The 56,446-nt window shown below is 61.8% G+C and carries 63 protein-coding genes (1 of these 63 cut by a window edge); 56 read left to right on the top strand and 7 right to left on the bottom strand.

The features are described 5' to 3' along the window. The 5 genes from KEC16_RS16670 to nifA form a co-directional block, all read left to right on the top strand. Positions 1–456: the final stretch of an electron transfer flavoprotein subunit alpha/FixB family protein gene (locus KEC16_RS16670; protein WP_211551008.1), read on the top strand. 645 nt of this gene lie to the left of the window's left edge; the window shows 456 of its 1,101 coding nt (coding positions 646–1,101); its start codon lies off the left edge, out of view; its stop codon occupies positions 454–456. Positions 457–470: 14 nt separating this feature from the next. Further along, positions 471–1,772, top strand: coding sequence for an FAD-dependent monooxygenase (locus KEC16_RS16665; protein ID WP_211551006.1), 1,302 nt, complete (start codon positions 471–473; stop codon positions 1,770–1,772). A gap of 59 nt (positions 1,773–1,831) precedes the next feature. Further along, positions 1,832–2,125 carry a ferredoxin family protein gene (locus KEC16_RS16660; protein WP_211551004.1) on the top strand — a complete coding sequence of 98 codons (294 nt, stop codon included), beginning with the start codon at positions 1,832–1,834 and terminating at the stop codon, positions 2,123–2,125. 9 nt (positions 2,126–2,134) lie between these two features. After that, the gene (locus KEC16_RS16655) at positions 2,135–2,590 is read left to right on the top strand and encodes a ferritin-like domain-containing protein (RefSeq protein ID WP_211551002.1); all 456 of its coding nucleotides are present in this window, start codon (positions 2,135–2,137) and stop codon (positions 2,588–2,590) included. Between the two features lie 193 nt (positions 2,591–2,783). Next, the gene (gene nifA, locus KEC16_RS16650; protein ID WP_211551001.1) at positions 2,784–4,478 is read left to right on the top strand and encodes a nif-specific transcriptional activator NifA; all 1,695 of its coding nucleotides are present in this window, start codon (positions 2,784–2,786) and stop codon (positions 4,476–4,478) included. A 93-nt stretch (positions 4,479–4,571) separates the two neighbouring features. Here nifA and KEC16_RS16645 read toward each other — a convergent pair whose 3' ends face one another. Beyond that, complete coding sequence (locus KEC16_RS16645; RefSeq protein ID WP_249209265.1) at positions 4,572–6,293, bottom strand: cation:proton antiporter domain-containing protein; 1,722 nt, start codon at positions 6,291–6,293, stop codon at positions 4,572–4,574. Between the two features lie 257 nt (positions 6,294–6,550). On the opposite strand from KEC16_RS16645, the gene nifB reads away from it, so the two are divergent. The 8 genes from nifB (at position 6,551) to KEC16_RS16605 (ending at position 11,613) form a co-directional block, all read left to right on the top strand. Then, a complete protein-coding gene (gene nifB, locus KEC16_RS16640; protein ID WP_346344119.1) occupies positions 6,551–8,020 on the top strand; it encodes a nitrogenase cofactor biosynthesis protein NifB in 1,470 nt (489 codons plus the stop codon). A gap of 24 nt (positions 8,021–8,044) precedes the next feature. Next, the gene (locus KEC16_RS16635) at positions 8,045–8,233 is read left to right on the top strand and encodes a 4Fe-4S dicluster domain-containing protein (protein ID WP_024078612.1); all 189 of its coding nucleotides are present in this window, start codon (positions 8,045–8,047) and stop codon (positions 8,231–8,233) included. Between the two features lie 15 nt (positions 8,234–8,248). Next, a complete protein-coding gene (locus tag KEC16_RS16630; protein WP_211550997.1) occupies positions 8,249–8,515 on the top strand; it encodes a nitrogen fixation protein NifZ in 267 nt (88 codons plus the stop codon). Further along, positions 8,512–8,727: a putative nitrogen fixation protein NifT gene (gene nifT, locus KEC16_RS16625; RefSeq protein ID WP_211550995.1), complete on the top strand. Its 216-nt coding sequence runs from the start codon at positions 8,512–8,514 to the stop codon at positions 8,725–8,727. Before KEC16_RS16630 ends, nifT begins: the two co-directional genes overlap by 4 nt. A 4-nt stretch (positions 8,728–8,731) precedes the next feature. After that, entirely contained in the window at positions 8,732–9,598 is an 867-nt protein-coding gene (locus KEC16_RS16620) for an SIR2 family protein (RefSeq protein ID WP_211550993.1), read from the top strand. Positions 9,599–9,632: 34 nt separating this feature from the next. Beyond that, positions 9,633–10,016 carry a 2Fe-2S iron-sulfur cluster-binding protein gene (locus KEC16_RS16615; protein ID WP_211550991.1) on the top strand — a complete coding sequence of 128 codons (384 nt, stop codon included), beginning with the start codon at positions 9,633–9,635 and terminating at the stop codon, positions 10,014–10,016. A 290-nt stretch (positions 10,017–10,306) separates the two neighbouring features. Then, on the top strand, positions 10,307–10,726 hold the full coding sequence (locus KEC16_RS16610) for an ArsC/Spx/MgsR family protein (RefSeq protein WP_211550989.1): 420 nt from the start codon (positions 10,307–10,309) through the stop codon (positions 10,724–10,726). A gap of 326 nt (positions 10,727–11,052) precedes the next feature. Next, on the top strand, positions 11,053–11,613 hold the full coding sequence (locus tag KEC16_RS16605; RefSeq protein WP_211550987.1) for a hypothetical protein: 561 nt from the start codon (positions 11,053–11,055) through the stop codon (positions 11,611–11,613). 38 nt (positions 11,614–11,651) lie between these two features. Here KEC16_RS16605 and draG read toward each other — a convergent pair whose 3' ends face one another. Next, positions 11,652–12,536 carry an ADP-ribosyl-[dinitrogen reductase] hydrolase gene (draG, locus tag KEC16_RS16600; RefSeq protein WP_211550985.1) on the bottom strand — a complete coding sequence of 295 codons (885 nt, stop codon included), beginning with the start codon at positions 12,534–12,536 and terminating at the stop codon, positions 11,652–11,654. 14 nt (positions 12,537–12,550) lie between these two features. Further along, entirely contained in the window at positions 12,551–13,369 is an 819-nt protein-coding gene (locus KEC16_RS16595; protein WP_211550983.1) for an NAD(+)--dinitrogen-reductase ADP-D-ribosyltransferase, read from the bottom strand. 287 nt (positions 13,370–13,656) lie between these two features. Here KEC16_RS16595 and nifH point away from each other — a divergent pair, with 287 nt between their 5' ends. From nifH to KEC16_RS16565, 6 genes are all read left to right on the top strand, one after another. Next, positions 13,657–14,544 (top strand): nitrogenase iron protein, encoded by an 888-nt coding sequence (gene nifH / locus KEC16_RS16590; protein ID WP_211551024.1) that lies wholly within the window; start codon positions 13,657–13,659, stop codon positions 14,542–14,544. An 89-nt stretch (positions 14,545–14,633) separates the two neighbouring features. Beyond that, positions 14,634–16,088, top strand: a complete 1,455-nt coding sequence (gene nifD, locus KEC16_RS16585; protein ID WP_211550981.1) for a nitrogenase molybdenum-iron protein alpha chain — start codon at positions 14,634–14,636, stop codon at positions 16,086–16,088. A gap of 100 nt (positions 16,089–16,188) precedes the next feature. Continuing rightward, a complete protein-coding gene (nifK, locus tag KEC16_RS16580; RefSeq protein WP_211550979.1) occupies positions 16,189–17,715 on the top strand; it encodes a nitrogenase molybdenum-iron protein subunit beta in 1,527 nt (508 codons plus the stop codon). 132 nt (positions 17,716–17,847) lie between these two features. After that, positions 17,848–19,212 (top strand): hypothetical protein, encoded by a 1,365-nt coding sequence (locus tag KEC16_RS16575; RefSeq protein WP_211550977.1) that lies wholly within the window; start codon positions 17,848–17,850, stop codon positions 19,210–19,212. A 251-nt stretch (positions 19,213–19,463) separates the two neighbouring features. Continuing rightward, on the top strand, positions 19,464–20,570 hold the full coding sequence (locus KEC16_RS16570; protein WP_211550975.1) for a hypothetical protein: 1,107 nt from the start codon (positions 19,464–19,466) through the stop codon (positions 20,568–20,570). A gap of 174 nt (positions 20,571–20,744) precedes the next feature. After that, positions 20,745–22,130 carry a hypothetical protein gene (locus tag KEC16_RS16565; RefSeq protein WP_211550973.1) on the top strand — a complete coding sequence of 462 codons (1,386 nt, stop codon included), beginning with the start codon at positions 20,745–20,747 and terminating at the stop codon, positions 22,128–22,130. Between the two features lie 158 nt (positions 22,131–22,288). On the opposite strand, the gene KEC16_RS16560 is transcribed toward KEC16_RS16565, so the two are convergent. Continuing rightward, positions 22,289–22,612, bottom strand: a complete 324-nt coding sequence (locus KEC16_RS16560) for a helix-turn-helix domain-containing protein (protein WP_211550971.1) — start codon at positions 22,610–22,612, stop codon at positions 22,289–22,291. After that, complete coding sequence (locus KEC16_RS16555) at positions 22,599–22,979, bottom strand: type II toxin-antitoxin system RelE/ParE family toxin (protein WP_211550969.1); 381 nt, start codon at positions 22,977–22,979, stop codon at positions 22,599–22,601. The genes KEC16_RS16560 and KEC16_RS16555 overlap by 14 nt, the downstream gene beginning before the upstream one ends. A gap of 250 nt (positions 22,980–23,229) precedes the next feature. Between KEC16_RS16555 and KEC16_RS16550 the strand changes: the two genes are divergently transcribed. The 36 genes from KEC16_RS16550 (at position 23,230) to KEC16_RS16380 (ending at position 54,480) form a co-directional block, all read left to right on the top strand. Further along, positions 23,230–23,511 (top strand): CopG family ribbon-helix-helix protein, encoded by a 282-nt coding sequence (locus KEC16_RS16550; RefSeq protein ID WP_211550968.1) that lies wholly within the window; start codon positions 23,230–23,232, stop codon positions 23,509–23,511. Next, entirely contained in the window at positions 23,499–23,789 is a 291-nt protein-coding gene (locus KEC16_RS16545; protein WP_211550966.1) for a type II toxin-antitoxin system RelE/ParE family toxin, read from the top strand. The genes KEC16_RS16550 and KEC16_RS16545 overlap by 13 nt, the downstream gene beginning before the upstream one ends. Before the next feature lie 282 nt (positions 23,790–24,071). Beyond that, positions 24,072–25,460: a nitrogenase iron-molybdenum cofactor biosynthesis protein NifE gene (gene nifE, locus KEC16_RS16540; protein WP_211550964.1), complete on the top strand. Its 1,389-nt coding sequence runs from the start codon at positions 24,072–24,074 to the stop codon at positions 25,458–25,460. Positions 25,461–25,465: 5 nt separating this feature from the next. Next, on the top strand, positions 25,466–26,866 hold the full coding sequence (gene nifN / locus KEC16_RS16535) for a nitrogenase iron-molybdenum cofactor biosynthesis protein NifN (RefSeq protein ID WP_211550962.1): 1,401 nt from the start codon (positions 25,466–25,468) through the stop codon (positions 26,864–26,866). 34 nt (positions 26,867–26,900) lie between these two features. Beyond that, complete coding sequence (gene nifX / locus KEC16_RS16530; protein WP_211550960.1) at positions 26,901–27,317, top strand: nitrogen fixation protein NifX; 417 nt, start codon at positions 26,901–26,903, stop codon at positions 27,315–27,317. 4 nt (positions 27,318–27,321) lie between these two features. After that, positions 27,322–27,768, top strand: coding sequence for a NifX-associated nitrogen fixation protein (locus tag KEC16_RS16525; protein WP_211550958.1), 447 nt, complete (start codon positions 27,322–27,324; stop codon positions 27,766–27,768). 98 nt (positions 27,769–27,866) lie between these two features. Next, positions 27,867–28,154: a ferredoxin III, nif-specific gene (gene fdxB / locus KEC16_RS16520; protein ID WP_211550956.1), complete on the top strand. Its 288-nt coding sequence runs from the start codon at positions 27,867–27,869 to the stop codon at positions 28,152–28,154. 1 nt (position 28,155) lies between these two features. Beyond that, on the top strand, positions 28,156–28,761 hold the full coding sequence (locus KEC16_RS16515; protein ID WP_211550954.1) for a nitrogen fixation protein NifQ: 606 nt from the start codon (positions 28,156–28,158) through the stop codon (positions 28,759–28,761). A 79-nt stretch (positions 28,762–28,840) separates the two neighbouring features. Further along, on the top strand, positions 28,841–28,969 hold the full coding sequence (locus KEC16_RS20025; RefSeq protein ID WP_283091935.1) for a hypothetical protein: 129 nt from the start codon (positions 28,841–28,843) through the stop codon (positions 28,967–28,969). 164 nt (positions 28,970–29,133) lie between these two features. Further along, on the top strand, positions 29,134–29,445 hold the full coding sequence (locus KEC16_RS16510) for a HesB/IscA family protein (RefSeq protein WP_211550952.1): 312 nt from the start codon (positions 29,134–29,136) through the stop codon (positions 29,443–29,445). Positions 29,446–29,450: 5 nt separating this feature from the next. Then, a complete protein-coding gene (nifV, locus tag KEC16_RS16505; RefSeq protein ID WP_211550950.1) occupies positions 29,451–30,608 on the top strand; it encodes a homocitrate synthase in 1,158 nt (385 codons plus the stop codon). Between the two features lie 131 nt (positions 30,609–30,739). Continuing rightward, positions 30,740–30,976, top strand: coding sequence for a FeoA family protein (locus KEC16_RS16500; protein ID WP_211550948.1), 237 nt, complete (start codon positions 30,740–30,742; stop codon positions 30,974–30,976). A gap of 2 nt (positions 30,977–30,978) precedes the next feature. After that, positions 30,979–33,336 carry a Fe(2+) transporter permease subunit FeoB gene (gene feoB, locus KEC16_RS16495; protein ID WP_211550946.1) on the top strand — a complete coding sequence of 786 codons (2,358 nt, stop codon included), beginning with the start codon at positions 30,979–30,981 and terminating at the stop codon, positions 33,334–33,336. Between the two features lie 12 nt (positions 33,337–33,348). Further along, positions 33,349–33,576, top strand: a complete 228-nt coding sequence (locus KEC16_RS16490) for a FeoC-like transcriptional regulator (protein WP_211550944.1) — start codon at positions 33,349–33,351, stop codon at positions 33,574–33,576. Further along, the gene (locus KEC16_RS16485) at positions 33,564–34,013 is read left to right on the top strand and encodes a hypothetical protein (RefSeq protein ID WP_211550943.1); all 450 of its coding nucleotides are present in this window, start codon (positions 33,564–33,566) and stop codon (positions 34,011–34,013) included. Before KEC16_RS16490 ends, KEC16_RS16485 begins: the two co-directional genes overlap by 13 nt. 13 nt (positions 34,014–34,026) lie before the next feature. Continuing rightward, positions 34,027–34,356: a cation transporter gene (locus KEC16_RS16480; RefSeq protein ID WP_211550941.1), complete on the top strand. Its 330-nt coding sequence runs from the start codon at positions 34,027–34,029 to the stop codon at positions 34,354–34,356. Positions 34,357–34,374: 18 nt separating this feature from the next. Then, a complete protein-coding gene (locus KEC16_RS16475; RefSeq protein ID WP_211550939.1) occupies positions 34,375–34,743 on the top strand; it encodes a hypothetical protein in 369 nt (122 codons plus the stop codon). Beyond that, positions 34,740–35,066 carry a hypothetical protein gene (locus KEC16_RS16470; protein ID WP_211550937.1) on the top strand — a complete coding sequence of 109 codons (327 nt, stop codon included), beginning with the start codon at positions 34,740–34,742 and terminating at the stop codon, positions 35,064–35,066. The genes KEC16_RS16475 and KEC16_RS16470 overlap by 4 nt, the downstream gene beginning before the upstream one ends. Further along, positions 35,059–35,391 carry a YtxH domain-containing protein gene (locus tag KEC16_RS16465; protein ID WP_211550935.1) on the top strand — a complete coding sequence of 111 codons (333 nt, stop codon included), beginning with the start codon at positions 35,059–35,061 and terminating at the stop codon, positions 35,389–35,391. The genes KEC16_RS16470 and KEC16_RS16465 overlap by 8 nt, the downstream gene beginning before the upstream one ends. After that, entirely contained in the window at positions 35,388–37,487 is a 2,100-nt protein-coding gene (locus KEC16_RS16460; protein WP_211550934.1) for a heavy metal translocating P-type ATPase, read from the top strand. Before KEC16_RS16465 ends, KEC16_RS16460 begins: the two co-directional genes overlap by 4 nt. A 49-nt stretch (positions 37,488–37,536) precedes the next feature. Next, complete coding sequence (locus tag KEC16_RS16455) at positions 37,537–37,962, top strand: cupin domain-containing protein (protein WP_211550932.1); 426 nt, start codon at positions 37,537–37,539, stop codon at positions 37,960–37,962. Between the two features lie 27 nt (positions 37,963–37,989). Next, positions 37,990–38,727, top strand: coding sequence for an HAD-IA family hydrolase (locus tag KEC16_RS16450; protein ID WP_346344116.1), 738 nt, complete (start codon positions 37,990–37,992; stop codon positions 38,725–38,727). Between the two features lie 78 nt (positions 38,728–38,805). After that, positions 38,806–39,669, top strand: a complete 864-nt coding sequence (locus tag KEC16_RS16445; RefSeq protein ID WP_211550931.1) for an ABC transporter substrate-binding protein — start codon at positions 38,806–38,808, stop codon at positions 39,667–39,669. Further along, on the top strand, positions 39,666–40,922 hold the full coding sequence (locus KEC16_RS16440; RefSeq protein ID WP_211550929.1) for a dicarboxylate/amino acid:cation symporter: 1,257 nt from the start codon (positions 39,666–39,668) through the stop codon (positions 40,920–40,922). The genes KEC16_RS16445 and KEC16_RS16440 overlap by 4 nt, the downstream gene beginning before the upstream one ends. Positions 40,923–40,950: 28 nt before the next feature. Then, complete coding sequence (locus tag KEC16_RS16435) at positions 40,951–42,630, top strand: sensor histidine kinase (RefSeq protein ID WP_211550923.1); 1,680 nt, start codon at positions 40,951–40,953, stop codon at positions 42,628–42,630. After that, on the top strand, positions 42,627–43,964 hold the full coding sequence (locus KEC16_RS16430; RefSeq protein ID WP_211550922.1) for a sigma-54-dependent transcriptional regulator: 1,338 nt from the start codon (positions 42,627–42,629) through the stop codon (positions 43,962–43,964). The genes KEC16_RS16435 and KEC16_RS16430 overlap by 4 nt, the downstream gene beginning before the upstream one ends. A gap of 189 nt (positions 43,965–44,153) precedes the next feature. Then, positions 44,154–45,467 carry an ABC transporter substrate-binding protein gene (locus tag KEC16_RS16425; RefSeq protein ID WP_249209263.1) on the top strand — a complete coding sequence of 438 codons (1,314 nt, stop codon included), beginning with the start codon at positions 44,154–44,156 and terminating at the stop codon, positions 45,465–45,467. A 25-nt stretch (positions 45,468–45,492) separates the two neighbouring features. After that, a complete protein-coding gene (locus tag KEC16_RS16420) occupies positions 45,493–46,815 on the top strand; it encodes an ABC transporter substrate-binding protein (protein ID WP_346344115.1) in 1,323 nt (440 codons plus the stop codon). A gap of 67 nt (positions 46,816–46,882) precedes the next feature. Beyond that, entirely contained in the window at positions 46,883–47,833 is a 951-nt protein-coding gene (locus KEC16_RS16415; RefSeq protein WP_249209262.1) for a branched-chain amino acid ABC transporter permease, read from the top strand. After that, positions 47,833–48,777, top strand: coding sequence for a branched-chain amino acid ABC transporter permease (locus KEC16_RS16410; protein WP_211550919.1), 945 nt, complete (start codon positions 47,833–47,835; stop codon positions 48,775–48,777). Before KEC16_RS16415 ends, KEC16_RS16410 begins: the two co-directional genes overlap by 1 nt. Beyond that, on the top strand, positions 48,774–49,562 hold the full coding sequence (locus KEC16_RS16405) for an ABC transporter ATP-binding protein (RefSeq protein WP_211550917.1): 789 nt from the start codon (positions 48,774–48,776) through the stop codon (positions 49,560–49,562). Before KEC16_RS16410 ends, KEC16_RS16405 begins: the two co-directional genes overlap by 4 nt. Then, positions 49,559–50,227: an ABC transporter ATP-binding protein gene (locus KEC16_RS16400; protein WP_211550915.1), complete on the top strand. Its 669-nt coding sequence runs from the start codon at positions 49,559–49,561 to the stop codon at positions 50,225–50,227. The genes KEC16_RS16405 and KEC16_RS16400 overlap by 4 nt, the downstream gene beginning before the upstream one ends. Continuing rightward, the gene (locus KEC16_RS16395) at positions 50,224–51,378 is read left to right on the top strand and encodes an iron-containing alcohol dehydrogenase (RefSeq protein WP_211550911.1); all 1,155 of its coding nucleotides are present in this window, start codon (positions 50,224–50,226) and stop codon (positions 51,376–51,378) included. Before KEC16_RS16400 ends, KEC16_RS16395 begins: the two co-directional genes overlap by 4 nt. Positions 51,379–51,390: 12 nt before the next feature. After that, positions 51,391–51,834, top strand: coding sequence for an acyl-CoA thioesterase (locus tag KEC16_RS16390; protein WP_211550909.1), 444 nt, complete (start codon positions 51,391–51,393; stop codon positions 51,832–51,834). A 19-nt stretch (positions 51,835–51,853) separates the two neighbouring features. Then, positions 51,854–53,311 (top strand): succinate-semialdehyde dehydrogenase, encoded by a 1,458-nt coding sequence (locus tag KEC16_RS16385; RefSeq protein WP_249209261.1) that lies wholly within the window; start codon positions 51,854–51,856, stop codon positions 53,309–53,311. Between the two features lie 11 nt (positions 53,312–53,322). Further along, positions 53,323–54,480 (top strand): iron-containing alcohol dehydrogenase, encoded by a 1,158-nt coding sequence (locus tag KEC16_RS16380; protein WP_211550907.1) that lies wholly within the window; start codon positions 53,323–53,325, stop codon positions 54,478–54,480. A 124-nt stretch (positions 54,481–54,604) separates the two neighbouring features. Here the strand turns inward: KEC16_RS16380 and KEC16_RS16375 are convergent, their stop codons facing one another. Continuing rightward, positions 54,605–55,261, bottom strand: coding sequence for a 3'-5' exonuclease (locus KEC16_RS16375; RefSeq protein ID WP_211550905.1), 657 nt, complete (start codon positions 55,259–55,261; stop codon positions 54,605–54,607). 216 nt (positions 55,262–55,477) lie between these two features. Between KEC16_RS16375 and KEC16_RS16370 the strand changes: the two genes are divergently transcribed. Further along, on the top strand, positions 55,478–56,080 hold the full coding sequence (locus tag KEC16_RS16370; protein WP_211550903.1) for a DUF4337 domain-containing protein: 603 nt from the start codon (positions 55,478–55,480) through the stop codon (positions 56,078–56,080). Between the two features lie 72 nt (positions 56,081–56,152). Here KEC16_RS16370 and KEC16_RS16365 read toward each other — a convergent pair. Then, on the bottom strand, positions 56,153–56,446 hold a 294-nt coding region (locus KEC16_RS16365; RefSeq protein ID WP_211550901.1), incomplete at its 5' end, for a hypothetical protein.

Raw genomic sequence — 56,446 nt, 5'->3', positions numbered from 1 at the left:
GAAAGCGACATCATCACCAAGATTTTGGACTTCATCCCCGACGCCAACATGGACAAGGCCCAACTGGCCTATGCCGATATCGTCGTCGCCGGCGGCATGGGTCTGGGCCGGCCCGAGAACTTCAAGCTGGTCACCGATCTGGCTCAGGTTCTTGGCGCTGAATACGGCTGTTCGCGCCCGGTGGTGCAAAAGGGGTGGATGCCGGCGGAACGCCAGATCGGCCAGACCGGCAAGACCATCCGGCCGCGTCTTTATATCGCCGCCGGGATTTCGGGCGCCATTCAGCACCGCGTCGGCGTCGAGGGGTCGGATATCGTCTTGGCCATCAACACCGACCCCAACGCCACCATCTTCGAATTCGCCCATATGGGCATCGTCGGCGACGCCTTGCAGATCCTGCCGGCATTGACCGAAGCATTTCGCCGCCGTCTGGCGGTCAACCGGCTGGCCGGCTGAAGGAGGCTTGAATCATGAGTGAGACTTTCGACGCCATCGTGATCGGGGCCGGCCCTTCGGGCAACGCCTGCGCCTATGTCATGGCCAAGGCCGGCTTGAACGTGCTGCAAATCGAACGCGGCGAATATTCCGGCTCGAAGAACGTCCAGGGCGCCATCTTGTACGCCGACGCGCTGGAACGCATCATCCCCGATTTCCGCGAGGATGCGCCGCTGGAACGCCACATCGTCGAACAACGCATGTGGATCTTGGACGACAAGGCCCATGTCGGCGGCCATTATCGTTCCGACGCCTTCAATGAAGAAAAGCCCAACCGCTACACCATCATCCGCGCCCAGTTCGACAAGTGGTTCAATCGCCAGGTCCGCGAAGCCGGCGCCTTGGTCGTGTGCGAAACCACCGTCACCGAACTGATCAAGGATGCCAAGGGCAAGGTCATCGGCGTCCGCACCGACCGTGACGAAGGCGAAGTCTATGCCGACGTGGTGGTGATGGCCGATGGCGTCAATGCCCTGGTCGCCAACCGCTCGGGCCTGAAAAAAGAAGTCACCCCCGAATCCGTCGCCCTGGCGGTCAAGGAAATGCACTTCCTGCCGCAAGACGTCATCGAAAGCCGCTTCAACATCGGCGAGGAAGAAGGCGTGGTCATCGAGGTGGCCGGCTCGGTCACTGTCGGCATGGTCGGCACCGCGTTCTTGTACACCAACAAGGAAAGCATCGCCGTCGGCATCGGCTGCCTGGTCTCGGATTTCACCGAAGCCCAGGTCCGCCCGGCCTTCCTGTTGGAAAAATTCAAGAACCATCCGTCGATCAAGCCGTTGCTGGCCGGGTCCGAAGTCAAGGAATACGCCGCCCATCTGATCCCCGAAGGCGGTCTGAACGCGGTGCCGCAATTGTTCGGCGATGGCTGGATGATCGTCGGCGACGCCGCCCAGTTCGTCAACGCCGTCCATCGTGAGGGCTCGAACATGGCGATGACTTCGGGGCGTCTGGCGGCCGAGACGGTGATCGAGGCCAAGAAGGCCGGCAAGCCGATGATCGCCTCGGTGCTGTCCGCCTATAAGAAGGCGTTGGAAGACAGCTTCGTCATCAAGGATCTGCACAAATATCGCCGCTTGCCCAAGGTCTTGCACAACAACAAGCACTTCTTCACCGATTATCCGCGCCTGTTGTCGCAAGCCGCCGAAACCATGTTGCGCGTCGATGGCGAAGATAAGCGCAGCAAGGAAAAGAAGATCACCAAGTCGTTCCGCTCGACGCGGCGTATCGGCGGTCTGATCGGCGATATGTTCAATCTGGCTCGCGCCTTCCGTTAATCAGACGAGCCCAAGGCTGGCGCCCCCGCCGCCGCCTTGGGCTCATCAGGAGAACCTCCATGCAAGAGATCAGCATCAAGGTAGAGGAAAAGCTCTATCAGAACCGCTACATGGTGGACGAAGGCCGCCCCCATATCAGCGTCAAGCCGCACACCAAGCCCTCGGATGCCTTGGCCGCCCTGGTCAAGGTCTGCCCGGCCGGTTGCTATACCCGCAACGAAACCGGTCAGGTCGAAATCGCTCCCGATGGTTGCCTGGAATGCGGCACCTGCCGCATCGTCTGCGCCGCCACCGGTGACATCGAGTGGAATTATCCGCGCGGTGGCTACGGCATCTTGTTCAAGTTCGGTTGAGGAACTGTCATGAAATCGGTTGACGAATTCCTCGCCTATGCGGCGCGGTTGGAACAAGAGGCGGTGTTGCGCTTCAAGGAACTGGCCGAAGCCGCCAAAACCCACGGCAACAAGGAAGTCTGCGACTTCTTCGCCCAAATGGCCCATTACTCGCAGCTGCATTACCAGCAGGCCAAGGAACGCTGCGGCTATCATGACCTGCCGGAAATGACCGCTGACGACTTCAAGTGGCCGGAAATGGAAAGCCCGGAAGCTGCCGCCATCTGGGGCGCCGACCCGATGATGGGAGTACAAGAAGCCATGCGTCTGGCGCTTGATGCCGAGATGCGCGGCTATGAATTCTATAAAAACGTGCTCGACACCACCACCGATCCGGAAATTCGCGTCATGGCGCAGGAATTCACCGACGAAGAGGCCGAGCACGTGGAAGCGATCCAGCGCTGGATCCAGCGTCTGGCCGCCTGATACGGTTTATCCTCTTGACCTACCCGATAGGGGTGCCCATGTGCAACAAGCGCATGGGCACCCCTTCGCATTTGCAGCAATTGCCGGCTTGGTGGCACTGGACGAACCAGTTCAGACAGCGCTAAAGTCTAACAATTAATCATGCCGTGGGGATGCTCATTCTTAGAGCAAGGCCAGCCATGGGGTGCACAGGATGGGTAGCTTGAGCAAAACGCGGAACGAAGACAGCGAAGCGCAGCTGATCGGCATCTATGAAATCGGCAAGGTGCTGGGTTCGACCTTCGATCTTGATCGTGCCTTGCATGACGTCCTCAACATCTTGTCCTCTTATCTGCAAATGCGCCACGGCGTCGTCACCTTGGATGACGGCAGCGACGAACAGATCTTGGCCGCCGTCACCGGCATGAGCCTGCGCGAAGCCCGCGATGGCGGGCTGAAATACCCCATGGCCGCCATCCGCCCGGTGCTGGAAGGCTCGATGCCCATGGTGGTGCCCAGCGCCGTCGGCGACCCTGGATTGGCCGATTACATCGCTGAATTCCTGGACCCAGACGATGACAGCCTGGCTTTTCTCTGTGTGCCGGTGAAGACCAATGACCGGCCTTTTGGCACCCTGTCGGTGTTGCGCAGCCGCGAAAGCGGCGCCCACCGGGGGTTTCAACACGATATCCGCTTCCTGACCATGGTCGGCACCCTGATCGGCCAGACCGTCGGCCTGTACCGCAAGGTGCTGGCTGACCGCGAACAATTGATGGAAGACAACGCCCGGCTGCAAAAGCAGGTCATCAAGATCAAGCCCGCCGCCGCCCAGGCCGCCGGATTGGAAGACATCGTCGGCAATTCCGAGGCCATGGGCCGGGTGTTCGCCCAGGTGCAACAGGCGGCGCCGACCAAGGCCACCGTGCTGCTGCGCGGCGAAAGCGGCACCGGCAAGGAAATGATCGCCCACGCCGTGCACATGCTGTCCAAGCGCGCAGCCAAGCCCTTCGTCAAGGTCAATTGCGCGGCGCTGTCGGAAAGCGTGCTGGAATCGGAATTGTTCGGTCACGAAAAGGGCGCCTTTACCGGCGCCATCGCCGATCGCAAGGGCCGCTTCGAATTGGCCAATGGCGGCACCTTGTTCTTGGACGAAATCGGCGAGATTTCCGCCAATTTCCAGTCCAAGCTGCTGCGCGTGCTGCAAGAGGGCGAATTTGAACGCGTCGGCGGCGCCAAGACCCTGAAAGTGGATGTGCGCCTGGTCGCCGCCACCAACCGCAATCTGGAAATGGCGGTAACCAAGGGCGAATTCCGCGCCGATCTGTACTTCCGCCTGAACGTGGTGCCCATCTTCCTGCCGCCCCTGCGCGAGCGTCACGGCGACATTCCGTTGCTGGCCGACCATTTCCTTGGCCAATTCAACCAGGAAAACGCCCGGAAGGTCGGCATCACCGCCAAGGCCTTGCAAACCCTGCAACGCTGCAACTTCCCCGGCAACGTGCGCGAGCTGGAAAACTGCATCTATCGCACCGCCACCATGGCCCATGGCGACGTCATCGACGAAATCGACCTGTCGTGTCGGCGCGACCTTTGTCTGTCATCGACCCTGTGGGACGGCAAACCCGGCCAAGGCCAAGGCGCCAGCCATCTGGTCCCCATCCCCACCGCGCCGGTGCGCGAACCGGTCGCCGTTTCCGCCGCGCCGCCGCCGGTCAGCAGCGCCCCCCAGGCGCCAAGCGAATCCGTCCCAGAGGTGGATTTGGACAGCCTGGATGAGCGCTCGCGGTTGGTTCAGGCGATGGAGCGTTGCGGCTGGGTCCAGGCCAAGGCCGCCCGCCTGTTGGGGCTGACGCCACGCCAGATCGGCTATGCCCTAAAAAAATACGACATCGAAATCAGACAGCTTTAGCCGCACGGGCAGCCCCTATGCCGCGCGGCCCCTTGGGCCTGACCAAATCCCCATGAGTTTCTGTCACGGGGATTTGGTCAGGCGTCAAGCCGGTCATGACGCCGCCTTGGGATGAACCGGCCCATTCATGTTTCGCAATCCGGCGACAAGCATGCCGGCCGCCTCGTCGTGAACGCCAACACTGCGTAACGCATACCCCATCATCGACAAGGCCAATTCACGCTCTCCCATCACCGCCAAGCCAACCCCCTGGCGCTCCAGGTAGTCGCGCTCGGTGTCACTATGGGTACGGGCGACCATGTCGATATGGGGATTGCCGACGCGGGCCGCATCCACCACACGCCGCACCTGGAAGCCGTCGGGAATAGCCACCACCAACAATTTGGCCGTCGCCACCCCAACGGATTCGAGCACGCCTGGGGTCGCCGCATCGCCACAGACCACCACCACCCCGCGCTTCCGCAAGGCTTGAACCACCTGCCGGTTCTGTTCGACCACCACATAAGGGATTTTTCCGGCCTCAAAGCCACGGGCCACCATCGCGCCAACCCGCCCGAAACCGATGATGACGGCATGGTTGGACAAGCCGCCGCATATTGTCTGGGGCAATTCCGACATCTCGTCGCGACTGGCCCGTTCCAGCAGCGCCCGCAATTTCGGGTGTTCGGACATCCAGCGCTCCAGCGGTCCCAAGGTCATGAACACCACCGGATTAAGGGCGATGGAGAGCAACGCCCCGGCCAGTATATAAGTCTGCGCCTCGGCCGGAAGCAGGCCTTCGACCACCCCTAACCCCGCAAGGATGAAGGAAAACTCACCGATCTGCGCCAAACTCGCCGATACCACCAACGCCGTGCCGACCGGATAGCGGAACAGCAGCACGATGGCGAAAGCGGCCAATGATTTGCCGATAATGATCACCAGCAATACCGCCATCACCGCCATCGGATCGCGGATCAGAATCGATGGATCGAAAAGCATGCCGACGGAAACGAAGAACAAGACGGCGAAGGCATCCTTCAAGGGCAGCGAATCCGCCGTCGCTTGATGGCTGAGATCGGATTCGCTCATCACCACCCCGGCGAAGAAAGCCCCCAGCGCCAACGACACCCCGAACAGGGTTGCCGAGGCATAGGCGATGCCCAAGGCCAAGGCCAGCACCGCCAGGGTGAACATCTCGCGTGAGCCTTTGCGCGCCACCTGCTCCAGCACCCACGGCACCACCTTGCGCCCGACGACCAGCACCAAGGCAATGAAAACCGCGACCTTGGCCAAGGTCAGTCCCAAGGCCGGCAAGAGGCTTTCCAGCGATCCGCCGCCCCCTTTCGCCGCTTGCGCCAAAGCCGGCAACAACACCAACGCCACCACCATGGCCAGATCCTCGACGATCAGCCAGCCAATGGCGATGCGGCCGTTCAAAGTCTGCACCCAGCCTCGTTCCTCCAAGGCCCGGAGCAACACCACCGTGCTGGCCACCGACAAAGCCAGGCCGAAGACCAATCCGGCCGGCAAGCTCCATCCCCAAAAATGCGCCAGCAGGGCGCCAATGGCGGTGGCGACGACGATCTGCGACACCGCGCCGGGCAACGCGATCCAGCGCACCGACCACAAATCCTTGACGGAGAAATGTAACCCGACTCCAAACATCAGCAAGATGACGCCAATTTCCGCCAATTCCTGGGCCAAGCCGGTATTGGCGACATAACCCGGCGTGAACGGGCCGACGGCGATACCGGCCAGCAAATAGCCGACGATGGGCGACAGACGCAGCAATGAGGCAACCCAGCCGCCGGCAAAGGCAAACAGCAGACTCATGGCGATGGTCGCGATCAAAGATGCCTCTGGATGCATGGAAGTCCTTGTTTCGTCGAGGAACGGGCCTTCAGTATGGGTAAGCCCAAGTCATGTTTCCACCCGGTGGCGACAAAAAAGCGTTCTGTCGCATCCGCGACGCCGCTGTCGGGGATGCGACAACGGACAAAAACGTTCAAAGCCCTTATTTTCCGCCATTCTAAAGTTGGCATCACAGTTGCAGTACCTAAGTTCAGAGACCCCTGAATTGGAGGCTGCCGGTGTCCAACATCGTTTCCCTGCAAAGCATCACCAAGCGTGGTGAAGCCAAGCCCCAGGCCAGCGGCTGTTCGACCAAATCGTCATGCGGATCGTCTTCCGGTCCCGACGACATGCCGGCCCATGTGTGGGACAAGATCAAGGATCATCCCTGCTATTCGGAAGAAGCCCACCATTATTTCGCCCGCATGCACGTGGCGGTGGCTCCAGCCTGCAACATCCAATGCAATTATTGCAATCGCAAATATGATTGCTCGAATGAATCCCGCCCCGGCGTCACCTCCGAGCGGATGACGCCGGAACAGGCGGCGCTGAAGGTTGTCGCCGTCGCCAACAAGGTGCCGCAGCTTTCGGTGTTGGGCATCGCCGGCCCCGGCGATTCCATGTTCGACTGGCGCAAGACCTTCGAGACCTTCCGTCAGGTGGAAAAGCGTCTGCCCGATCTGAAGTTCTGCGTCTCGACCAACGGCTTGGCCTTGCCCGACCATATCGACGCCCTGGCCGACCACAACATCGACCACGTCACCGTCACCATCAACATGGTCGATCCCGAGATCGGCACCCTGATCTACCCGTGGATCTATCATAACGGCAAACGCTACACCGGCCTGGATGCCTCGAAGATTTTGCACGAACGGCAGATGGAAAGCCTGGAAGCATTGGCCTCGAAGAATATCCTGGTCAAGGTCAACTCGGTGATGATCCCCGGAATCAATGACCAGCACCTGATGGACGTCAACGCCGCCATCAAGGCGCGCGGCGCCTTCTTGCACAATGTCATGCCGCTGATTTCTGATCCCGCCCACGGCACCCATTTCGGCCTGACCGGCCAGCGCGGCCCCAACCCGGCCGAGTTGAAGGACTTGCAGGACAAACTGGCCGGCGGCGCCAATCTGATGCGCCATTGCCGCCAGTGCCGCGCCGATGCGGTGGGCATGCTGGGGGAAGACCTGTCGCAGGACTTCACCATGGACAAGATCGACGCCGAGGTCGAATACGATCCCGAGGCCCGGCGGCTGTATCGCGAAGTGGTCGAGCGCGAACGCGCCGACCGCCAAGCCGCCGTGACCAAGGCCGAGGATACCCTGGCCGCCGCCGAAACCGCGCCAGCCCGTCTGGTCGCCGTCGCCACCAAGGGCGGCGGTCGCGTCAACCAACATTTCGGCCACGCCAGCGAATTCCAGGTCTACGAAGTCGATCACGACGGCGTGCGTTTCGTCGGTCACCGCAAGGTGGACAATTACTGCCAAGGCGGTTGGGGCGACGACGACGTGCTGGAAGACAACCTGATCCCGACATTGGCCGGCATCGAGGCCGTGTTCGTGTCCAAGATCGGGTCGTGCCCGAAGAAGGATTTGGCTGCCGCCGGCATCACCGCCATCGATTCCTATCCCTTCGAATATATCGAAACCGCCATAGCCCGCTGGTACGCCGAAGCCAATGCCAGCCTCAGCTACGGCTCCATTGCCTGATTTTTTAACCCAAGGAGAACCGCCATGGCTCTGAAGATCACCACCTCCACCTGCTCCGCCTGCGGCGCTTGCGAATTCGAGTGCCCCAACGCCGCCATCGCCATGAAGGGCGAGACCTATGTCATCAAGGCCAGCGCCTGTAGCGAATGCGACGGCGACGACCCGAAATGCATCGCCGTCTGCCCGGTCGAAAACTGCATCGTCAAGGCGTAATCAGGGGAGGCTCCCATGGAAGCCCAAGCCAGCGAACTATACGGACCACCGGCCTATGAGCCGGGGGAGAAAGTTCAGGCCATTCGGGAAATCCGCAACGACGGAACCTATCCCGGGCAAGACATGGGGGCCTTTCTGATTCACCGCGGTGACGTGGGCTATGTGAAATCGGTGGGAACATTCCTCAACCGTTTCTACGTCTACGCCATCGACTTCGTCGACCGCGGCATGCTGGTCGGCATGCGCACGCACGAAATCGAAAGTATGGAGAAACTGGGATGAAGGTCACCCTGCGCAAGGTCGACGATTACTACGAAATCTACGTCCCGAAAAAGGATCTGGAAGAAAAAGTGGTCGAATCGGAAAAGCCTGGAATTTGGGGCGGCGTGATCAAGATCAGCAATGGCTGGTCGTTCCAGATGCCCGATATGCCTGACGATACCCCGCTTCCCATCACCGTCGATGCGCGCAAGCTCGCCGACGACGAGGATTAAAGCCATGAACATTCCCGCCGCTCCCCATGAAATCGTTGCCGATCTGGGCCGTCAAATCGCGGCGGGACACCTTATTCCGTTTCTCGGCCCCGAAGTGCTGACGCTGACCCCCGAACCGTGGCCGGTGCCGACGGGGGCGCGGGAATTGTCGCAGCGCCTGTGCAAGCGCGTCGCCGTTCCGGGGCGCATCCGCAACAACATGTGGCACACCGCCCAATATATCGAGACCTTTCGTCATCGGATGACGCTGGACAAGCTGATGCTTGAAATCTTCAAGCCGGTGCCCGAACCCAGCCTGCTGCACCGCTGGTTGGCCGGACGCACCCAATTGCCGCTGATCATCGACACCTGGTACGACGGCACCATGGCCCAGGCCCTGGCCGAAGCCCGTTCCGATTGGGCGCTGTTCCAAGGCACCTCGAAAGCCCGCCGCACCGGCGACGCGCCGTGGTTCCGCTCCTATGCCGCCGATGGCAGCGAAGTGGCCTCAGCCGAGGCGGCCAAGGCCACGACCATTTTGTACAAGCCGCACGGAGCGGCGCTGCCGGCCGGCGACGTCTTGGCTTCCGACGCCGATTACGTCGAGGTCCTGACCGACATCGATATTCAGACCCCGATCCCCGACACCATCAAGGAGCGGCGGACCGAGATGGGAGTCATTTTTCTGGGATGCCGTTTCTACGACCAGATCCTGCGCACCTTCGCCCGCTGCCTGACCAAGCATTCCAAGGGGCCGCGCTATGCGGTGGTGCCTTGGGACGATCTGACCCCGAACGAAAAGAAATTCATGGAGATCGAAAAGATAACCCCGATTTCCATGCCCTTGGCCCAAGCGGCCGAGATTCTGGCGGCGACAGCCCCGGTTTTGTGACTCTTCCGACGAAATCCCCAAGGAGCACCCAAAGATGGCCAACGTAACCTTCAGCGGTCCGACCCTGAGCAAGAACATCACCGTTTACGCCGTCGCCGGCGATAACGGCACCCTGCTGGCCGTGGCCAAGGCCAACAACATCGTCATTCCGTTCCAGTGCCAGGACGGCGAATGCGGCTCCTGCCTGATCAAGGTGACCCATCTGGGCGACAACGCCCCCAAGGCCATCCACCTGACCGACAAGGAAAAGCTGACCCTGTCGGTGAACGGCAAGCTGTCCAAGGAATTGCTGGCCAAGACCGAGGTGGAGGATATGCCCCCGCCGTTCCGTCTGGCCTGTCAGTACATCGTTCGCGATGAAGACATTCTGGTTGAGTTCTCCGGCGAAGCCGGAGTCGAGATCGATCTGCGGCGTTGATGGCGGAAGCACGCAGATCGATATCGGGGGGCGTCCTTAGGGGCGCCCCCTTTTTCTTGTCGCCCGATGATGAGCGATTGACGACAACACAACCTTTGGCGCTATAATTTTGACACTCTTCCTCTTTTCGGCAACCTTGCCTTGGCCCACATCCCGCCGCGTCCCCCCGCCGCTCCGGTCGCAAAATTTTGATGAGGGCGGAACTGGAACGCTGCCATGGCGACAGGGCTGACGGTCTGATTCTTGCTGGGTCACACGGAACCACCACCGGCAAGGAAATGAGAACACCCATGGCCCACGTGATTTTCTACGAAAAGCCCGGCTGCGGCGGCAATTCCCGCCAGAAGAAGACATTGTCGGATTCGGGACATGTGTTGGAGGTGCGCGATCTATTGTCGCATCCATGGTCGGGAGCCGAATTGCTGGCTTTCCTTGCCCCCCTGCCACCGGCCGAATGGTTCAACCGCTCCGCCCCGAAGGTGAAGTCGGGGGAAGTCGTCCCCGAGAGCTTAAGCGCCACCAAGGCGCTGGAATTGCTGTTGGAAGACCATCTCTTGATCCGCCGGCCGCTGATGCAGGCGGGGGATCGGCGCATGGTCGGCTGGGACGAAACCAAGGTGGCGGCATGGATCGGCCTGAACGCCGCCGGCGGCGTCGGCGAAGGCTGCCCCAAACACGATCACGCGCCGAAATGCGAACCGCCAGCCTGACCGATCAAAGAAGTCTTCCCGGTGAACCGGCTCGTTAAACCAGAACACAGGGAAGTCGATCCGTGTCCAATCAGCGACATCATCCGCCGCCGCCCATTGCATGGCCCCGCACGGTACAGGCCAAGCCGGCAATCGCGGCAAGCAACGCCAGGGTCCACCACGCCCCACCGCCAACCCGCTTCGGCGCCGCCGGGGTTCAGACCAAGATACCCACCGCGGCCGCCCGTCCAGCGTCTCCTCCCGTTCCCCGGCCCCATCCGGGTGGCGGATCAGTGCAACGGGCGGCGACTCTCGGTTCCATGGCCGCTTCAAGTTCATCTGCAAATTTGCCGACACGCGCGGAAATCGCCGCCATCGTCACCGCCATCATCGCCAAGATCAGGGAAACCGACCAAGAAGCGATGATCTGCGATCAGGTGGCGGCCAAGCTGCAAGAATGGTTGATTCAAAAGGGCATCCCGCACAAGCCGTGGCTTTATTCGACCTATGACCCAACATCGCCCAGTGCCATGCAGGTGGGCGAGATCTGGTTCAATGGCGTCCAAATCGGCCATGACAGCCACCTGTTCACCGAAGTCCAGACCACCGATGGCTGGCTGGCCTTCGACAACGTCTCGACCCAAGGCATTGCCTTGGCCGTGATGAACGCCGGACTAAGCTTTTATTGGGCGCACGGGCCGGATCGTCCCGAGATCAGCATTTCCATGAGCGCGGTCCATCAATTGATCGTGCCCGCCGCGACGGTTCGGAGCAATAGCCTGCGGACAACCGTCCACGACGCCCTCAAGCCAGCCAAGAAACCGGCGGCCAAGAAACCGGCGGCCAAGGGCGGTGATTCAAAATTCTCGGCCTGGCTTAAAAACAAACAGAAAGGCCCGAACGAATAAGGATAAGGGGGCTTATCCCGATCGACGCCGCCCCCCCCCTATGCCGCCCCGATCGCCAGCAATTTCGGCACTTGAGCGCGAATTTCCTCGGACACATTCTTGTCCAGCTTGCTCAACCACGCATTGGGGATGGCCGACAGACCATAACAGGCGCCGGCCAACATCCCGACCATGGCGCCGGTGGTATCGGCATCGCCGCCCTGGTTGACGGTCTGAATCAGACATTCCTGAAACGAATCGGTGACGAAATAAAAATGCAGCACCGTCTGCATGGTATCGACGATATAGGCGGTGGATTGGCCCTTGAACACTTCGAAGCGGAAACTCCGGTGCTTGTCGACCAGGGCGGTGGCGATGGCGCGGGCGCCGCGCATGCCTTCGCCGTTCAACAAGGCATGAACCATCCGCACCATGGCCAGTGAGGCGCTGTCCGACAGCGGGTGATGGTGGGTAATATGACATTGCGCCAAGGTCCACGGCTCGACCTTGTCAGGATGCCCGTGGGTGGCCAAGGCCAGCGGCAGCACGCGCATGGCGGCGCCATTGCCGGCATCGCCATCGCAATAAGGACCATCAACGCTGCCATGGATCATATAGCGACGGATGCCGCGGCGGCAGGTGTTGCCGATATCCACCGGACCCGTTTTCAGCCAGGCGGCGAATTCATCACACACATCGACAGCATCGAAACGTCCCATGCGGGCCAACGAACGCCCCATGGCCAGCGACATTTCGGTGTCGTCGGTGATCTGCCCCGGAGCCAAATGCAACCAGCCGCCGCCGATCATCTTGCGATGAACGCCGTACTGGCTTTGAATTTCGCCCTTGGTCAGGAACTCTACCGTCGCTCCCAACGCATCGCCGACAGCCAGTCCGAGATAGGCCCCCAGGGCACGGTCAAGCAGAGGGATGTTTTCTTCCATGGAAATGCTCTTTCCTAAAAATAGCTGGCATCGGTCAGATATTCGCCGCCGATGACCAGGTACTCCCCCTCGCCCTTCAGGGGATGAATGGGCAACAACGTATTAAAGAAGATGATCTTCACCACCGGGACATGAGCGGTGATGATGACGTCGCCAAAACAGCCGGCGACGTCGCGATCTTCGGAAAAAGACGCCAGATTGTTGATGCGCATGACCACCCGGCGACGATCGATCCGATCGACGATCTGATGCTCGTCGAAAGAATTGGTGCCCCGGTACAAGGTCAGATGGGTTTTTCCCGGCGCGGCAAAGCGCCCTAACGCCCATTGGCAGAATTCGTACAGCATATCCAATTGGGTGTGGATGGAATTGTTGTGAAACCGCGACGACATCTTTTCTTCCACATAGGCGGTCCACACCGGCCCGGAAATACGGTCGATGACATCCTTGTGAAAGGTTGGGAACAAACCAAACCGGCTTTGCACCCAGCCTTTCAGCACCGCACCTTCGGGGCCGTTGCTGTCATAGCCCCAGCCCTTCAGCAACCGCAGGAACGACGCGCGAAAGCGTCGCCCCTTGAGCGCCTGCTCGTATTCCTGTTGCTCGGGCTCCATCCCGAACATGGCGTTCATATAGGCATGGAAGGCCAAGCCGGCATCACCAAGGTCCGGTGCCTGGGACAACATCTCGAACAAGTTCTTGTTCATCTCGCGTGCACCGGAAATGTGCAATTCCTGCGGATAATCGTTGAACTCGCGGCATCCCAGAAGGTCGGTGGGCAGGCCCACCAGATTGGTGGACTGGCCGAAACTGTACTTTGGCCTTGGTGTCACGCCCCGATACTCCCATTCCGTCACCAATACCCATGCAATTTTTGTGCCTTGCAATATAAGGCGTTTGTCAGCGCCCACCAAGCTTGATGGCGGCTGAATGTGAGGCTTGCGACAGCGTGTAGGCTTCCCGACAGCCCTCACCACGCCCCCAAAAACCACATTAATGCATTGATATTATTGATTGTTTAGGCATTCCAAAAAGTTGGCACGCCCATTGCCTCTATGGGATCAGAGGCGGCGGCCGATGCCCCCGCCAGTCCATTGAAGGCTAGACCAGCGAAAGGAACATCAATATGCCTCGTCAGATCGCTTTCTACGGTAAGGGCGGTATCGGCAAGTCGACCACCTCCCAGAATACCCTCGCCGCCCTGGTCGAGATGGATCAAAAGATCCTGATCGTCGGCTGCGACCCCAAGGCCGATTCGACCCGTCTGATCCTCAACACCAAGCTGCAGGACACCGTGCTGCATCTGGCCGCCAAGGCCGGTTCGGTCGAGGACCTGGAACTCGAAGACGTCATGAAGATCGGCTACAAGGGCATCAAGTGCACCGAAGCCGGTGGCCCCGAGCCGGGCGTCGGCTGCGCCGGCCGTGGCGTCATCACCGCCATCAACTTCCTGGAAGAAAACGGCGCCTATGACGACGTCGATTACGTCTCCTACGACGTCTTGGGCGACGTGGTGTGCGGCGGCTTCGCCATGCCCATCCGCGAAAACAAGGCCCAGGAAATCTACATCGTCATGTCCGGCGAAATGATGGCGCTGTTCGCCGCCAACAACATCGCCAAGGGCATCTTGAAGTATGCCGGTTCCGGCGGCGTCCGCCTCGGCGGCCTGATCTGCAACGAACGTCAGACCGACCGCGAGATCGATCTGTCGGAAAGCCTGGCCTCGAAGCTGAACACCCAGCTGATCCACTTCGTGCCGCGCGACAATGGTGTGCAGCACGCCGAGCTGCGTCGCCAGACCGTCATCCAGTACGCCCCCGACTCCAAGCAGGCGACCGAATACCGCCAGCTCGCCACCAAGATCCATGCCAATGCCGGCAAGGGCACCATCCCGACCCCGATCACCATGGAAGAGCTGGAAGACATGCTGCTGGAATTCGGCATCATGAAGTCCGACGAAGCTGCCCTGGCCGAGCTCGAGGCCAAGGAAAAGAGCCTGTGCGGCTGATTACTGGCGACTGACCAGCTTTTATCGTTACCCCCGCCGCTCGTATGGCGGCGGCGGGGGATGCGAAAACCCGGATAAGGAGATGGGGCATGAGCCTCGACAACGCACCCGACGCTGCTTTCAATGAGGCCCTTATCAAGGAAGTCCTCGAGCAGTACCCCGAGAAGGCCGCCAAGAAGCGTGGCCGTCACCTTAACGTCAAGAAGACTGACGACGCTGGTTCGTCCAGCTGTGGCGTCAAGTCCAACATCAAGTCCGTTCCCGGTGTCATGACCATTCGTGGTTGCGCCTATGCCGGTTCCAAGGGTGTGGTGTGGGGTCCGGTCAAGGACATGGTCCACATCTCCCATGGTCCGGTCGGCTGCGGTCACTATTCCTGGTCCCAGCGCCGCAACTATTTCAATGGCACGGTCGGCATCGACAGCTTCGTGACCATGCAGGTCACCTCGGACTTCCAGGAACGCGACATCGTTTTCGGTGGCGACAAGAACCTGGAAAAGATGATCGACGAGTTGAACGTCTTGTTCCCGCTGAACAAGGGCATCTCGATCCAGTCCGAATGCCCGATCGGCCTGATCGGTGACGACATCGAAGCCGTCGCCAAGAAGAAGCACAAGGAAACCGGCAAGACCATCGTTCCGGTCCGTTGCGAAGGCTTCCGCGGTGTGTCCCAGTCGCTGGGTCACCACATCGCCAACGACGCCATCCGCGATTGGGTGTTCGAAAAGTCCAAGCCCGAATGGGAAACCGGCCCCTATGACGTCAATCTGATCGCCGATTACAACATCGGTGGCGACGCCTGGCCGTCCCGCAAGCTGCTGGAAGAAATGGGTCTGCGCGTGGTCGGCATGTGGTCCGGCGACGCCACCTTGGCCGAAATGGAACGCGCCCCCAAGGCCAAGCTGAACCTGATCCACTGCTATCGGTCGATGAACTACATCTGCCGTCACATGGAAGAGAAGTACAACATTCCGTGGGTGGAATATAACTTCTTCGGCCCCAGCCAGATCGCCAAGAGCTTGCGCAAGATCGCCTCGCAGTTCGACGAGACCATCCAGGCCAATGCCGAAAAGGTCATCGCCAAGTACGAAGGTCTGGTCGCCGATGTGCTGGCCAAGTTCAAGCCCCGCCTGGAAGGCAAGAAGGTCATGCTGTACGTGGGCGGTCTGCGTCCCCGTCACGTCGCCAACGCCTATGACGATCTGGGCATGACCATCGTCGGCACCGGCTATGAATTCGGCCACAACGACGACTATCAGCGCACCACCGATTACGTCAAGGAAGGCACGCTGATCTATGACGATGTCTCGGGCTTCGAGCTTGAGCAGTTCATCGAAAAGATCCGCCCCGATCTGGTCGGTTCCGGCATCAAGGAAAAGTACGCCACCCAAAAGATGGGCGTGCCCTTCCGCCAGATGCACTCGTGGGACTATTCCGGCCCGTATCACGGTTATGACGGCTTCGCCATTTTCGCTCGCGATATGGACCTGGCCATCAACAGCCCGATCTGGTCGAAGTTCAAGGCTCCGTGGAAGGCCGCGTAAGCGCCAACCGTTTGTAAAGCCTTACATTTCTTGATGTCACAACACCTCCTCGCGTGACGCCCACAAAACGGGGGCGCGGGGAGGATGAAGGAGAACTGCCATGCCGCAGAGCGCTGACAAGATCAAAGACCACATTTCCTTGTTCAAGGAACCGGAATACCTGGAACTGTTCGCCACCAAGAAGGCTCAGTTCGAGTGCCGGCCCACCGACGATGTCGTGGCCGCCCAGGTCGAATACACCAAGACCTGGGAATACCGCGAAAAGAACTTCGCCCGTGAAATCGCCACCATCAATCCGGCCAAGGCTTGTCAGCCGCTGGGCGCGGTGTTCGTGGCCGCCGGTTTTGAAGGCACCCTGCCCTACGTGCATGGTTCGCAAGGCTGCGTCGCTTATTTCCGCTCGCATCTGGCTCGCCACTTCAAGGAAGCGGTGCCGATCGTCGCCGATTCGATGACCGAAGACGCCGCCGTGTTCGGCGGTCTCGCCAACATCGTCGAAGGCTTGCAGAACGCCTACACGTTGTACAAGCCGAAGATGATCGTGGTTTCGACCACCTGCATGGCCGAAGTCATCGGCGACGATCTGTCGGCGTTCATCGCCACCGCCAAGGAAAAGGAATCGGTTCCGGCTGATTTCCCGGTTCCCTTCGCCCACACCCCGTCCTTCGTCGGCAGCCACACCACCGGCTACGACAACCAGATGAAGGGCATCCTCTCGTACTTCTGGGATCGTGAATCCCAGTTGACCGGCACCGCCGGCGAGAAGATCAACATCATCCCCGGTTTCGACGGCTATGCGGTCGCCAACAACCGCGAGATCAAGCGTTACCTCGACACCATGGGCGTCGATTACACCTTCATCGGCGACGTTTCCGATGTCTACGACACGCCCTCGGACGGCGAATACCGCATGTATGACGGCGGCACCACGCTCGACGACACCCGCGCCGCCATCAACGCCAAGGCCACCATCGGCTTGCAGGAATATTGCTCGCTCAAGACCCTGGAATATGTGGCGACCAAGGGGCAGCAGACCGCCGCCTTCAACTATCCCATGGGCATCGGCGCCACCGACGCTTTCCTGATGAAGGTTTCGGAACTGACCGGCAAGGCCATTCCCGCTTCCATCGAAAAGGAACGCGGCCGTCTGGTCGACGCCATCACCGACAGCCAGGCTTGGCTGCATGGCAAGAAGTTCGCCGTCTTCGGCGACCCCGATTTCTGCTTGTCCATGGCCGCTTTCCTGATGGAAATGGGCGCCGAGCCGACCCACGTCCTGGCCACCAATGGCGGCAAGGACTGGGAAGCCAAGGCCAAGGCCCTGCTGGCCTCCTCGCCCTTCGGCGCCTCGGGTCAGGTGTGGGCCGGCAAGGATCTGTGGCATCTGCGCTCGCTGCTGTTCACCGAACCGACCGATTTCATCATCGGCTCGTCCTACGGCAAGTATCTGGAAAAGGACACCGGCATTCCGTTGATCCGCATGACCTTCCCGATCTTCGACCGCCACCATCACCATCGCTTCCCCACCTTCGGCTATCAGGGCGCGTTGCGGGTTCTGGTCGAAATCCTTGACCGTGTGTTCGAAGTCGCCGACGAATCGGACATCTCCTTCGATCTGACCCGGTAACCTGCTGTCCCGGTTTGGATCGTACAAGCCCCGGAGCACCCCAGTGCTCCGGGGTTTTTTCATTTCCCGCTTGGCGATAAAGATCGACACGGCCATATACTGACGGAAGGTGATTGCCCGAAAGTCATAGCCATGTCCGATTTGCCCGTCGATGCCGAACGTCTGCGCCACACCATCGCCGCCCTGGACGATCCGGTCGAGCTGATGGAGCAATCCTATGTGGCCCTGACCCAGATTTTGCGCCGCACCGACGAACGCGAGCTGCTTGACCAATTGTCGATCCTGCTGGGCGAGGTGGTCGGCGACCTGCCGTTCGACGCGCCGGAAAAGGAATTGCGCCACCACACCCGGCTGGCCGCCGCCGATTGCGTCGCCATCTTGGACGCGGCGCGGGAAAAGCGCGTGCCGCATTTGGAACACGACCCGGTCCGGCGGGCACAGGCCGCCAACCGGCTGTTGGAAGACGACGTGCCGCCCCCTGCCGCCCAGGAAGACGACGGCCCGCAAGACCTGCAATACAGCCTGCCGCCGCAGCTTGCCCATCTGCTCAAGCATATCGAATACCCGGAACCGGCGCCGCCCAACCCGCGCGGCGGCTTCGCCAGCTTTGACGATCTGTGTCTGGCGGCGTTGCAATACCGGGTCGAGCGGGTGTTGGCGTTTTTCCAAAAGCACAATCCGGCGGTGTCGCGGCCGTTGCCGCTGCCGTTCCTGCTGTCGCCGTCCTTTGCCGAGCGTTACAAGCAGGCCGTCGCCGCGCTGATCTATCCCAAGATCAAGAGCAGCCGGCAATTGCGCCTGTTGGCCAGCAACATCGATATCGGCACCGCCACCACCGAAAGCTTCTGGGAACACATCAACGACAGCATGAAGCGTCTGCTGGAACTGACCTGGAACAGCGCCTGGAATGACCTGTTGCTGGTCAGCGAATTGCGCGACGGCGAGCGCGTGCTCAAGATCAAGCCGGAAACCAAGGAATTGCGCGACATCCTGCAACCGCCCTCGCCCGCCGCCTATGATCTGCCCCATATGGGCAATGACGAGATCGTGCTGATGCGATCCTTGCTTTCCGCTTCCCTGGATTGGTGGCCGCAATTGTCCGAATTCTGGCGCGCCTGCCATACCTTGTACGAACAGGAATGGGACCCCCGCGTGTTTCAGCAACAAGCCCGCGAAGGGGCGTTGCGCGACATGCTGCTCAAAGGCTTCACCGCCTTCCCCGATCCCTGGCACGATTTCTTTGTCTTGATGCTGCACCGGGTCTTTCCCCGCCTGGGCACCCGCTATCTGGAACGCTTCGCCTATAATCTCGGCCAGACCGAGGAATCCCGCCGCGCCCGCATGCCCTATCTGCTGCGCTATATCGAACAAGCCCAAGCCCGCCCGGATATCCGCCAACAAGAACACCGCGACGAAGACCATTGGCAGCAACAGGTCAAGGCCCTGGCCAATTACCTCAAAGGCGTGTCCTCACCAACCGGGGCCTCGGCTGATTAGGGCCGTGAGCGGAAGGTCGGGTTTGGGAGGTGGACGTGGACACCGCGGACCTTCAATTAAGTGCTGTGACACCGCAATCCACATCGTAATCCGACGACCACTATCAGGATCCGGGATTCTGAGGGAGCTGTTCGGGCAGCCAGACTCAAAGCAATGGGATGGTCTCTCCGCCCCATTGATCGGACCGCGCCAAGCGGTGTAACTTCGACCTGCGTCCGCAAAACTGGGCCGGTACTGGAAGCGAGGTTCTCGTGCGTCTTTCAATTACCCAGTCGATGGTTATGGACATCGACAAAATTACCCGAAACCATGCGCAGACTACGGCCTCAAAAGGCGAACTCAAGCAGCTCTCCACTCTGTTTGGAAAATCTTATCTGCGTGAGCTCCAGGGGCTGCTTCAAGGGAGCTTCACCCAGAATCCCGGCGTGCAATTCGAGGTCACCATCCGCCTTGCCTGGATCGACAAGATTCCCCTGGCAGCTATCGCGTCAAAACTGGCAGCTATCGCGTCAAAAACAGAGCGGACCGAACTGGGGGATGCCGTGTTGTTTGCCTTTGACGAATTGGTATTGTCGGACGGTACGCGGGCGGACATTACGAATGCCCGGGCCGTGCTGCTCCAGGCGAAGGTCGCTAAGGAGAAAAGCCAGATCGTGGCCCCCAAGGTGCCCATCAGCGCGATGGCGGGATCGACGAAGAAAGAGTTCGACCTTCTGTCGATGTGGCCGGTTTTCGACCTCTTCAAGGCGTCAAAATCCGCTACACCACTGGCCCAATCTATCGATCTCCGCGGACCAAAGCTCGGAACGTTGCCTTATGGTTGGTACATCGCCGCCCCACGCATTGAATCGGGAGCGAAAAGTCCGGCCGCAACACATTGGACCTCATGGTGGATGGCGGGGCCGCCGATCCTTAATCACACGTGCGACCTGACCTTTGGTGCCTTCCTGCAAGCTTTTTTCTCAGGGGCGAAGGTTCCTAGCTCCGGCAATATCGAAGTTGGGGCAAGCTTCCAGTGTAAGGGCTATCCGCCGTCCCCGACTAACCTTACGGGCTGGGATCGTATCTGCGCCGAAATCATCGCGATCGTGGAGAATAGCGAGGCACCGCAGAGCATATTCGACTCGACACCAACTGGCCGCATGGCGGCAACGGGTCCAATCAGCCGTTCGCTACCGCCCCCGCCGAATTCGCTCGGCTATCTAGTCCACTCGAAACAACATCCTGCGCGCATACCGAGACCAAAGAGATGTATTTGGCAGCTTTTTCGAGGGTGGCTGGATCGTGTCTGTGGCCGCAAGCGTATCCCTGTTCTGATTATTCACACCCGTACGATTGAACTCGTCAGGTTACGGTGACAGTGCAAAAAATTGCAGTGTCCGCCGTCGGAGACTGACGCAGCCTCCCGGAACGCCCGCCATGGCCGCAAAGCGGAATGAGCAAAAGGGGCCGGAAGGGGAATGGCGGGTTTGGTTATGAAGTTGTATTTTAGAGACGTCAGCACGTGTTGCTTCAGGCCTAACGAGATTTAGATGACCATTCTGGACAGATTGCAGCGCTTTGCCGAAGTGGGGACGGTCATCACTTGCTCCAAAATGACCTTATTGGCGGGCGACAACGAGCCCCCTCTGGTCGTGGGTTCCGGCGAGGTCGTCGTCAGTTCGGAAACTTCTTTCTGCTACCGAATCCAGGGTGTTCCGGAGGACATCGGTCATGCGCTACGCACCCTCAATCGCATCCAACAAGACCCCTATGACGGTTGCCTCCGGGAGCGATTAGAGGCAGTGGCGGAAGATGGCACGCGGCTCCTTTGCGGTTGGACAATAGCGAAGGTCGACCCTGGTGGCCACGGAGAGGACTGGATATTTAGTGGGGAATTCGATTCTATAATAGTGACCAATGACGGTCCGACCGCTCTATTTACAGAGGTCATTTATCTGCTTCCAGCCCATCACATGGCCCGCATTGTCCTGCGTCGCTTTTTTCCGAAGCCAGGAGTAGATGGGAAGTCTGTCCATCGGATGTCAATCCTTGATACAGATGTAACCTTCACCCTGGACGACCAGGACAACAAATTACTAATTCACGCTCCAGGCACTACTCAGCTACCGGTAACGTTCACCGAGAATTGGCTGGGTGAGCCGCTGAGAATTCTGTTCGGCCAACTTATCTACCCGCGATTTGTCGCCCGGGGAATCGGAACCTATGTGATGAACTGGGTCCGCCCGTCACCACCCTGGTCGGAACGTGCCGATGCCTGTGCCCTCTGGCAGGGAGAAAAGGCATTTATCGATAAAGAGGGGTTTTGGACCAGCTATGCCCGTCTCCTCGCCTATGTCGCCAGTGTGCGCGATTTCGAGGCGAACGCCATTACAGAGCTTTATGTCGAGGTTATCCAAGCCTCCAGTGGATCCCGCTGGGTATGGGCCCTTACGTATGCCAGCGCCGCTGAGGGCTTAGTTAATCTGATCTTCCCGCGGGGTTCCTGGCGCTCGGATATGGAGACTACCGAGATAGCAAAGCTAGAAACGCAAATCGACAAGTTCAAGGCCTATATTGATCTTTGGACAGGAGACGCCCGGTTCAAGAAGCCAGCCAAAAATGCGGCGTCGCGAATATTGGAGACTTCGGCCGCGATCGGCCTTCGCCAGCTTCGCGATGCGGGGTGGGTGACTGCAGATCAGTACAAAGCGTGGGACACGCTTCGCAACAAGGTCATGCATGGGAACTTGGTGTCGCCCTATTCAAGCGCGAAGGACGACAAACTACTTCTTGATATCTCGGGCCTGCTGCACGCACTAACGCGCCGGATCATTGCGGGTGTTGACCCGGCGACGGGAACAATCTTCGCGCCACCCCCGCCCGTAAGTGGCAATAAGAGCACAGTCAGGCCGGAGAATGGTAAGGCACAAGGCTAAAACAGGAGGCTTCACGCCGGACTAGGGGTTGCGTGGGGCGAACTACCGGGTGATAAGCGTCGATAGAGGGGAGCAGCCTGCGGCCGCTATTGAGATCAGCCCACACGAGCCGTCGATGTCGTAGATGGGCGCGGAGCAGTCACGATGCACCTCAAGGCTCAGGCGATGGCCGACAGGCCCTTCTCGGCGACAATGGACAACAGCTTGCAGGCCGGGCCGGCGGGCCGCTTGTCGCCCCGCTCCCACTGGCTCACCGAATCCTTGGTGACGTTGAGGTACATGGCGAACACGGTCTGGCTGACCTGTTCACGCTCGCGCAGGGCGCGGATTTCGTCGGCCGTGAACTTCCGGACCGGCGTCAGGCAGGATTGGTCAAACCGACGCATCGTGTGCTTGTCAATGAGCCCGGCCTCAAGCAGGCCCTGCGCCGTCTCGTGGATTGCCGCCTTCACGTTGCTCTTGTAAGTCTTAGTTCTGGCCATCGCACTGAACCTCCTGATACTTCCCGCTTTCCACCAGATCCGCCAACTGCTCGTCCGAGGCATTCAGCAGCACGGCGGCCAAGTTCTTGAAATCGCGTTCATCACTTTTATCGATGTTGTCCTGGTCGCTCTTTGCAAAGCCGTAGACAAAAAACGACCGTTCGCCCTTTCGGAACAAAATGATCGACCGGTATCCCCCCGACTTGCCCTCGCTCGGGCGGGCAATGCGCTGCTTTATCAAGCCGTCACCGTAATCCGCATCGATCAGGCCCATCTCGGCGTTCATGATGGCTTCGCACAGTTTGGCATCGGCAATGCGCTCTTTCTTGGCAAACCGGACAAACCACTTGCTTTTGTAGATTATCAACGCTGGCCGCTCCCGTGCCCGTCCCGCAAATCAAATATGTAGAACCTGGTTCTATATTTCAAGGGCGCTTCATCATGGATGGCCGATCCGACGACGGAAATTAACGGCAGTTTTCGGGCGTCACGGCCATACTCTTAAACGCCCCCCATGGGCGGCAAAGCGGCAAGGCGGCCATTTGCCCCGGTAACGTTGATATCGGCCAGGAGAAAGCGCTATAGTGCTCCAAGGTAACACCTGGGAGCACTCCATTGTGGCTGCATCAACGACAAGCCTGAAACTCGACGAGGAGATAAAGGGCAAGGTGCAGCGGCTGGCTGCCGCTCAGCGCCGTTCGCCGCATTGGATCATGCGCGAAGCCATCGCCCAATACGTTGAACGCGAGGAAAAGCGCGAACAGTTTCGCCAATCAGCTATCGCCGCTTGGACCGATTATCAAACGACCGGCTTGCATATCACCGCCACCGAAGCCGATGCTTGGCTTGCCAAGCTCGAAGCCGGCGAGGACGTCGAAATCCCTGAATGCCACGGCTGATCTGGTCGCCTCTGGCGGTGCAAGACGTCGCGCGGTTCCACGCCTTTCTGCGGCCGAAAAGCCGGGAGGCCGCGTTTCGGGCGGTGCGGGCGATCCGCGAGAGCATGAAGATCTTGGCTGTGCAGCCCGAAATCGGCCGCCCCGTTGACGATATGGAGCCGCAATTTCGCGATTGGCTCATCGAATTCGGCGATGGCGGCTACGTTGCGCGTTATCATTACGACGGGCGCGACATTGTGGTTTTGACTGTGCGTCACACTAGGGAAGCGGGATTCTAAGGCTTGGTGCGCATTTCGCGCTTGCAACGCATCGGCCTTGAGTTGAAGACGCTGAAATAACGTCTGCATTCGAGTGCCGTGCTCCCACTCCCGAACGCCGGCCATGGCCGCAAAGCGGCCCAAGCGGAAATCCTGTCCCCCTTGCCCCTGCCCCGACATCCTGTGTCGCATCCCCGACAATGACCGACAGCAGCGGCTAAACAATCCTGCTTTTCCGCCATTTTCCCGCATGGCCCGCGACTTGCATCTCTTGGAATTGTTCCATGAGGAGGGCCGCCACCCATGCTCAACCGTAAGAAAATCCAGGACCTGATGAACGAACCCGGCTGCGCCACCAATCAGGCGAAGTCGGAGAAAGAACGCAAGAAGGGCTGCGGCAAGCAGTTGGTCCCCGGCGCCGCCGCCGGCGGCTGCGCCTTCGACGGCGCCAAGATCGCGTTGCAGCCGATCACCGATGCGGTTCATCTGGTTCACGGCCCCATCGCCTGCGAAGGCAATTCCTGGGACACCCGCAACGTCGGGTCGTCCGGCCCCGAGCTGTATCGTCGCGGCTTCACCACCGATCTGTCCAACCTGGACATCATCAACGGGGGCGAAAAGAAGCTGTATAAGGCGATCAAGCAGGCCATCGCCAAACACAACCCGCCGGCCGTGTTCGTCTATCAGACCTGCGTCACCGCCCTGATCGGCGACGACATCGTCGCCGTGTGCCGGGCGGCGACCGAACGTTTGGGCGTTCCGGTGATCCCGGTGGAAGCGCCGGGCTTCGTCGGCTCGAAGAATTTGGGCAACCGGCTGGCCGGCGAGGCGCTGATCGACTATGTCATCGGCACGCGCGAGCCCGACGACGCCACCCCTTACGACATCAACATCTTAGGCGAATACAACGTCGCCGGCGAAATGGCCATCGTCCGCGCCCTGCTGGACCGCCTGGGCATCCGCCTGCGCACCGCCATCACCGGCGACGCCCGCTACAACGACGTCGCCGCCGCCCATACGGCGCAGGCCAACATGGTGGTGTGCAGCCAGGCCCTGGTGACGCTGGCCCGCAAGATGCAGGAACGCTGGGGCATCCCGTATTTCGAAGGCTCGTTCTACGGCATTTCCGACACCTCGGAAGCCTTGCGCGCCATTGCTTCCATGCTGATCGAACGCGGCGCCGACGCGGCCCTGATGGACCGCACCGAGGCCCTGATCGCCGAGGAAGAGGCCAAGACCTGGGCGCGGATGGAACCCTACCGCGCCCGCCTCGCCGGCAAGCGCGTGTTGCTGTACACCGGCGGCGTCAAAAGCTGGTCGGTGATCCATGCGCTTCAGGAAATGGGCATGGAAGTGGTCGGATCGTCGGTGCGCAAATCCACCGAGGCCGACAAGCAAAAAGCGCTGGAACGCCTGGGCGGCGACGAAGACAAGCTGGTCGACGCCATCGCCCCCCGCGATATGTACGCCATGTTCAAGGAAGGGCGCGCCGACATCATGTTGTCGGGTGGACGCTCGCAATTCGTGGCGTTGAAGGCCAAGACCCCATGGTTGGACATCAACCAGGAACGCCACCACCAATATGCCGGTTATGACGGCATGGTCACCTTGGTCCAGCAAATGGACTTGGCCCTGTCCAACCCCATCTGGGAACAAGTGCGCCGGCCGGCGCCCTGGGAAGTCGAGGAGTAAGCCCCATGGCCCTGATCGTCAGCCACGGTCATTCCGTGACCAGTAATCCGCTTAAACTGTCCGCCCCCTTGGGCGCCTCCATGGCGTTCATGGGCATGGACGGCACCATGCCGCTGCTGCACGGCAGCCAGGGCTGCACCGCCTTTGCCCTGGTCATGCTGGTGCGCCACTTCCGCGAAGCCATTCCGCTGCAAACCACCGCCATGAACGAGGTTTCGACCATCCTGGGCGGCATGGATCAGGTGGAAGCGGCGTTGCTGAATATCGCCAAGCGGACCAAGCCCAAGATCATCGGCCTGATTTCCACCGCGCTGACCGAGACGCGAGGCGAGGACATGAAGGGCGACCTCAAGCTGATCTTGGCCCGCAACCCGGAACTGGCCGACGTCAAGGTTATCCCGGTTTCGGCCCCCGACTTCGCCGGCTCTCTGGAAACCGGGTGGGGCAAGGCGGTCGCCGCCATCATCGATGCCCTGGCCGAGCCGGCTTCGGCCCGCGCCCAGGAATGCAACCGCGTCAACATCTTGCCCGGCGTCCACCTGACCCCCGGCGATATCGAGCATCTGGTCGAACTGGTCGAGGAATTCGGCCTGAAAGCCAATGTGCTGCCCGATCTGTCCGGCTCGGTCGATGGTCACGTTCCCGACCATTTCATCCCCACCACCTTGGGCGGCGCCACGGTCGAGCAGGCCAAGAACCTGGGCCGCGCCAAGCTGACCATCGCCATCGGCGAGCACATGCGCATCTCGGCCGAGACCCTGCACGACAAGACCGGCGTCCCCTATGTGGTGTTCGACCGCCTGACCGGGTTGGAAGCCACCGACCGCCTGATGGTCTGCCTGTCCACCGCCGCCGGCAAGCCGGTGCCGGCCAAGATCCGCCGGGCCCGCTCGCAACTGATCGATGCCATGCTTGACGGCCACTTTTATTTCGGCGGCCGCAAATTCACCATTGCCGGCGAGCCGGATTTTCTATGGACCTGGGGCAAGCTGATCAATGACATGGGTGGCGAGCTGGTCGCCGCAATCACGTCGGTCCATGCCGCCCATCTCTCTCAATTGCCCTGCCAGCAGGTGATTATCGGCGATTTCCAAGACATGGAAGACCAGATCCTGGAAGCCGGCGGCGCCGATTTGGTGATTTCCAACACCAATGCCCGCCAATCCTGCCAAGCCCTGGGGATCCCGCATTTCCGCGCCGGCTTCCCGGTTTACGACCGCTTGGGCGGGGCGCACCGGGTCACTGTCGGCTATCGCGGCACCCGCGATCTGATTTTCCAGCTTGCCAATGTCTTGATCGAACATCCTGGCCACGACCACGGCCCAATCCACCACCCTCAGGGCCATTACCCCCAGGGCCACCAAACGACGGAGCACGACCATGTTGCGGCGCCTGCGATTGGTTGACGACACCGCCCCAGCCCCTGTGAAAGGAGCCCACATGCGCATTGCCTTTGCCACCCACGACAAGACCAACGTCGATGCCCATTTCGCCAGCGCCAAGACCTTTTTGTTCTATGACGTCGGCCCCGACAGTCACGCTTTTGTCGAAGCGGTGCAGTTTGGCACGGTGACCCAGGAAGACGGTCAGCACGACGATGGCGAAGACCGTCTGGCCGCCAAGATCGACGCGCTCGGCGGATCGTCGCTGCTGTTCGTCCGCGCCATCGGCGGGCCGGCGGCGGCGCGGGTGGTCCGCGCCAAGGTCCACCCGATCAAGCTGCCCAACGACGAACCCATCGCCCAGGTCATCGAGCGGGTGCGCACCATGCTCAAGACCAATCCGCCGCCGTGGCTGCGCCGGGCGCTGAAGGAAAATGAAGGCGGCGACGAACGTTTCATTGATGACGAGGATTAAATCCATGGATACCGAGAACATCAAACATCCGATCATCCAGGGATTGCTGCGGCTGATCCGGGCCGAGGACCGTTCTGGCGCCTATGACACCGAACTGGACGAAGACCTGATCGCCCCCTTCATCGTCACCAAGGCGCAAAAGCGCGACCTGCCCATGTTCGACGATCCTGATCCCGATATCCTGATGCGCGTCGGCCAGTTCTATGCCGCCGTCGCCTGGGAAGTGGAACGCCGCACCGGCAAGCCGGTGGCCCCCTTGATGAACATTCATCATGAAGGTTGGGGCAAGGCCTTGCTGATCTGTGGTCGGCTGGTGGCGGTCAATTCGCATGTGCGCGAACTGCACCGCTTCGGTTTTGAAGATCTGGCCGTCTTGATCGAGAAGGCCGGCAAGCTGGCCGATGAAGGCGTCGCCAGCATCGAGAAATTCCCCGACGTGGCCGAGGCCTAGGCAAAACCCGGCGGCGAGCCTCTTCTCCGCCGGGTCCGCGCGCCACCATGGTTCAGATTTAACGAATTTTGCGACAAGCCACCCCAAGGAGCATGAAAATGGCTATCTTCTCCACCCGCGACGGCACCCCGTGGGAGCCCAAGTATCTCGACAGCATCGACACCGAATTGTGCATCGGTTGCGGCCGTTGCTACAAGGTGTGCACCCAGGGCGTGTTGAAGCTGATGGGTATCGATGACGAGGGCGCGTTCTGCGACCCCTTCGACGATGACGTCGAAGTGGAACGCAAGGTCATGGTCATCGACAAATCCGGCGCCTGCATCGGCTGCTCGTCGTGCGAAACCGTGTGCGGCACCAACGCGCAAAAGCATTCGGCGGCGGCCTGACATGCTGGCCGGCGAACTTTATCGCCTGCTGATGGCCGGGGGCACCCGGGACAGCGACTTTTGTCGCCATGTCCTGGCCTGCCCCCTGGCCCTGGCCCATGGCGAATCCGGCCGCAAGCTGGATGTCGCCTTGGGCCTGTCGGCCAACGACGTCACCAGCTTGTTGCTCTGTTATTTTCCCCATGCCGCCGCCTTCCTGGCCGACCGCTTCTCCTTCGACGGCCAAGGCGACCAGCCCGTCAGCCTGGAGGAACCCGATTTGCGCACCCTGTTGCGGGCCAATGCCAGCCAGGATGGACCGCAAGCGGTATGGCTGGCCCACATCGTCGCCCGCCGCTCGCTTGAATCCAACCACCTGTGGCAGGATTTGGGCTTTATCGACCGCACCGACCTGTCGCGGCTGATGCGCGACTATTTCGCCCCCTTGGCCCAAGCCAATGCCCGCGACATGAAATGGAAGAAGTTCTTTTACCGCGAGCTGTGCCAGCAAGAAGGCATGTCCATCTGCAAAAGCCCGGTGTGCGATTCCTGTCCCGACTTCTCCATCTGCTTCAGCCGCGAGGATGGCCCCAGCCTGCTGGCCCAGATCGCCCGCGCCGCGGTCTGATCCCCACACACCAACAACTTAACATTGCAAATCGCCTTCGTCGCGCTATGCTTGCCGCGGTTCCGTTGCCGGGGTGATCATGAAATACGCCATCGCCATCCTCATCGCCGTCACCCTGTTTGCCGGCGGGGCCGAGGCCAAGACCTGCAATAAAGGCAAACCTTGCGGAAACAGCTGTATCGCGCTGACCAAAACCTGCCGGAAATAATCTGTCGCCCGCAGGCCGCTGCCCCTTTTGTCGGCATCCCGACAAAGCCCGACAATCGCGACATTGCCTAAATCCGCGCCACCAGCGTTTCCGCCATTTCCCCATCTGGCACCGCCCTTGCACCGATCAGGTCAGATCCATTGTTTCCTGCAAGGAGACCCGCCATGCTGACCCTGACCGACCGTGCCGTGTCCGTGCTGAAATCCATTTGCACCGAAGATGCGCTGGGCTTGCGCATCACCGTCAACAACAGCGGCTGCTCGGGCATCCAATACGGCATGTCGCTGGAAGAAAAGCCCGACCAAGGCGACGAAGTCCTGACCTTCGACGAACTGAAAGTGTTCATCGACCCGCCTTCGGCCATGTGGCTGACCGGTGTCAGCGTCGATTACGTCGAAGGTGAAGAAGGCGCCGGTTTTCAGTTCGACAACCCCGCCGCCGCCGGAAAGTGTTCCTGCTCGGGCAAGTGCGGTTGAAAACCATGGCGGCGCCCGTCCCCCCCGCCCTGACCATTCCCGCCCTGACCATTAACGACACCACCTTGCGCGATGGCGAACAGACTGCCGGGGTGGCCTTTCGTCTGGATGAAAAACTGGCCATCGCCCAAGCCCTGGATCTGGCCGGAGTGCCGGAGATCGAGGTTGGCATCCCGGCCATGGGGGCCGAGGAAATCGCCAGCATCAACGCCGTTGCCGCCTTGGGGCTGAAATCCCGCCTGATCGGCTGGTGCCGCATGCATGACGACGATCTGGCCGCCGCCCGCCAATGTCGGATCGGCACCGTCAATCTGTCCATTCCGGTCTCGGATCTGCAACTGTCGGCCAAGCTGGGCAAGGACCGCGCGTGGGCTTTGGCCCATATCGGGGGGATGGTGGCCAAGGCCCACCACATGGGCTTCGAGGTGTTGATCGGCGGCGAGGATTCGTCCCGCGCCGATCCCGACTTCCTGCTGCGGGTGGTCGAAGCCTGTCAGAAAGCCGGCGCCCAACGCTTCCGCTTCGCCGACACGCTGGGGATCATGGACCCCTTCGCCACCCACGATATCTTCGTCCGCCTGCGCGCCGCCTGCGATCTGGAACTGGAAATCCACGCCCATGACGACCTGGGCTTGGCCACCGCCAATTCCCTGGCCGCGATCAAAGGTGGCGCCCGTCACGTCAGCACCACCGTCAACGGCCTGGGCGAACGCGCCGGCAACGCCCCGTTGGAAGAAGTGGTGGTGGCGGCCGAGCATCTGTACGCCCTGTCCACCGGGGTGGTGAAAACCGATCTGGCGGCGGTATCGCATCTGGTGGCCGAAGCCTCGGGCCGCCCGGTGCCCGTCAATAAAAGCATTGTCGGCGATGCCATTTTCACTCACGAATCGGGCATCCACGTCAGCGGTCTGTTGCGGGACCGCCGCACCTATGAAGCGCTGGACCCGCGCGAATTGGGCCGCAATCACCAAGTCGTGCTGGGCAAGCATTCCGGCCTGACCGCCATCTTGCACGCCTTTGCCGAGATCGGCGTCGAGGTCACCTCGCTCCAGGGCCGGGAAATTCTGGAACTGGTGCGCCGCCATGCCGGTGAAACCAAACGGCCGCCGACCATCGACGAATTGCGCTATTTCCACCACCAATCCTCTGTGCCGCTGAACTGATCCGGCACGCCGCGCCGGTCAGTCATGCACGATTGACCAACGTCAATGATTTGACCGCATCTTTCTTGTGGATTAGTATCCGAAATCGCGATTGGTTATCACCTTCATTCTCAAGGAACAGGGCGCGCCGAATGTCCAACAACCGCGTACAGGATCTGAAGCCGGGCGACACCGCCCGCGTCGTCCGTTTCGCCAAGGGTGATCGTGGCTATCGTCAGCGCTTGCTGGCCATGGGCGTGACCCCTGGGGTGGTGTTTTCCATCACCCGCGTCGCCCCCTTTGGCGACCCCATCGAAATCTCGGTGCGCAACTTCACCCTGACGCTGCGCAAAACCGAAGCCGACATTTTGGAAATCGAGAGGGTTTGACCATGGCTCATGTTATCGCGGTGGTGGGCAACCCCAATTGCGGCAAGACCACTTTGTTCAATAGCCTGACCGGATCGACGCAAAAGGTCGGCAACTGGCCCGGCGTCACCGTCGAAAAGAAAGTCGGCCAATTCCGCCATGGCGGCGAAACCTATGATCTGGTCGATCTGCCCGGCATTTACATGATCGGCGGCTATAGCGCCGGTTCCCAGGATGAACGGGTGGCGCGCGACTATATTTTGTCGGGCGAGCCACAGGTGGTGGTCAACATCATCGACGCCTTCAACCTGGAACGGAACCTGTACCTGACCTGCCAGTTGCTGGAAATGCGGGTGCCGATGGTCGTCGCCCTCAACATGATGGATCTGGCCAAGAAAAGCGGCATCGAGATTGATTGCGACGCCTTGGCCAAGGTGTTGGATTGCCCGGTGGTGCCCCTGGTGGCCAGCCGCTCGACCGGCATCGACGGACTGAAGCAGGCCATCGCCGCCGCCGCCGTCGCCGCCCGCGTTCCCTCGGCTCATCCCGACCACGCCGCCGCCGTCACCGCCGCCATCGACGCCCTTGCCCCGACCTTGGCCACGGCCGCCGGTTCACGCCACGTCGATTCCCGCTGGGCCGCCCTGCGCCTGCTGGAAGGCGACGCCTTCGTGGAAACCCTGGCCGCCGGCAAGCTGGAAAGCCAATTGGCCGAACATCGCGCCCTGGTCGAAGACCAATGTGGCGACGAACCCGACATCATTATCGCCGACGGCCGCTATCGTTTCGTCGCCGAGGCCATGGCCGCCTGTTTCCACCAGCCCCGCAAGGTGTCGCTGAAGCTGACCCGGCGCATCGACAAGGTGGTTCTGAACCGCTTTCTCGGTATTCCGGTATTCCTGCTGGCCATGTATCTGATGTTCTTGTTCACCATCAATATCGGCGGCGCCTTTATCGACTTCTTCGACCAGGCCATGGGGGCCATCATGGTCGATGGATTGGGCGAAGCGCTGACCGGGCTGGGTCTGCCGGAAGGCTTGGTGGTGGTGGCCAAGGGCTTCGGCTCGGGCATCCAGACCGTCTCCACCTTCATCCCGATCATCGCCTGCCTGTTCCTGTTCCTGTCGTTCCTGGAAGATTCCGGTTATATGGCGCGGGCCGCCTTCGTCATGGATCGGGCCATGCGCGCCATCGGCCTGCCCGGCAAATCCTTCGTGCCGCTGATCGTCGGTTTCGGCTGCAACGTCCCCGCCATCATGGCCACCCGCACCTTGGAAAATCGCCGCGACCGCATTTTGACGTCGCTGATGGCGCCGTTCATGTCGTGCGGAGCGCGCCTGCCGGTGTTCGCCCTGTTCGCCGCCGCCTTTTTCCCGGTCAACGGCCAAAACGTGGTGTTCGGTCTGTATCTGGTCGGCCTGGCCTTTGCCGTCCTGACCGGTCTGATCCTCAAGAACACCCTGTTGCAGGGCGACGTGTCGCATTTCGTCATGGAATTGCCGCCCTATCACCTGCCGACCCTGCGCATCGTGGTGATGCAGGCTTGGCAGCGTTTGCGCGAATTCATCTTCCGTGCCGGCCAAGTCATCGTCCCCATCGTCATGTTGCTGTCGTTCTTTAACGCGCTTGGCACCGATGGCAGCTTCGGCAAGGAAAACAGCCGTGATTCGGTGCTGTCGGCGGCCAGCCAAAGCATTATCCCCCTCTTCAAGCCCATGGGCCTGAGCGAGGAAAACTGGCCGGCGGCCGTCGGCCTGTTCACCGGCATCTTCGCCAAGGAAGCGGTGGTCGGCACCTTGAACACGCTGTACAGCCAAGCCGCGGCGGAAGATGCCGCCGACACCTCCCCGGCCGCAGGCGAAACCGCCGAGGCCGCCGAGGAAGAAGCGGCGCCGGAGACCTTGGGCGCCAAGCTGCTGGCCGCCGCCGCCACCATTCCCGTCAATCTGGCCGGTGTGGTCGACAAATTGGCCGACCCGCTGGGACTGGATGTCAGCTACGTGACCGATGCCGGAACCGCGGCCGAGGAACTGAAAGTGGAAGGCGGCGTCTTTGGCGCCATGGTCACCCGCTTCGACGGTGTCGCCGGCGCCTTGGCCTATATGGTGCTGATCCTGCTCTACACCCCTTGCGTCGCGGCACTGGGCGCCATTCGCCACGAAACCAGCCTGGGCTGGACGGCGTTTGCCACCGGCTGGACCACCATCTTGGGCTACATGGCCTCGGTCACCGTTTATCAGACAGCCCGTTTCGCCCTGGATCCGACCACCTCGACCCTGTGGCTGTCCATCTGCGCCACCGTGCTGGTGCTGGCGGTGGCGACCATGTGGATCGTCGGCCGCGCCCAGGCCCGCCGCCTTGCGGCGGTGCCGGCGGAATAAAGGAACAAAGCCATGACTCTGTCCGAGCTAAAAAGCTTCATGGTTGAGCGCAAGCGGGCCTCGCTGACCGAAATCAGCATTCATTTCGATACCGCCGCCAGCGCCGTCCGCCCCATGGTCGAGCAATGGATCGCCAAGGGACGGCTGCGCAAGCTTGATATCCAAGGCGGCTGCGGCAAGGCCGGATCGGGCTGCGCCTGCAAGGAACCGCCATCGGAAGTCTTTGAATGGACAGCGTGAATGTCTTCGCCTCGGTCTTGCCCGGCCGCATCCGCCTGCGCCACCCGCTGCTGCGCGACAAAAGCCGCCACGACGCGCTGACGGCACGGCTGCAAGCGCTGGCCCAAGTCGAGGGCAATCCCGCCTTGGGGTCGATGCTGTTGCGCTTCGATCCCGATGACGGGACCATGCAAGCCCGCATCCGCGCCGAAGTCGCGGCCGTGCTGCCCGCCATTGCCCGGCCGGTTCCGCACGTGGCCCAGCGCATCGCCCTGACCGCGCCGCGCAAAGCCAAATGGGAAATCAACCGCGTCGCCAAAATCGGCGCCATGGCCAGCATGGCGGTATCTTTGCTGGCCTTAGGCACCAGCAAGAAACTGCATGCCCAGGCCGGGGCGGTGTTCGTGGCGATGATGCTGACTCACATGGCGGTGCATTGGCGCCGCACACTTAAATAAGGCCTGAACCATCGTGTCCGTGGATACCGATTTCCCCCTGCTGCGCTTTGCCCGTGCCCTGGTCATCGCCCATCACATTCCCGGCCGGGTCCGCCTAAAGCTCGACGGCCCGATCAGCGGCGACCTGAAAAACCTGGCCGAGGACGCCAAAAGATTCAGCGCCGCCCTGGCCGCCACGGCCGGCATCCGCACCATCGCTCTTAACCCGCTGGCCAAGTCCTGCACCATCGAATACGACCCCGCCATCATCCCGTCAGCGGCCTGGGCTGGATTTTTGTCTGGAACATCGGTGCCGGGCACCGAAATATTGCTGCAAACCTTGGTGAGTGCCGCCAAGGCCTGATCTCGAAAGGAGAGCATCATGCTGCCTCTGCTTACCTTTGCCTCTGGTCTGGTGGCCGGTATCGTCGGCGTCAAATTGCTGAAAAGAGTCAAGGCTCCCGACAGTTTGGGCAATTTGGGCGACAAGGCCCGCACGGGTCTGGACAAAGCCCAGGCCGGTCTGCGCGACGCCACCGTCACCAGCTTGTCAGCCATCGAGAAATCCACCGCCACCCTGCGCGCCAAACTGGCCCCGGAAGAACAGGCCGCGGCGGAACCCATGGCGGAACAGCCCGCCACCGTGGCCAAGGCCAAGGCCACGCCGCGCCGCCAGCCCGCGACCAAGAAAAAGGCCGCGGCCCCGACGGCCATGGCGGCCGTCGATGCCAAGCCCGAGTCCGATTCGTGAAGCTGAAAAAAGGCAAGGGCGTCGCCTTGGCGCCCGTCGAACTGGCCGGCAATTTCACCCGTGGCCTGGTCGCGACCGCCTTGCTGACCGCCGTTCAGGACCGTTGGAGCCACGGCAAGCCGCCCGGAAAAAAGGTCCTGCGAATGGCCTTGCAAGGCGGGGCCGCCCTGGCCGCCGGCATCGCCACCGCCGAGAGCTTGCGGCGGCGTGATTACGCCAGCGCCCTGATCGCCCTGGCCGGCGGCGCCGCCGGAATCGCCGCGGCGGAAATCCTGCTCAATCCCGATCCCATCCCGCCAGCCCCGGAGACTGAAATTGGCTAAGAAGAACAAACAGAAAAAGGCAAAGGGCCTTAAGCGCCGCGACCTTGAACAGATGATGGCCCTGCATCTGGGGCAAGGCCGGAATCAAGGCATGCTGGGCGGCCTGGGTCGTCTTTTGCCGGCCGGGCGATCGGAACAATTCCTGCTTGGCCTGCTGCTTGGCGGCGCGGCCGCTTACGTTTTGTCGGACGCCGAATTGCGCGGCAAGCTGTTCAAGGCCGGCATCAAGGCCTATGGCGGCCTGATGGGCGGCATGGCCGAAATGCAGGAACAGATGGCCGATTTGCAGGCGGAGGTTCAGGCCGAGCAGAACGGCCAGATATGAACGCCGAGCCCTGGCTGCGCTCTGTCGAAATCGCCCACCGCCTGCCCGGTCGGGTTCGTCTGCGCTATCGCCGCCACCCGGCGGCGGCGGCGGATTCGGCGGCGCTTGAAGCCGTCGCCGCCGGGCTGGACGGCGTCACTTCCGCCCGCGCCAACGAGCGCGCCGGCTCGCTGGTGGTGGTGTTCGATCCGGCCGCGACCGATGCCGAGGCCATTGCCCGAACCCTGGCCGGCCTGGAACTGGCGGCGGCAACCGCCAAACCCGGCAAGGGCGATGACGGCAAGGCGGCGGTCGCCGCCGCGCTGACCGTGTTGCTGGGGACCGGCCTGCTGCCCCTGCCCCTGCGCCTGCCGGTCAGCCTGAACGCCGCCCTGCCCCTGCTGCGTCATGCCGCCACCGATTACGCCGAGAACGGCATCACCAGCCATGTGCTGGAAGCCATGGCGGTGTCCATCTCGCTGGCTCGTTCCGATTTCACCGCCGCCAACACCACCACCTTCATGCTGGCCTTGGGCGAATACATGGAGAATTCCATCGCCCGGCGCTCCGACGATTTACTTAAGCATCTGCTGCGTCCAACCAGCGATCTGGTTTGGGTGTTGAAGGACGGCGTCGAAGTGCAAATCCCCGCCGCCGACGTCATGGTCGGCGATACCGTCGTCGTCGGCGCCGGCACCGTCATTCCGGTCGACGGCACCGTCCTTGCCGGCGAAGCCACCGTCAACGAAGCGGCGATGACCGGTGAAAGCGTCGGCGTCGTCAAGGGGCGCGGCGCCAGCGTGCTGTCGGGGACGCTGATGGAAGAAGGAAGGCTGAGCGTCTACGCCGAACAGGTCGGCAGCCGCACCGCCGCCGCCCGCATCGCCGATTATGTCGAACAATCGCTGACGGCGAAAAGCGAGGCCCAGATCGAAGCGGCCAAACTGGCCGACCAATTGGTGCCCAGCGTCCTGAAACTGGCCGGCGCCTCTGCCCTGGTGACCGGCAACTGGCGCAACGCCGCCTCGGTCTTGCAGGCTGATTATTCCTGCGCCTTGAAGCTGGCCACCCCGGTGGCCTTCAAATCGGCCATGTTCGACGCCGGCAAGGCCGGCATCTTGGTCAAGGGCGCCACCGCTCTGGAACGTCTGGCCCAAGCCGATACCTTTATTTTCGACAAGACCGGCACGCTGACCACCGGCATGCTGGAAGTCACCGATTCCATCGCTTTCGACGCCGCCTATACGGCCGAGGATCTGATCTGTCTGGCCGCCTCGGTCGAAGAACATTACTTCCATCCGCTGGCCCTGGCCGTGGTCAATGCCGCCAAGGCCACCCACAACCACCATTTCGATCATCAGGAAGTTCAGTTCATCGTCGCCCATGGCGTCGCCAGCGTCATCGACGGTCAGCGTGTCGTCGTCGGCTCGCGCCATTTCGTCCAAGAGGATGAAGGCATCGACATCAGTCCGCAGCAGCCGGTGATCGACCGTCTGTACCATGAAGGCAAGACCTTGCTGTTCATCGGCTATGGCGGCAGATTGCTCGGCATCCTGGCCTTGAAGGATTCCATCCGCGCCACCAGCGCCCGGACCATTGCCCGACTGCGCCACGCCGGGGTCAAGCGCATCTTGCTGTTGACCGGCGACCACCGCGATCGCGCCGCCGATCTGGCGGCCGAACTGGGGTTGGACGATTTCCACGCCGAACTGATGCCCGAGGACAAGGCCCGCATCATCGCCGAGCTGAACCAATCCGGCGCCCGCATCGCCTTTGTCGGCGACGGCATCAACGACGCCCCCGCCTTGGCCGGCGCCCATGTCGGCATCGCCATGCAAAAGGGCGCCGACATCGCCCGACTGACCGCCGATATCGCGTTGTTGGAAGACAGCATCGAGCGCGTGGCCGACGCCAAGGATCTGGCCAATGCCGCCATGGCCCGCATCGCCAGCAATTACCGCCTGACCGTCGGCCTCAATACCGGCATCTTGGGCATGGCCGCCCTGGGCCTGCTGTCGCCGATCACCACGGCGGTCCTGCATAACGGCACCACCATCGGCATCTTGTTGAACGCGTTGCGCCGGCTCATGCCCAATGCCCCCTCCCCCCGCGGGTGATTTTCAGGCATTCTGCCCCCACCTGTAGGTTCGCAAGGGAATCGTAGCAATGTTGAAGCCGTTCAAGACCGCGACGTTGACGCTTTTGCTGGGGGGCGCGCTGGCCATGCCGGCGCTGGCCGCCGACGCCTATCCGACCAAGCCGCTGCTCAAGACCACCAAGACCATCATCGGCGAGACCATCGTCTATCCGACCACCGGCCCGGCCGAGGTCAAGGCCGATATCGTCACCATCGCGCCCGGCGCCGAAACCGTGTTCCACCGTCATGGCGTGCCCATGTTCGCCTATATCTTGAAGGGCACCGCCGTCGTCGATTACGGCGACAAGGGCATGAAGACCTATAAGCCCGGCGATTCCTTCGTCGAGGCGATGATGACCACCCATCGCGGCACCAATCCAGGGACCGAGCCGGTGGAAATCCTGGCCGTCTATATGGGGGCAGAGGGCAGCAACAACGTCATTCCCATGAAATAGGGCGGCCCCGCCCCACCCGGCGCGGGTGTGGTGACGTGGCGCCGCCGGTCTTACACTGGCGTGATGATGACCCAGGCCCAGATCCTCACCCAAGCCCTGATCTTCGACGTCGATGGCACCTTGGCCGAAACCGAGGATTGCCATCGCCGCGCCTTCAACCAAACCTTTGCCGAATTCGGATTGAAATGGCAGTGGGACCCGCCGCTCTATGGCGCGCTGCTGAAAGTTTCGGGCGGCAAGGAGCGCATGCGCGCCTTTTGGCACCGTCACCCCCACGCAGTGCCCGCCGACGCGTTGGACGAACTTATCGCCGGCATGCATCGGCGCAAGACCGAGATCTACACCCAGTGGGTTGCAAGCGGCGCCGTCGCCTTGCGCCCCGGCATCGCCCGGCTGATCGCCGAGGCCCGCGCCGCCGGACTGCGCCTGGCCATCGCCACCACCACCACCCGCGCCAACGTGATGGCGCTGATGGCCGGCACCGGCTTAAACCCCGCTTGGTTCGAAACCATGGCGTGCAGCGACGATGCGCCGGTGAAAAAGCCCGCCCCCCTGGTCTATGCGCTGGTGCTGTCCCGGCTGGGCTTGGCGGCGCCGCTTTGTCTGGCCATCGAGGATTCCAGCAACGGCGTCCGCGCCGCCCAGGCCGCCGGCATCCCGGTGGTGATGAGCCCCAGCGCCTTCACCCAAGGCGACAACCCGGCCGGGGCCAAGGCGGTCTGGCCCGATTTCGGCGGCGTCTCGTTGGCCATGCTGGTCGGCTGAGCGCCATATTCCCGACTTTGGTTTGGTTCACCCGCAAACTCAGGTATGGTGACGCGGAAATCAGCCTTGGGTATGGGAATGATCGCGAGGATACGGACAACCATCGTCACAGCCTGGCTAAGCGTCATCTTGCCGATGACGGCCCAAGCCGCCGATCACGGTGCCGATATCGCCCCCGACATCGCCCGCATCATCGCCCGCGGCACCCTGGTGGTGGCCGCTTACAAAACCGACATGCCGCCGTTCTTTTATATGGATGACCAGGGCAAACCAAGCGGCATCGACGTCGAACTGGCCACCGATATCGCCCAACGCCTGGGGGTCAGGTTAAGCTATGCCCGCATCGCCGACAGTTTCGATCAGCTGCCGCAACTCGTCGCCGAACGCCGCGCCGACGTCGTCATCAGCTATCTTAGCCGCACCCTGCGCCGGGCGGCCCTGGTTCGCTTTACCCAGCCTTATGTGCGATTGCGGCAAGTGCTGATGGCCAGCCGCACCAAGACCGCGCCGTTCTTTCGCGGTGGTGAAAAAATCGAAGCCTTGAATTCCCCCCAAGTCCAGATCGGGGTCGAAGAAGGCAGTTCCTATGCCGATTTCGCCACCGAACGCTTTCCCCAGGTGCAGATCCGCCGCTTTGCCAGCAATGACGATGCCTTGGTGGCGCTCATGGCCGGCCAGCTGCACGCGGTGATGGTCGATGAAGGCTTCGCCACCGCAGTCAATTACCCCATCCCCGGCGCCCCGCGCTATAACGTGCCCGAGGATTGGGGCCTGTACGTGAAAACCTTGCCCTTACCCGGCGCCAGCGACCCCATCGCCATGGCGACCCACCGCGACGACCTGTCGTGGCTGGCCTGGCTGGATACCTATATCGCCGATCGCAAGGATGACGGCACGCTTGACCGCATTCTTAACCGTCATCTCAAGGGCGCCCAACAATGAACCCGGTCCTCCTGCGCTGGCTGACCAGCCCCTGGGCCGTCCTTGGCGGTCTGAGCGCCGGCGCCGTCCTTGGCATCCTGGTTCCCGCCGCCGGCGCCGCCCTGGCTCCGTTTGGCGAACTTTATCTGTCGCTGATGCAGATGTGTGTTCTGCCGATCATCGTCACCGCCATTTCCACCAGCATTGCCCGGCTGCTGATCAGCGACAGCGCCAACGCCTTACCGCGTCTGGCCCTGTTGTTCATTGCGGGCATGGCTCTGACCGCGCTGCTGTCCTTGACCGTCGCCGTCGTCGTCGAGCCTGGAATCGGCTTGGCCATCAATCAAAAGGTCTTCCTGGCCCAGGAAATGCTGCGCCAGGAAGCGCAATCAGCCGGAGGGCCGCAACCCAGCCTTTGGCTGCTGGTGCAAATGATCGTGCCCACCAACATTGTCCGCGCCGCCGCCGAAGGCCACACCTTGGCCCTGTTGCTGTTCTCGCTGCTGCTGGGGCTGGGGCTGGGCAAGCTGGGCAACGAACAAGGCGGCCAAGCCATCGGCGTGCTGGATGCCTTTTACAACGCCCTGGTCAAGGTCATGGGCTGGATTCAGGTTGGCTTGCCCTTTGGTCTGCTGGCGCTGATGGCCAATCACGCCGCCCAAGGCGGCAGCGACATGTTCATTGCCCTGGGCCGGCTGATCGCCACCATCTACGCCCTGGTGATCGGAATGATCATGGTCCTCACCCTGGTGATTTCAGCCCGCACCGGCATCCGGCCGCTGACCGTGCTGGCCAAGGTGCGCGAACCGTTATTCACCGCCTTTGGCACCGCTTCCAGCATCGCCAGCCTGCCGACGGCATTGCGGGCGGTTGAACTGAAATTGGGGTTGGGCCGCCAAGCGGCGCAGATGGTGCTGCCGTTAGGGGTCAGCCTGTATCCATTGGGCAACGTGCTGCATGTGGTGATCAGTTCGGTTTTCGTCCTTCAGCTTTACGGCTTGCCCATCGGCATCGACGCCGCCTTGCTGGTGATGGTTGGCGGCATTTTGGTCGCCTGCGCCATGACCGGCGCCCCCGGCATCGCCTCGATGACCTTGCTGGCGGTGCTGCTTTCGCCCTTCGGCGTACCGGTGGAAGTGGCCATCGTCTTGCTGATCGCGCTAGAGCCGGTGCTTGACCCGCCGCTGACCCTGCTCAACGTTTATGGCAATATCGCCGCCGCCGCCATCTTGGGCGGCAAGCGAACGGGTTTGATCGCCACCCCCGCCGCTTAGGGGAAATGGTGACCGATTAGGATTTGTCATGCGTCTGGGCAGCAGCATTGTCCGCAAATATTTTCTGATTTCCCTGCTTGGCTCGGTCGTGCCCATGGTCATCGTCGGCGCCCTGTACGATCGCTATGCCAGCGCCCTGCTGGAGCAAATCACCGGCGAACGCCTGACCGCGCAATTGTCGGCGGTGGGCAGCAAGCTGGGATCATTTTTCGACGGTCGCATCTATCAGATCGAAACCCTGTCCAACTACCCGACCATCCCCGCCTTTGCCGCCGCCGGCATCGACCCTGGCGGCGAAGCCAGCACCTTGCTGCGCATCGAGGCCGACATGCCCGATTTGTACGGCATCTTGTTTTTCGCCGCCGATGGCGGCTTGGTTCGGGTGGTGGCCGGACAAGCGGCGTCGGGGCCGCCCTACTGGTCCGATCAGCCGTTTTCCGTGCGCGACATGCCGGTCACCAAGGCCGGCGACCTTGAAATCATCGGCCCCGCCCCGCCCCAAGACGGCCAATCCGGCTGGTTCCTGGTCCGTCAAACCCTGCGCAACCAGCATAACGGCCAAAGCGCCGGCACCATCGCCTTGCATGTGCGTCTGGCCTCGGTGACCGAATTGCTGGGCGGATCGTCGCTGGCCGGGATCGTTCAGCCGATCTTGAAGACGCCGGCAGGCTATTTCGACGCCTTGGGACTGGCGGTGATTCCCGGCCGCCAAATCGTCGCTGGGCCGGAATTCCTGCCCGGCTGGCAACCTTTGCTGGTCATCGACCCGGACCAGCTCCTCAGTCCCTTCGTCGCCGCCCGCCAGGGCCTGTATCTGGCCGCCATCGTCGCCGCCACGGTGATCGTGGTGCTGTTCGCCCGTCTGGCCAGCCGCCTGCGCCATCGGGTCGAGCCCTTGACCCACGGGGCCGAGGCGGTCGCCGCTGGACGCCTGGATTACCGTATCGCCGTCGAAGGCGATGACGAGATCGGCAACGTCGCCAAAGCCTTCAACGTCATGGCCACCCGCCTGCAAGACACCATGGACCGGATGTTGCGGGTGGAACGATTGGCGGTGCTGGGCGAATTCGCCACCGGCGTCGCCCACGAAATCCGCAACCCCCTGGCCACCATCAAGACCAGCGTCCAGGCTTTGGCCCGTGGCGAAAAAGATCACGAGCGGCTGGACCTTTTAGAAGACGTGGGGGCGGAAATCGACCGGCTGGCACGGGTGATGGATGACGTTTTGGCCTTTGGCCGCCCGCATCCGCCGCAGACCATCGCCTTGCCCATGGATGATCTGCTGAACCGCCTGCTGCGGCTGATGACGCCGCTGGCGGCGGAACGCCAGGTGACATTGTCTATCCAAGGCGACAGCCGGCTGGTCATCCAGACCGACCGCGACCAGATCATTCAGGTCATGCTCAATCTGGTCATCAACGCCGTGCAGGCGGCGCCATCGGGCAGCCGGGTGACGGTGACCGCCGACGCCGACGGCTCCGCCCACGCCTTGTTGCAGGTCGAGGACCAGGGCGGCGGCATTCCCGCCCATATTCTGCCGCGCGTAACCGCGCCGTTCTTCACCACCAAGCCGCAAGGCACCGGTTTGGGGCTGGCCATTTCCCGGCAATTGATCGAGCTGAACGGCGGCGCCTTGGATATTCACAGCCGGGCCGGCCACGGGACCAGGGTCCAGGTCCGCCTGCCGCTAGCGGGAGAACGCGCATGAGCGCATCGGTGCTGATCATCGACGACGAAGCGGCGCTGGTGCGTTCGCTCAGCTTTGCCCTCAAGGGCGAGGGCTACATCGCCCATGCCGCCCACAGCGGAACCGAAGGCCTGGCCCTGATCGCCCGCACCGAGCCGGCAATCGTGCTGCTGGATCTGCATTTGCCGGATATGTCGGGCATGGAGGTGCTGGAACGCCTGCACCAAAGCAATCCCGATTTGCCGGTGATCATGATTTCCGCCCACGGCGACACCCGCGCCGCCGTCCGCGCGGTGAAGCTGGGGGCCGCCGATTATCTGACCAAGCCGTTCGAGCTGGATGATTTGTTCCACGTCATCACCTCGGTGCTGGAACGCGAACGACTGACCAGCGAAATCGCCTTTCATCGCCAGGGCGCGGTGCAAAGCGCCGGTACCCTGATCGGGTCCAGCCCGGCCATGCAGGCGCTTTCCGACACCATCCGCCTGATCGCCGCCTCGAATTCCGCCCGCGTGCTGCTGCTGGGCGAATCGGGAACCGGCAAGGCCCTGGTGGCCCGCGCCATCCATAGCCTTAGCCCCCGCGCCAACGGCCCGTTCATCGAAATCAACTGCGCCTCGCTGCCCGAACAACTGATCGAGGCGGAATTGTTCGGGGTGGAAAAAGGCGCCTTTACCGGCGCCCACCAAAAGCGGGTCGGTCTGGTCAGCCTGGCCGATAGCGGCACCTTATTCTTGGACGAAGTGGGCGAATTGCCGCTGCTGTTACAGGCCAAGCTGCTGCATTTCCTCGAAAACGGCGATTACCGCGCCCTGGGATCGGGGCGGACGCAAAAGGCCGATGTGCGGGTGGTCGCCGCCACCAACCGCGATCTGCAAGATGAAGTCCGCCGCGGCCGGTTCCGCGAGGATTTGTTCTATCGCCTGAACGTGATCCATATTCCGCTGCCGCCGTTGCGGGCACGCGGCGATGATATTTTAGTGCTGGCGCAAAGCTTCGCCGAACGCTTCTGCCGCGAGGAAAATGTCAGCCAAATCCGCTTCGCCGCCGAGACCGAACGGGTGTTGCGCGCTTATCCCTGGCCCGGCAACGTCCGCGAATTGAAAAATCTGGTGGAACGGCTGACCATCTTGCGGCCCGGTCAAACCATCCACCCCGCCGATTTACCCGCCGACATGAGCGCCACCAGCTTTCCCGCGCCGGCGGTCATCACCGCCGTCTTGGCCGATGCCGAACGGATTTTGCTGGAAGACGCCTTGCGCGAAGCCGGCGGACAAAAGGGCCGGGCGGCCGAGGTTCTGGGAATTTCCCGCCATGCCCTGAAACGGCGACTGCAACGCCTGGGCATGGACTGAGCGGAAACCGCTCAAGCCCCCGCGCATGATGCGCGGAAACCGCTCGCGATCATCTCTTTTCCAATTGTGAAAACGCCACTTTCCGCGGATTTTCCAGGAAAATGGCGATTGGCACGGCCTTTGCGCTTCCTGGTTCCAAAAGCGCCGGGCCGATCATCGAACGGAACCGGACATCGGGAGGTCGTCTTGTTGGCATATTCGTGTGCGCGCCGTGGCGCGGCAATCGCTTGTCTTGGCATTGGCATCATCGGCGGGACGTGGTCCGCGCCGGCGCTGGCCCGTGTCGAGCTGGGCTTGCCGGCGACCCAGGCGCAAGTCACCATCGGCTGCCTGTACCCGATGACCGGCCGCGCCGCCATCTACGGCAAGGACAGTGTCGCCGGCATCAAGCTGGCTTTGGCCGAACTGGCCGCCGAAGCCGATGCCCCGCGTCTGCGGGTGATCGTCGATGACGACCGCTCCAAAGCCTCTTATGCCGTGCGCATGGCCGAGGATTTCATCGCCCACGACAAGGCCCGCTTTTTGTGCGGCATGGTCAGTTCCGGCGTCGCCCAAGCGGTCAGCAAGGTGGCGCTGAAGAACAAGGTGGTGATGGTCGGCACCGATCACGCTTCGTCGCGGCTGACCATCGAAGGGCTGCACCCTTATTATTTCCGCGTCAGCAACGATTCCTATACCTCGATGGCGGCTGGCGCTCGTTATCTGGCTGAATTGCAGAAAAAGACCGGGTGGAAGCGGCTGGCCTATATCGGCCCCGATTATGATTACGGTCATGTGTCGTGGAGCGACTTCCAAAGCAATCTGGAACATTTGGGCGTGCGCTATGAAAGCGTCGGCATGTTCTGGCCGAAATTATACGAGCCGGATTACTCCGCCTATATCCAGGCCATGTTGAAGGCCGAGCCCGACATCGTCGTCACCTCGTTGTGGGGCGGCGACTTCGTCGCCTTTCTCAAACAAGCGCGCACCACCGATTTCTTCACCCGCATCCGCCTGGCCAATTTCGATACCGGCGGCAATTACGAGGTCATGTTGTCCCTGGGCGACAAGCCGCCGCCGGGTCTGATCTTGTCGGCCCGCCACCATAACAACTGGCCGGACACCGACACCAACCGCCGTTTCGTCGAGACCTTCCGCCAGGCCGAGGGACGTTTCCCCACCTACGCCGCCGAAGGCGCCTATAGCGGCATCATGGCCATCGCCCGCGCCGTCACCAAAGCCGGCGGCGCCACCGACATGGGGGCGGTGATCACGGCGCTGGAAGGCCTGGAACTGCACCTGCCCGAGGATCCCGACGGCTTTAACTCGTTCATTGATCCCGACACCCACCAGATCGTCCAGACCCAAGCGGTGGGCGAAGTGGTGGCCAATACGGCCTATCCACCAGCCAAGGTCATGCTGGGCAAATGGACGGTCTATGGGGCCGAGGACTTGCGTCCTTTGCCCGAACTGGTCCGCTCTCGACGCGCCAAGGCCGCCGGGGCGGTTGAACTTATCGAATGACAGCAAACTAGACTGGGAGGTCTTCGTGAAAAGATTGAAGCACATCGTTCGGCCCATGGCCGTCGCCACCATTGCCGCCGCCGCCATCACCGCCGTCGCCAGCCCGTCCGTCGCGGCTGAGAACGGCAAATTCCGCCTTGGCGTCGTCACCTTTCTGTCCGGCGGCGCCGCCGGGCCGTTCGGCGTACCGTCCATCAATGGCGCCAAACTGCTGATCAATGCTCTGAACGAAGGCAAGGTTCCCGGTCCTTACGGCCAAAAGGGCATCAACGGCCTGGAAATCGAAACCGTCGTCATCGATGAAAACGGCGGCGCCACCAAGCAGGTGGAAGAATTCCGCAATCTGGCCGAACGCCACAAGGTCGATGCCGTCGTCGGCTATATCTCGTCGGGCGATTGCCTGGCCATTTCGCCGGTGGCCGAGGAACTGAAGGTTCCCACCGTCATGTTCGATTGCGGCACCTCGCGCCTGTTCGAAGAAAACAAGACTCCGCGCTACGTCTTCCGCACCGGCCTGGATGCCGCCATCGACAATATCGGCGCCGCCCGCTATGTCGTCGACACCAACCGCAAGACCTCGGCCGTGGCCAGCATTCAGCAGAACTACGCCTGGGGCCAGGATTCGTGGGCCGATTTCCGCGCCGCCTTGACTCAGCTGAAGCCGGAAACCAAGATCGCCACCGAACAATTCCCCAAGCTGTTCCAGGGCCAGTACGGCGCCGAGATTTCGGCCATCGCCGTTTCCAAGCCCGACGTCATCCACACCAGCTTCTGGGGTGGCGACATGGAAGCCTTTGTTCTGCAGGGCGCCGCCCGCGGCCTGTTCGACAAAAGCGCCGCCATCCTGACCTGCGGCGAATCGGCGCTTGACCGTCTCAAGGGCCAGGCCCCCAACGGCCTGATCCTGGGTGCCCGTGGTCCGTTCGGCGCGTTCGCCCCCAAGAACGAATTGTCGGAATGGTTCCACAAATCCTATGTCGCCCAAGTCGAAATGGCGCCGTCCTATCCGGCCTATAAGATGGCCCAAGCCATCCTGGGTCTGAAGGCCGCCGCCGAAAAGGCCGCCGCCGGCAAGACCGGCATCGTGCCGGAAAAGGAAAAGGTTCTCGACGCCTTCACCAACCTGACCTTCGAATCGGTGTCGGGCACCGTCGCCATGTCCCGCGCCAACGGCCACCAGGCCCTGCAAGGCATCAGCTATGGCGAATACCGCTATGACGCCAAGACCAAGCAGGCCAGCCTCGCCAACGTCAAATCCTATGCCGGCGATTGCGTGACCCCGCCCGACGGCACCACCGCCGCCGAGTGGATCAAGGCCGGTTTCCCCGGCGCCAAGTGCGGCAACTAACCTGATAGCGGGGGGCGGCTTGCCGTCCCCCACCCCAGGACCCGGCCAACATGCCGAAGGATAAGGCATGAACGTCGGGGCCTTGCCCCCTGCCCGCATGCGGAGACTAACCGACATGACCACCTTTTACGCCATCTTGATGGACGGGATGATCTACGCATCCTGGCTGTTCCTGGTCGCCGCCGGCCTGACCGTCATCTACGGGGTCATGCGGATCCTGAACATGGCCCATGGCAGCTTCTATGCCATTGGCGCCTATAGCGCCGCCTCTTTGGTCGGCTGGTACTTCTCGAGCAACGGCGAAGCAAACCCCTATTGGAGCTATGCCATCCTGGTCGGCTGCGCCTTGCTGGCCGGGTTGGTGGTCGGATTTGTCATCGAGCAAGGCCTGTTGCGCTTCATGTACAAGCGCAACGAATTGCTGATGGTGATCGTCACCTATGCCTTGCTGCTGATCTTGGAAGACGCCACCAAGCTGGTCTTCGGCGTTGATCCCTATTTCACCTATCAGCCTTATTCGTTGCTCGGACGCTCGATGATCGGTGAATTGGCCTTCGCCAATTACGATCTGGCCCTGGTCGGCGCCTCGGTGGTGGTCGGCGGGTTGTGCTGGTTCGTCCTCAACCGCACCCATACCGGCAAGGTGCTGCGCGCCGTCATCCATGACCGCGAAATCGCCGTCGCCATGGGCGTCAACGTCCGCCTGATGTTCGCCGGCACCTTCATCGTCGGCACCACCTTGGGCGCCCTGGCCGGCGCCTTGACCGCGCCGTCCATCTCGGTTTCGCCCGGCATCGGCGTCGAGGTCATCGTCTTGGCCTTCGCCGTGGTCGTGGTTGGCGGATTGGGCAGCATCGAAGGCGCCGTGGTCGGCGCCCTGCTGGTCGGTCTGACCCGATCCATGGCCGTGCATCTGGCTCCTGAAATCGAGCTGTTCGTCATTTACGGCGTCATGTCGCTGGTCCTGGCGGTTCGCCCGCAAGGCCTGTTCGGACGCACCGTGGCAAGGAAAATCTGATGACCTACATCGATCGAACCGGGCTGTGGCTGATCGCCACCGCCGCCATTCTGGTCGCCGGGGCCTTTGTGCTGCCCCATTGGCTGACCTTCATCCTGACCTTGGCCCTGGCCAAGGCCCTGGTGGTCCAAGGCGTCGTCGTGCAGATGCGCGCCGGGCTGGTGTCGTTCGGCCAGGGATTGTTTTTCTGCGTCGGCGGCTATGCCATCGGCCTGGGCGGCAATCTGCTGGGCATCCATGACGCCTTTGCCCTGTTGGCCTTGGGCTTGGTCGCCTCGGTCGGGTTGGCGGCGGTGATCGGCCTGCTGATGACCCGCTACCGCGATATCTTTTTCGCCATGCTGTCCCTGGCCTTGTCGATGATCTTGTTCGGCGTCCTGGTCAAAAGCCAGACCCTGGGCTCGACCGACGGCTTCAACGTCCATGGCGTGTCCTATCTGGGCGTCACCTTCGACGGCGCCAATCAAAAGATCGCCGTCTACATCCTGACCGTGGTGGTCTCTTGCGCCTGCGCCTTGTTCTTGTACCGCAGTCAGCATGCCGGCATCGGCCGGGTGTGCGAGGCGATCCGCGAGAACGAAATCCGTGTCGAGTATCTGGGCCTGTCGCCGCGCTGGATCTTGTACGCGCAATATCTGGTGGCGGCGGCGGTATCGGCGCTGGGCGGCGGCCTGACCGCCCTGGCCACCGGTCATATCGACCCGGAAATGGCTTTTTGGACCACCTCGGGCGAATTCGTCTTCATCGCCCTGCTGGGCGGCACCATGCATGTGGCGGCGCCCTTCGTCGCCGCCGTGCTGTTCGCCTTTGTCCGCACCTACGCCATCGAGTTCACCCCGCACACCTGGCAGATGATCCTGGGCCTGGTGCTGCTGGGCATCATCATCTTCCTGCCCAAGGGCCTGTGGAGCCTGGTCAGCCGCAACCGGAGGGTCAAGGCATGAGCACCCCCATTCTTGAAACCAAGGGCCTGTGCCGCAGCTTCGGCGCGGTCATCGCCGCCAAGGACATCAATGTTCGCATCGAAGCGGGCGAAGTGGTCGGAGTCATCGGGTCCAACGGCGCCGGCAAGACCACCTTCATCAACATGGTGACCGGCTATCTGCCGCCATCATCGGGCGACATCCGCTTCGAAGGCCATACCTTGATCGGCAAGGCGCCGCGCAAGATCATCCGCATGGGCATGGCCCGGTCGTTCCAGGTGGCGCAATTGTTCCCTGAGCTGTCGGTGTTGGAAAACATGCTGATCGCCTTAGTTGCGGCGGAAAGCCCGCGTCCGTCGTTCCTCAATCCGGTCTCCACCCCGGCGCGCCTGCGTCAGGCCGACGAGATCTTGACCGAATTCGGCGTCGAACGGTTCCGTGATTCCCTGGTCAGCGCCGTGCCGCAAGGCGCGCGCAAGCTGATCGACATCGCCATGGCCCTGATCGGCACGCCGCGCATGCTGTTGCTGGACGAACCCACCTCGGGCGTGTCGGTCGAGGAAAAGTTCCCGCTGATGGATACCGTCATGCGCGCCGTTCGCCATCACGGCGTCACCGTGCTGTTCGTCGAGCACGACATGGAAATCGTCGAGCGTTATGTCAGCCGCGTCCTGGCTTTTTATAGCGGCGAAATCATCAGCGACGGCATCCCGGCCCAGGTGTTCGCCGACAACCGCGTGCGCGAACTGGTCATCGGCCACGGCCACGGCGCCCCCGCCAGCGAAAAAAGCAGGAGCAAGGCATGACCCTCAGCGTCCGCAACCTGAACGTCCGCATCGAACAGATCCCGGTGCTGCGCGACGTCGCCTTTGACGTTCCCGAAGGCGCCATGGTCGGTCTGGTCGGCCGCAACGGCGCCGGCAAGACCACCTTGCTGCGCTCGATCATGGGATTGTTGCCGGTGGAATCCGGAGCCATCACCATTCACGGCACCGACGTCACCGCCGTCCCCGGCCACCGCCGCGCCGGCATGGGGGTCAGCTATCTGCCCGAAGACCGACGGCTGATCCCGCAATTGACGGTCGAGGAAAACATCCTGCTGCCGGCCTGGGCCAACGGTTTGGCCGATTTTCCCACCCGGCTGGAATGGATTTATGGGCTGATGCCCGAGGTCGCCGATTTCCGCGCCCGCCGCGCCCTGCAATTGTCCGGCGGCCAGCAAAAGCTGGTGGCGTTGGCCCGCGCCCTGATGCCCGGCCGCCGCCTGCTGTTGCTGGACGAGCCGTTCGAGGGCGTCGCCCCGGTGCTGTCGCGCCGCCTGACCGAGGTCATCGGCCGGCTGCGCCAGGAAGGTTTGTCGGTGATCTTGTCGGAATCCGATGCCGTCCATTCCGCCGATCTGGTCGACAGCGTCTATCGCATTGAACGCGGCGTCGTCACCGCCGGCACATCAGGGAGTGAAAACCCATGACCAATTTCGTTTTCGAAACCACGCCGCGCATCATCTGTGAAACCGGCGCCGCCGCCAAGCTGGGGACGCTGGCCGCCGAATTGGGCCTGCGCAAAGTTCTGCTGGTCACCGACAAGGGGCTGGTTCAGGCCGGCATCCTTGCCCCGGTGCTTGACGGTTTCGCTGCCGCCAAGGTCGCCGTCGAGGTATTTTCCGACGTCCAGGCCGACCCGCCGGAAGCCTCGGTCGATGCCGCCGTCGCCAGCGCCCGCACCGCCGGCATCGACGGCGTCGTCGGCCTGGGCGGCGGTTCGTCGCTGGATACCGCCAAGCTGGTCGCCCTGCTGGCCGGCAATCCGCAAGCCTTACCCGACATCTATGGCATCGGTCTGGCCAAGGGGCCGCGCCTGCCGCTGATCCAGGTGCCGACCACCGCCGGCACCGGCTCCGAGGTCACCCCCATCGCCATCGTCACCACCCCCACCCACGAAAAAAAGGGTGTGGTCTCGCCGCTGCTGTACCCGGACATCGCCGTGCTGGACGGCGCCTTGACCACCGGCCTGCCGGCGGCGGTCACCGCCATGACCGGCATCGACGCCATGGTTCACGCCATCGAAGCCTTCACCACCCGCCACAAGAAAAACCCGCTCTCCGACGGATTGGCGATCAAGGCGCTGGAACTGCTGTTCTTCAACATCCGCAAGGTCATCGCCGACGGCGGCGATTTGGATGCCCGCAACGCCATGCTGCAAGGCTCGATGCTGGCCGGCATGGCCTTCGCCAACGCCCCGGTCGCCGCCGTTCACGCCCTGGCCTATCCGCTGGGCGGGCATTTCCATGTCCCGCATGGCCATTCCAACGCCCTGGTCCTGGTGCCGGTCCTGCGCTTCAACGCGGAAGTGGCCCGCCGCTCTTATGCCAAATTGGCGGCAATCATCCTGCCCGGGCAGGTCTTCGCCTCCGCCACCGAGGCAAGTAACGCCTTCATCGACGCCATGGACACGTTGGTGGCGGAAATGCCCTTTGCCCAGCGCCTGCGCGATGTCGGCGTCAGCGAGACCGATCTGCCGATGATGGCCAAGGACGTCATGGCCATTCAGCGCCTGCTGATCAACAACCCCCGCGACGTCACCGAGGCCGATGCCCTGGCCTTGTACCGATCCGTCTATTAAGGAAGCCCTTTCATGGCCGCCAAGAACGAGACGCGGGCCGATTACGCCCACTTCCTGCCCATCCCCACCCGGTGGATGGACAACGACGTCTATGGTCACGTCAACAACGTCCAGTATTACAGCTATTTCGACACCGTGGTGAACCAGTGGCTGATTGAACAAGGCCTGTTGGATTACATCAACAGCACGGTGATCGGTCTGGTCATCGAAACCTCGTGCGCCTATTTCAGCTCGCTCGCCTTTCCCGACGTCGTCCAAGCCGGCTTGCGCGTCGCCCATCTGGGCAACAGCTCGGTCCGCTACGAGGTCGGGCTGTTCCGCAACGACGACAATACCGTCTCGGCCGCCGGCCATTTCGTCCACGTCTATGTGGACCGCGCCAGCAACCGACCGACGCGGGTGCCCGACGCCATGCGCGCCGCGCTCCAAACCCTGATGCTTCCCGCTCACGCCTGACCCCCAAGGACATTCGATCATGCAGCTTTCCGATCCGTCCCTGTTGCGCGCCCAAGCCTATGTCGGCGGCGCCTGGGTGGACGCCGATTCCGGCGCCACCTTCCCGGTCTCCAATCCCGCCGATGCCAGCCTGATCGGCGCCGTGCCCGACATGGGCGCGGCTGAAACCGCCCGCGCCATCGCCGCGGCCAATGCCGCCTGGCCGGCCTGGCGGGCCAAGACCGCCAAGGACCGCGCCAACATCTTGCGCAAATGGTACGATTTGATCTTGGCCAATGCCGACGATCTGGCGGTGCTGATGACCACCGAACAGGGCAAGCCGCTGGCCGAGGCGCGCGGCGAGGTGGTCTATGGCGCCAATTTCCTTGAATGGTTCGCCGAGGAAGCCAAGCGCGTCTATGGCGACACCATTCCGGCCCACGGCGCCGACAAGCGCATCCTCGTCCTTAAGGAACCCATCGGCGTCGTCGCCGCCATCACGCCGTGGAACTTCCCCATCGCCATGATCACCCGCAAATGCGCCCCGGCCCTGGCCGTCGGTTGCCCGGTGGTGGTCAAGCCGGCGGAAGACACGCCGTTATCGGCTTTGGCCTTGGCGGTGCTGGCCGAACGGGCCGGTGTGCCGGCGGGAATTTTCAACGTCGTCACCGCCCGTCACGGTGCCGCCATCGGCGGTGAACTGACCGGCAACCCGCTGGTGCGCAAATTGTCCTTCACCGGCTCGACCCAGGTCGGCAAATTGCTGATGAAGCAATGCGCCGACACGGTGAAAAAGGTCAGTTTGGAACTGGGAGGCAACGCCCCGTTCATCGTTTTCGACGACGCCGATCTTGATGCCGCCGTGCAAGGGGCCTTGGCCTCGAAATACCGCAATGCCGGCCAGACCTGCGTTTGCGCCAACCGTCTGCTGGTGCAAGAAGGCGTCTATGACGCCTTTACCGCCAAGCTGGCGGCGGCGGTGGCGGCGTTCAAGGTCGGTCCCGGCCTGGGCGGCGACAGCCAACAAGGCCCCTTGATCAACCAGAACGCGGTGGAAAAGGTCGAACGCCTGATCGGCGACGCCGTGGCCAAGGGGGCCAAGGTGGTGCTGGGCGGCAAGCGTCACGCCCTGGGCCACGGCTTTTTCGAACCGACCATCCTGACCGAGGTCACCCCTGACATGGACGTCGCTCGCCAGGAAATCTTTGGCCCGGTGGCGCCGCTGTTCAAATTCAAGACCGAGGCCGAGGCCGTGCGGATGGCCAACGACACCGAATTCGGTCTGGCCGCCTATTTCTATGCCCGTGACATCGCTCGGGTGTGGCGGGTGGCCGAACAGTTGGAATACGGCATCGTCGGCATCAACGAAGGCATCATCTCGACCGAAGTCGCCCCCTTTGGCGGCGTCAAGGAATCGGGTATCGGCCGCGAAGGCTCGAAATACGGCACCGATGATTTCGTCGAAATCAAGTATCTGTGCCTGGGCGGCATCAAGTAAGGAGAGACGCCATGACGGCTTTTACCTTCCGCACCGCGCCGCGGATTATCTCCCAGATCGGCGGCTTGGCGCAATTGGCCAGCCTGTGCGCCGATCTGGGCATCACCCGGCCGCTGATCGTCACCGATCCCGGCATCGTCGGGTGCGGCATCGCCGCACGGGCCATGACCGTGTTGAACCAAGGCGGGTTGAGCCCCGCCCTGTTCGACAAGGTCGCCGCCGATCCGCCGGTGGCCATGGTTGAAGCCGCCGTGGCTTTTGCCCGCCAGTCCCAGGCCGATGGAATCATCGGTCTGGGCGGCGGCTCGTCCTTGGACACGGCGAAGGTGGTGGCGCTGCTGACCCGCTCGACGCAAGGTATCACCGAAATTTTCGGCACCGACATGGCCATCGGCGGCCGGTTGCCGCTGATCCAGGTGCCGACCACCGCCGGCACCGGCTCTGAAGTCACCTGGGTCTCGGTGGTCACCAACGAAGCGCACGAAAAGAAAGCGGTCTATACGCCGCAATTGTTGCCCGATATCGCGTTGCTGGATGCCGAACTGACCGTCGGCATGCCGGCCAAGGTGACGGCGGCCACCGCCCTGGACGCCATGGTTCACGCCATCGAAGGCTTTACCAGCCGGACCCGCAAGAACCCCATGGCCGATTGCTTCGCGCAAAAGGGGCTGGCGCTGCTGGCCACCCACTTGCCCCGCGTGCTGGCCAATGGCGGCGATCTGGAATCGCGCGCCGCCATGCTGGAAGGCTCCATGCTCGGCGGCATGGCCTTCGTCAATGCCTCGGTCGCCGCCATCCACGCCTTGGCCTATCCGCTGGGGGCTCGCTTCCATGTGCCGCACGGCCATTCCAACGCCATCGTCATGGGGCCGGTCTTGCGCTTCAACCTGCCGGCGGCCGAAAGCCTGTACGCCCAACTGGCCCCCTGCCTGTTGCCCGGCCAAAGCTTCGCCACCCCGGCGGCGGCGGCCGAAGCCTTCGTCACCGCCATGGAAGCCATGGCCGGCTGGGGCGGGCTGGAAACCCGGCTGTCCGCTCTGGGGGTCACCGCCGACGACATCCCGTCCATGGCCGAGGAAGTGGTGACGCAAATCCAGCGTCTGATCGCCACCAATCCCCGGCCGATGAGCCATGCCGATGTGTGCGAACTGTATCGTCAGGTGCTGTAATCCCGGCCGCCCTTTGAAATGATCCGTTCCGGCTGCCGGCAAGCCCGAGCGGCATTTGAGCCGGCCGTCTCGGCATGAACTGATCCAACGGATCAGTTCATTGGCCGGGCGGTAAAAACCGCCTTTATCCCTGAGAAGGACCGCCGAAGCTGACCGAGCGGGTATCGTCTTGGACGAACCCGCCGCTCATCTTGATGAAGGCTTCGGCGGTCAACATGGCATCAAGCAAGGCGCCGTGATGCTGGAACCGATCCGAGCGGTCGATCCACAGCCGATCACACAAAACATCCAGCGATCCGGGAACGCCGGGAAAAAATTGCCGTGACAAATTCTGCGTGCAGACGAAATCGCTGCTGCCGAAGATCACCTCGTCGAAGCCGCAGCGTCCAACGCGGGCATATTCGAAATTAAGGAAATCCATTTCGTTGACGGCGCTATGGGCCAGCAAGACATCCTGGCCGATGAAATCCTCGAATTCATCAAGAACGTCACGAAACAGCGGGGCATCCTTCAAATCCGCCTGGGTGATGCCATGGATGGCGATCGAGGCCTTGGCGATGGGGCCGCCGGGCTGAATCCGGCGCTGCCAGCTTTCCCCGGTCTTCCAGCCGTCACCGTCGCGCAGCACTTCCAGGCAGCCGATCTCGATGACAATGCCGGGCAGTTTCATCCCTTTGGGCATTTTTTTGATCTCGGCCGCGCCGGGAATGCGAAACCCGGTGGTTTCGGCGTCGATGGCGACCATGCGCCCGACATCCGCCAGATCGTCCAATGTCAGCATGCCCTCATTCCCCCTTATTGGCGTAGGTCCGCACTGTAACAGATTGCCTGCCGCCCCGATCACGGCAGAATCACCGTATCCATATGTTTCAGGCGTCGCCACAGCTTTAAGCCGGTACACCAACCCCCTGTTTCCCGCCTTCACTTATTCATCTATCATATGCCGAAATTATGCCAAACCCTTCCCTTCAACCAAACAAAAACACGGAGATACATCATGGCAGGCGTCGATGTCGGCGAGATTCAAGAGAAAATTGAAGAGCTTGGCGACAGCAAAAACAGCAAATGGAATGCCATTTACATCTCATTCCTGGCTGTTCTTCTTGCCGTTTGCGGCCTCGGCGGCGGCAATAATGGTGAAGACATGATGACATCCGTCATCAAAATGAGTGATACCTATAATTATTTCCAAGCCAAGAATGCTCGGCAAACTTTATACAAGATCAGCGTCGATCAGATGAATCTGATGCTGGTCACCCAACCCACCATGCCGGCGGCCGCCCGTGCGGAAGTTCAAGCCAAGATCGATCAGTACAAGGCCACGATTCAGCGCTACGAATCCGACCCGAAAGAAAATGACGGCAAAAAAGAACTGCTTGAACAAGCCAAGGCATTCTCTGATCAGCACAGTGAATCCGTTAAAATCGATCCGTATTTCGACTTTTCCGAAACATTGTTTCAGATCGCCATCGTCTTAATGTCGGTATATTTGATTACCGGCCTGCGATACATCATGTTGGGCAGCTATGTGACCGGTGGAATGGGCTTATTTCTGCTGGTCGATGCCTACACCTTGTTCCTTGAGCTTCCCTTCCTTTAACAGGCGACGCGCAGGACAAGGCAAGCCGTGCCTCATGTCAAATCCCCGTGCGTGAAACGCATGGGGATTTGGTTAGGGCGTGGCCGAAGGGCATGTGGATGGGTCGCTTGTATAGGCTGATATCCCCCGGGTTTTAAGCCGCGAAAGATAGCACGGGTAGGCATTGGCCCAGGCATAACCGCGGACATCCGCAATAATTCCAGGGACGTTGTTAATTCCAGCCTCGGCGATGTAGATATTTTTTGTTTTAAGTTCCGTCATGACGGCATTCAAGAAAACCATATCCGTCACTGGACTTGCCCGGAAAGAGTGGAGAGCGTTTCTCTGTCTATGCAGCTTCGGCCTCGAAGCGGCACGGGCTTTTAT

Source organism: Magnetospirillum sulfuroxidans (genome assembly GCF_018224925.1).
GTDB classification, from domain to species: domain Bacteria; phylum Pseudomonadota; class Alphaproteobacteria; order Rhodospirillales; family Magnetospirillaceae; genus Magnetospirillum; species Magnetospirillum sulfuroxidans.
The sequence above is the reverse complement of the archived record's forward strand: the minus strand, read 5'-3'. Positions and strand labels throughout refer to the sequence as shown.

Bases quoted from the DNA above. Each gene is read 5' to 3' on its own strand.
- KEC16_RS16665 (WP_211551006.1), top strand. From the start codon at position 471: ATGAGTGAGACTTTCGACGCCATCGTGATCGGGGCCGGCCCTTCGGGC.
- KEC16_RS16660 (WP_211551004.1), top strand. From the start codon at position 1,832: ATGCAAGAGATCAGCATCAAGGTAGAGGAAAAGCTCTATCAGAACCGC.
- KEC16_RS16655 (WP_211551002.1), top strand. From the start codon at position 2,135: ATGAAATCGGTTGACGAATTCCTCGCCTATGCGGCGCGGTTGGAACAA.
- nifA (WP_211551001.1), top strand. From the start codon at position 2,784: ATGGGTAGCTTGAGCAAAACGCGGAACGAAGACAGCGAAGCGCAGCTG.
- KEC16_RS16645 (WP_249209265.1), bottom strand. From the start codon at position 6,293: ATGAGTCTGCTGTTTGCCTTTGCCGGCGGCTGGGTTGCCTCATTGCTG.
- KEC16_RS16635 (WP_024078612.1), top strand. From the start codon at position 8,045: ATGGCTCTGAAGATCACCACCTCCACCTGCTCCGCCTGCGGCGCTTGC.
- KEC16_RS16630 (WP_211550997.1), top strand. From the start codon at position 8,249: ATGGAAGCCCAAGCCAGCGAACTATACGGACCACCGGCCTATGAGCCG.
- nifT (WP_211550995.1), top strand. From the start codon at position 8,512: ATGAAGGTCACCCTGCGCAAGGTCGACGATTACTACGAAATCTACGTC.
- KEC16_RS16620 (WP_211550993.1), top strand. From the start codon at position 8,732: ATGAACATTCCCGCCGCTCCCCATGAAATCGTTGCCGATCTGGGCCGT.
- KEC16_RS16615 (WP_211550991.1), top strand. From the start codon at position 9,633: ATGGCCAACGTAACCTTCAGCGGTCCGACCCTGAGCAAGAACATCACC.
- KEC16_RS16610 (WP_211550989.1), top strand. From the start codon at position 10,307: ATGGCCCACGTGATTTTCTACGAAAAGCCCGGCTGCGGCGGCAATTCC.
- draG (WP_211550985.1), bottom strand. From the start codon at position 12,536: ATGGAAGAAAACATCCCTCTGCTTGACCGTGCCCTGGGGGCCTATCTC.
- nifD (WP_211550981.1), top strand. From the start codon at position 14,634: ATGAGCCTCGACAACGCACCCGACGCTGCTTTCAATGAGGCCCTTATC.
- nifK (WP_211550979.1), top strand. From the start codon at position 16,189: ATGCCGCAGAGCGCTGACAAGATCAAAGACCACATTTCCTTGTTCAAG.
- KEC16_RS16575 (WP_211550977.1), top strand. From the start codon at position 17,848: ATGTCCGATTTGCCCGTCGATGCCGAACGTCTGCGCCACACCATCGCC.
- KEC16_RS16565 (WP_211550973.1), top strand. From the start codon at position 20,745: ATGACCATTCTGGACAGATTGCAGCGCTTTGCCGAAGTGGGGACGGTC.
- KEC16_RS16560 (WP_211550971.1), bottom strand. From the start codon at position 22,612: ATGGCCAGAACTAAGACTTACAAGAGCAACGTGAAGGCGGCAATCCAC.
- KEC16_RS16545 (WP_211550966.1), top strand. From the start codon at position 23,499: ATGCCACGGCTGATCTGGTCGCCTCTGGCGGTGCAAGACGTCGCGCGG.
- nifE (WP_211550964.1), top strand. From the start codon at position 24,072: ATGCTCAACCGTAAGAAAATCCAGGACCTGATGAACGAACCCGGCTGC.
- nifN (WP_211550962.1), top strand. From the start codon at position 25,466: ATGGCCCTGATCGTCAGCCACGGTCATTCCGTGACCAGTAATCCGCTT.
- nifX (WP_211550960.1), top strand. From the start codon at position 26,901: ATGCGCATTGCCTTTGCCACCCACGACAAGACCAACGTCGATGCCCAT.
- KEC16_RS16525 (WP_211550958.1), top strand. From the start codon at position 27,322: ATGGATACCGAGAACATCAAACATCCGATCATCCAGGGATTGCTGCGG.
- fdxB (WP_211550956.1), top strand. From the start codon at position 27,867: ATGGCTATCTTCTCCACCCGCGACGGCACCCCGTGGGAGCCCAAGTAT.
- KEC16_RS16515 (WP_211550954.1), top strand. From the start codon at position 28,156: ATGCTGGCCGGCGAACTTTATCGCCTGCTGATGGCCGGGGGCACCCGG.
- KEC16_RS20025 (WP_283091935.1), top strand. From the start codon at position 28,841: ATGAAATACGCCATCGCCATCCTCATCGCCGTCACCCTGTTTGCCGGC.
- KEC16_RS16510 (WP_211550952.1), top strand. From the start codon at position 29,134: ATGCTGACCCTGACCGACCGTGCCGTGTCCGTGCTGAAATCCATTTGC.
- nifV (WP_211550950.1), top strand. From the start codon at position 29,451: ATGGCGGCGCCCGTCCCCCCCGCCCTGACCATTCCCGCCCTGACCATT.
- KEC16_RS16500 (WP_211550948.1), top strand. From the start codon at position 30,740: ATGTCCAACAACCGCGTACAGGATCTGAAGCCGGGCGACACCGCCCGC.
- feoB (WP_211550946.1), top strand. From the start codon at position 30,979: ATGGCTCATGTTATCGCGGTGGTGGGCAACCCCAATTGCGGCAAGACC.
- KEC16_RS16490 (WP_211550944.1), top strand. From the start codon at position 33,349: ATGACTCTGTCCGAGCTAAAAAGCTTCATGGTTGAGCGCAAGCGGGCC.
- KEC16_RS16485 (WP_211550943.1), top strand. From the start codon at position 33,564: ATGGACAGCGTGAATGTCTTCGCCTCGGTCTTGCCCGGCCGCATCCGC.
- KEC16_RS16475 (WP_211550939.1), top strand. From the start codon at position 34,375: ATGCTGCCTCTGCTTACCTTTGCCTCTGGTCTGGTGGCCGGTATCGTC.
- KEC16_RS16460 (WP_211550934.1), top strand. From the start codon at position 35,388: ATGAACGCCGAGCCCTGGCTGCGCTCTGTCGAAATCGCCCACCGCCTG.
- KEC16_RS16455 (WP_211550932.1), top strand. From the start codon at position 37,537: ATGTTGAAGCCGTTCAAGACCGCGACGTTGACGCTTTTGCTGGGGGGC.
- KEC16_RS16445 (WP_211550931.1), top strand. From the start codon at position 38,806: ATGATCGCGAGGATACGGACAACCATCGTCACAGCCTGGCTAAGCGTC.
- KEC16_RS16440 (WP_211550929.1), top strand. From the start codon at position 39,666: ATGAACCCGGTCCTCCTGCGCTGGCTGACCAGCCCCTGGGCCGTCCTT.
- KEC16_RS16435 (WP_211550923.1), top strand. From the start codon at position 40,951: ATGCGTCTGGGCAGCAGCATTGTCCGCAAATATTTTCTGATTTCCCTG.
- KEC16_RS16430 (WP_211550922.1), top strand. From the start codon at position 42,627: ATGAGCGCATCGGTGCTGATCATCGACGACGAAGCGGCGCTGGTGCGT.
- KEC16_RS16415 (WP_249209262.1), top strand. From the start codon at position 46,883: ATGAACGTCGGGGCCTTGCCCCCTGCCCGCATGCGGAGACTAACCGAC.
- KEC16_RS16410 (WP_211550919.1), top strand. From the start codon at position 47,833: ATGACCTACATCGATCGAACCGGGCTGTGGCTGATCGCCACCGCCGCC.
- KEC16_RS16405 (WP_211550917.1), top strand. From the start codon at position 48,774: ATGAGCACCCCCATTCTTGAAACCAAGGGCCTGTGCCGCAGCTTCGGC.
- KEC16_RS16400 (WP_211550915.1), top strand. From the start codon at position 49,559: ATGACCCTCAGCGTCCGCAACCTGAACGTCCGCATCGAACAGATCCCG.
- KEC16_RS16395 (WP_211550911.1), top strand. From the start codon at position 50,224: ATGACCAATTTCGTTTTCGAAACCACGCCGCGCATCATCTGTGAAACC.
- KEC16_RS16390 (WP_211550909.1), top strand. From the start codon at position 51,391: ATGGCCGCCAAGAACGAGACGCGGGCCGATTACGCCCACTTCCTGCCC.
- KEC16_RS16385 (WP_249209261.1), top strand. From the start codon at position 51,854: ATGCAGCTTTCCGATCCGTCCCTGTTGCGCGCCCAAGCCTATGTCGGC.
- KEC16_RS16380 (WP_211550907.1), top strand. From the start codon at position 53,323: ATGACGGCTTTTACCTTCCGCACCGCGCCGCGGATTATCTCCCAGATC.
- KEC16_RS16375 (WP_211550905.1), bottom strand. From the start codon at position 55,261: ATGCTGACATTGGACGATCTGGCGGATGTCGGGCGCATGGTCGCCATC.
- KEC16_RS16370 (WP_211550903.1), top strand. From the start codon at position 55,478: ATGGCAGGCGTCGATGTCGGCGAGATTCAAGAGAAAATTGAAGAGCTT.